Source organism: Micromonospora antibiotica (assembly GCF_017599305.1).
Taxonomy (GTDB): domain Bacteria; phylum Actinomycetota; class Actinomycetes; order Mycobacteriales; family Micromonosporaceae; genus Micromonospora; species Micromonospora antibiotica.
Genome location: NZ_JAGFWR010000027.1, coordinates 1 through 56,352 on the forward strand (window position 1 = coordinate 1; position 56,352 = coordinate 56,352).

At 73.1% G+C, this 56,352-nt stretch carries 57 protein-coding genes and 1 riboswitch (1 of these 58 only partly in view); of the genes, 49 read left to right on the forward strand and 8 right to left on the reverse strand.

The features are described from left to right. Together JQN83_RS27965 and JQN83_RS27970 are read left to right on the forward strand one after the other, a co-directional pair. Positions 1-217 (forward strand): chorismate synthase (locus JQN83_RS27965; protein WP_208570152.1); only part of this gene is annotated, 217 nt, incomplete at its 5' end. A gap of 115 nt (positions 218-332) precedes the next feature. Beyond that, positions 333-839: a shikimate kinase gene (locus tag JQN83_RS27970; protein WP_208570153.1), complete on the forward strand. Its 507-nt coding sequence runs from the start codon at positions 333-335 to the stop codon at positions 837-839. Here JQN83_RS27970 and JQN83_RS27975 read toward each other — a convergent pair. Beyond that, positions 829-1,614, reverse strand: coding sequence for a cytochrome c oxidase assembly protein (locus JQN83_RS27975; protein ID WP_208570154.1), 786 nt, complete (start codon positions 1,612-1,614; stop codon positions 829-831). The genes JQN83_RS27970 and JQN83_RS27975 overlap by 11 nt on opposite strands. Then, positions 1,611-2,132 (reverse strand): DUF2243 domain-containing protein, encoded by a 522-nt coding sequence (locus JQN83_RS27980; protein ID WP_208570155.1) that lies wholly within the window; start codon positions 2,130-2,132, stop codon positions 1,611-1,613. The genes JQN83_RS27975 and JQN83_RS27980 overlap by 4 nt, the downstream gene beginning before the upstream one ends. Positions 2,133-2,474: 342 nt before the next feature. On the opposite strand from JQN83_RS27980, the gene aroB reads away from it, so the two are divergent. From aroB to nusB, 4 genes are all read left to right on the forward strand, one after another. Continuing rightward, on the forward strand, positions 2,475-3,551 hold the full coding sequence (gene aroB, locus JQN83_RS27985) for a 3-dehydroquinate synthase (RefSeq protein ID WP_208570156.1): 1,077 nt from the start codon (positions 2,475-2,477) through the stop codon (positions 3,549-3,551). Further along, positions 3,548-4,003 (forward strand): type II 3-dehydroquinate dehydratase, encoded by a 456-nt coding sequence (gene aroQ, locus JQN83_RS27990; RefSeq protein ID WP_208570157.1) that lies wholly within the window; start codon positions 3,548-3,550, stop codon positions 4,001-4,003. Before aroB ends, aroQ begins: the two co-directional genes overlap by 4 nt. Before the next feature lie 139 nt (positions 4,004-4,142). After that, positions 4,143-4,700, forward strand: a complete 558-nt coding sequence (efp, locus tag JQN83_RS27995) for an elongation factor P (protein ID WP_091253160.1) — start codon at positions 4,143-4,145, stop codon at positions 4,698-4,700. A gap of 23 nt (positions 4,701-4,723) precedes the next feature. Next, positions 4,724-5,134, forward strand: a complete 411-nt coding sequence (nusB, locus tag JQN83_RS28000) for a transcription antitermination factor NusB (protein ID WP_208570213.1) — start codon at positions 4,724-4,726, stop codon at positions 5,132-5,134. Between the two features lie 116 nt (positions 5,135-5,250). Here nusB and bldD read toward each other — a convergent pair whose 3' ends face one another. Beyond that, positions 5,251-5,739 (reverse strand): transcriptional regulator BldD, encoded by a 489-nt coding sequence (gene bldD / locus JQN83_RS28005; RefSeq protein WP_013285505.1) that lies wholly within the window; start codon positions 5,737-5,739, stop codon positions 5,251-5,253. A gap of 287 nt (positions 5,740-6,026) precedes the next feature. On the opposite strand from bldD, the gene pyrR reads away from it, so the two are divergent. The 19 genes from pyrR to JQN83_RS28100 all read left to right on the forward strand — a co-directional run bounded on the left by pyrR (position 6,027) and on the right by JQN83_RS28100 (position 27,763). After that, a complete protein-coding gene (gene pyrR, locus JQN83_RS28010) occupies positions 6,027-6,608 on the forward strand; it encodes a bifunctional pyr operon transcriptional regulator/uracil phosphoribosyltransferase PyrR (protein WP_088645219.1) in 582 nt (193 codons plus the stop codon). Between the two features lie 49 nt (positions 6,609-6,657). After that, positions 6,658-7,611, forward strand: coding sequence for an aspartate carbamoyltransferase catalytic subunit (locus JQN83_RS28015; protein WP_208570158.1), 954 nt, complete (start codon positions 6,658-6,660; stop codon positions 7,609-7,611). Next, positions 7,608-8,939 (forward strand): dihydroorotase, encoded by a 1,332-nt coding sequence (locus JQN83_RS28020; RefSeq protein WP_208570159.1) that lies wholly within the window; start codon positions 7,608-7,610, stop codon positions 8,937-8,939. Before JQN83_RS28015 ends, JQN83_RS28020 begins: the two co-directional genes overlap by 4 nt. A gap of 177 nt (positions 8,940-9,116) precedes the next feature. Then, a complete protein-coding gene (carA, locus tag JQN83_RS28025; protein WP_208570160.1) occupies positions 9,117-10,322 on the forward strand; it encodes a glutamine-hydrolyzing carbamoyl-phosphate synthase small subunit in 1,206 nt (401 codons plus the stop codon). Further along, the gene (gene carB / locus JQN83_RS28030; protein ID WP_208570161.1) at positions 10,315-13,743 is read left to right on the forward strand and encodes a carbamoyl-phosphate synthase large subunit; all 3,429 of its coding nucleotides are present in this window, start codon (positions 10,315-10,317) and stop codon (positions 13,741-13,743) included. The genes carA and carB overlap by 8 nt, the downstream gene beginning before the upstream one ends. Before the next feature lie 193 nt (positions 13,744-13,936). After that, the gene (locus JQN83_RS28035; protein ID WP_208570214.1) at positions 13,937-14,989 is read left to right on the forward strand and encodes a quinone-dependent dihydroorotate dehydrogenase; all 1,053 of its coding nucleotides are present in this window, start codon (positions 13,937-13,939) and stop codon (positions 14,987-14,989) included. Between the two features lie 103 nt (positions 14,990-15,092). Then, positions 15,093-15,299 carry a hypothetical protein gene (locus JQN83_RS28040; protein ID WP_208570162.1) on the forward strand — a complete coding sequence of 69 codons (207 nt, stop codon included), beginning with the start codon at positions 15,093-15,095 and terminating at the stop codon, positions 15,297-15,299. Continuing rightward, positions 15,296-16,570 carry an adenosylmethionine--8-amino-7-oxononanoate transaminase gene (locus JQN83_RS28045; RefSeq protein ID WP_208570163.1) on the forward strand — a complete coding sequence of 425 codons (1,275 nt, stop codon included), beginning with the start codon at positions 15,296-15,298 and terminating at the stop codon, positions 16,568-16,570. The genes JQN83_RS28040 and JQN83_RS28045 overlap by 4 nt, the downstream gene beginning before the upstream one ends. 75 nt (positions 16,571-16,645) lie before the next feature. Then, positions 16,646-17,485, forward strand: coding sequence for an orotidine-5'-phosphate decarboxylase (gene pyrF / locus JQN83_RS28050; protein WP_208570164.1), 840 nt, complete (start codon positions 16,646-16,648; stop codon positions 17,483-17,485). 174 nt (positions 17,486-17,659) lie between these two features. After that, complete coding sequence (gene mihF / locus JQN83_RS28055; protein ID WP_067309448.1) at positions 17,660-17,977, forward strand: integration host factor, actinobacterial type; 318 nt, start codon at positions 17,660-17,662, stop codon at positions 17,975-17,977. 25 nt (positions 17,978-18,002) lie between these two features. Beyond that, positions 18,003-18,503: a nucleoside/nucleotide kinase family protein gene (locus JQN83_RS28060; protein ID WP_208570165.1), complete on the forward strand. Its 501-nt coding sequence runs from the start codon at positions 18,003-18,005 to the stop codon at positions 18,501-18,503. A 160-nt stretch (positions 18,504-18,663) separates the two neighbouring features. Beyond that, entirely contained in the window at positions 18,664-18,927 is a 264-nt protein-coding gene (gene rpoZ, locus JQN83_RS28065; protein WP_007075826.1) for a DNA-directed RNA polymerase subunit omega, read from the forward strand. 14 nt (positions 18,928-18,941) lie between these two features. Further along, complete coding sequence (coaBC, locus tag JQN83_RS28070) at positions 18,942-20,150, forward strand: bifunctional phosphopantothenoylcysteine decarboxylase/phosphopantothenate--cysteine ligase CoaBC (protein ID WP_208570166.1); 1,209 nt, start codon at positions 18,942-18,944, stop codon at positions 20,148-20,150. An 89-nt stretch (positions 20,151-20,239) separates the two neighbouring features. Further along, on the forward strand, positions 20,240-21,433 hold the full coding sequence (gene metK, locus JQN83_RS28075) for a methionine adenosyltransferase (protein WP_208570167.1): 1,194 nt from the start codon (positions 20,240-20,242) through the stop codon (positions 21,431-21,433). Continuing rightward, positions 21,430-23,448: a primosomal protein N' gene (locus tag JQN83_RS28080; protein WP_208570215.1), complete on the forward strand. Its 2,019-nt coding sequence runs from the start codon at positions 21,430-21,432 to the stop codon at positions 23,446-23,448. The genes metK and JQN83_RS28080 overlap by 4 nt, the downstream gene beginning before the upstream one ends. A 190-nt stretch (positions 23,449-23,638) precedes the next feature. Further along, a complete protein-coding gene (locus tag JQN83_RS28085; RefSeq protein WP_208570168.1) occupies positions 23,639-24,622 on the forward strand; it encodes an AAA family ATPase in 984 nt (327 codons plus the stop codon). Between the two features lie 111 nt (positions 24,623-24,733). After that, entirely contained in the window at positions 24,734-25,294 is a 561-nt protein-coding gene (def, locus tag JQN83_RS28090; protein ID WP_208570169.1) for a peptide deformylase, read from the forward strand. A 7-nt stretch (positions 25,295-25,301) separates the two neighbouring features. Then, entirely contained in the window at positions 25,302-26,228 is a 927-nt protein-coding gene (gene fmt / locus JQN83_RS28095; protein WP_208570170.1) for a methionyl-tRNA formyltransferase, read from the forward strand. Further along, a complete protein-coding gene (locus JQN83_RS28100; RefSeq protein ID WP_208570171.1) occupies positions 26,225-27,763 on the forward strand; it encodes an RsmB/NOP family class I SAM-dependent RNA methyltransferase in 1,539 nt (512 codons plus the stop codon). The genes fmt and JQN83_RS28100 overlap by 4 nt, the downstream gene beginning before the upstream one ends. 130 nt (positions 27,764-27,893) lie before the next feature. Here JQN83_RS28100 and JQN83_RS28105 read toward each other — a convergent pair whose 3' ends face one another. Then, a complete protein-coding gene (locus tag JQN83_RS28105) occupies positions 27,894-28,784 on the reverse strand; it encodes a septum formation family protein (protein WP_208570172.1) in 891 nt (296 codons plus the stop codon). Between the two features lie 258 nt (positions 28,785-29,042). Here JQN83_RS28105 and rpe point away from each other — a divergent pair, with 258 nt between their 5' ends. The 8 genes from rpe (at position 29,043) to JQN83_RS28145 (ending at position 36,094) form a co-directional block, all read left to right on the forward strand. Further along, positions 29,043-29,723, forward strand: coding sequence for a ribulose-phosphate 3-epimerase (rpe, locus tag JQN83_RS28110; protein WP_208570173.1), 681 nt, complete (start codon positions 29,043-29,045; stop codon positions 29,721-29,723). Then, entirely contained in the window at positions 29,707-30,684 is a 978-nt protein-coding gene (locus JQN83_RS28115) for a GGDEF domain-containing response regulator (protein WP_208570216.1), read from the forward strand. The genes rpe and JQN83_RS28115 overlap by 17 nt, the downstream gene beginning before the upstream one ends. Before the next feature lie 62 nt (positions 30,685-30,746). Beyond that, positions 30,747-30,916: riboswitch (FMN riboswitch) on the forward strand. Positions 30,917-31,056: 140 nt separating this feature from the next. Continuing rightward, the gene (gene ribD, locus JQN83_RS28120) at positions 31,057-32,118 is read left to right on the forward strand and encodes a bifunctional diaminohydroxyphosphoribosylaminopyrimidine deaminase/5-amino-6-(5-phosphoribosylamino)uracil reductase RibD (RefSeq protein ID WP_208570174.1); all 1,062 of its coding nucleotides are present in this window, start codon (positions 31,057-31,059) and stop codon (positions 32,116-32,118) included. Position 32,119: 1 nt separating this feature from the next. Continuing rightward, positions 32,120-32,812, forward strand: coding sequence for a riboflavin synthase (locus tag JQN83_RS28125; protein ID WP_244253372.1), 693 nt, complete (start codon positions 32,120-32,122; stop codon positions 32,810-32,812). Continuing rightward, positions 32,809-33,504: a nicotinamide riboside transporter PnuC gene (pnuC, locus tag JQN83_RS28130; RefSeq protein WP_208570175.1), complete on the forward strand. Its 696-nt coding sequence runs from the start codon at positions 32,809-32,811 to the stop codon at positions 33,502-33,504. The genes JQN83_RS28125 and pnuC overlap by 4 nt, the downstream gene beginning before the upstream one ends. Further along, positions 33,501-34,778: a bifunctional 3,4-dihydroxy-2-butanone-4-phosphate synthase/GTP cyclohydrolase II gene (locus JQN83_RS28135; protein WP_208570176.1), complete on the forward strand. Its 1,278-nt coding sequence runs from the start codon at positions 33,501-33,503 to the stop codon at positions 34,776-34,778. Before pnuC ends, JQN83_RS28135 begins: the two co-directional genes overlap by 4 nt. Before the next feature lie 2 nt (positions 34,779-34,780). Continuing rightward, positions 34,781-35,281: a 6,7-dimethyl-8-ribityllumazine synthase gene (gene ribH / locus JQN83_RS28140; protein ID WP_208570217.1), complete on the forward strand. Its 501-nt coding sequence runs from the start codon at positions 34,781-34,783 to the stop codon at positions 35,279-35,281. 120 nt (positions 35,282-35,401) lie between these two features. Then, the gene (locus JQN83_RS28145) at positions 35,402-36,094 is read left to right on the forward strand and encodes an alpha/beta fold hydrolase (protein ID WP_208570177.1); all 693 of its coding nucleotides are present in this window, start codon (positions 35,402-35,404) and stop codon (positions 36,092-36,094) included. A gap of 74 nt (positions 36,095-36,168) precedes the next feature. On the opposite strand, the gene JQN83_RS28150 is transcribed toward JQN83_RS28145, so the two are convergent. From JQN83_RS28150 to JQN83_RS28160, 3 genes are read right to left on the reverse strand one after another with little or no spacing between them, the layout of a single operon-like run. Continuing rightward, positions 36,169-36,912 carry an amino acid ABC transporter ATP-binding protein gene (locus JQN83_RS28150; protein ID WP_244253373.1) on the reverse strand — a complete coding sequence of 248 codons (744 nt, stop codon included), beginning with the start codon at positions 36,910-36,912 and terminating at the stop codon, positions 36,169-36,171. A gap of 1 nt (position 36,913) precedes the next feature. After that, positions 36,914-37,783, reverse strand: coding sequence for an amino acid ABC transporter permease (locus JQN83_RS28155; protein ID WP_208570178.1), 870 nt, complete (start codon positions 37,781-37,783; stop codon positions 36,914-36,916). A gap of 5 nt (positions 37,784-37,788) precedes the next feature. Then, entirely contained in the window at positions 37,789-38,658 is an 870-nt protein-coding gene (locus JQN83_RS28160) for an ABC transporter substrate-binding protein (protein ID WP_208570179.1), read from the reverse strand. 238 nt (positions 38,659-38,896) lie between these two features. Here JQN83_RS28160 and JQN83_RS28165 point away from each other — a divergent pair, with 238 nt between their 5' ends. The 9 genes from JQN83_RS28165 (at position 38,897) to pheT (ending at position 47,000) form a co-directional block, all read left to right on the forward strand. Then, positions 38,897-39,160, forward strand: coding sequence for a phosphoribosyl-ATP diphosphatase (locus JQN83_RS28165; protein WP_132265090.1), 264 nt, complete (start codon positions 38,897-38,899; stop codon positions 39,158-39,160). Between the two features lie 46 nt (positions 39,161-39,206). Continuing rightward, positions 39,207-40,052: an ATP phosphoribosyltransferase gene (gene hisG / locus JQN83_RS28170; RefSeq protein ID WP_208570180.1), complete on the forward strand. Its 846-nt coding sequence runs from the start codon at positions 39,207-39,209 to the stop codon at positions 40,050-40,052. Between the two features lie 56 nt (positions 40,053-40,108). After that, the gene (locus tag JQN83_RS28175; RefSeq protein ID WP_208570181.1) at positions 40,109-40,582 is read left to right on the forward strand and encodes a PH domain-containing protein; all 474 of its coding nucleotides are present in this window, start codon (positions 40,109-40,111) and stop codon (positions 40,580-40,582) included. A gap of 346 nt (positions 40,583-40,928) precedes the next feature. Further along, positions 40,929-41,579 (forward strand): translation initiation factor IF-3, encoded by a 651-nt coding sequence (infC, locus tag JQN83_RS28180; RefSeq protein WP_208570182.1) that lies wholly within the window; start codon positions 40,929-40,931, stop codon positions 41,577-41,579. 19 nt (positions 41,580-41,598) lie between these two features. Beyond that, positions 41,599-41,793 (forward strand): 50S ribosomal protein L35, encoded by a 195-nt coding sequence (rpmI, locus tag JQN83_RS28185; protein ID WP_088645193.1) that lies wholly within the window; start codon positions 41,599-41,601, stop codon positions 41,791-41,793. A gap of 32 nt (positions 41,794-41,825) precedes the next feature. Continuing rightward, positions 41,826-42,218, forward strand: coding sequence for a 50S ribosomal protein L20 (gene rplT / locus JQN83_RS28190; protein WP_067305147.1), 393 nt, complete (start codon positions 41,826-41,828; stop codon positions 42,216-42,218). 31 nt (positions 42,219-42,249) lie between these two features. Continuing rightward, positions 42,250-43,089 (forward strand): TrmH family RNA methyltransferase, encoded by an 840-nt coding sequence (locus tag JQN83_RS28195; protein WP_208570183.1) that lies wholly within the window; start codon positions 42,250-42,252, stop codon positions 43,087-43,089. 211 nt (positions 43,090-43,300) lie between these two features. Next, on the forward strand, positions 43,301-44,380 hold the full coding sequence (gene pheS, locus JQN83_RS28200; protein ID WP_208570184.1) for a phenylalanine--tRNA ligase subunit alpha: 1,080 nt from the start codon (positions 43,301-43,303) through the stop codon (positions 44,378-44,380). A gap of 40 nt (positions 44,381-44,420) precedes the next feature. After that, positions 44,421-47,000 carry a phenylalanine--tRNA ligase subunit beta gene (pheT, locus tag JQN83_RS28205; RefSeq protein WP_208570185.1) on the forward strand — a complete coding sequence of 860 codons (2,580 nt, stop codon included), beginning with the start codon at positions 44,421-44,423 and terminating at the stop codon, positions 46,998-47,000. A gap of 55 nt (positions 47,001-47,055) precedes the next feature. Here pheT and JQN83_RS28210 read toward each other — a convergent pair whose 3' ends face one another. Beyond that, positions 47,056-47,934, reverse strand: a complete 879-nt coding sequence (locus JQN83_RS28210; RefSeq protein ID WP_244253374.1) for a Crp/Fnr family transcriptional regulator — start codon at positions 47,932-47,934, stop codon at positions 47,056-47,058. Between the two features lie 172 nt (positions 47,935-48,106). On the opposite strand from JQN83_RS28210, the gene JQN83_RS28215 reads away from it, so the two are divergent. The 7 genes from JQN83_RS28215 to JQN83_RS28245 form a co-directional block, all read left to right on the forward strand. Beyond that, positions 48,107-48,925: a hypothetical protein gene (locus JQN83_RS28215; protein ID WP_208570186.1), complete on the forward strand. Its 819-nt coding sequence runs from the start codon at positions 48,107-48,109 to the stop codon at positions 48,923-48,925. Further along, positions 48,922-51,201 carry a hypothetical protein gene (locus JQN83_RS28220; protein WP_208570187.1) on the forward strand — a complete coding sequence of 760 codons (2,280 nt, stop codon included), beginning with the start codon at positions 48,922-48,924 and terminating at the stop codon, positions 51,199-51,201. The genes JQN83_RS28215 and JQN83_RS28220 overlap by 4 nt, the downstream gene beginning before the upstream one ends. After that, positions 51,198-52,019: a hypothetical protein gene (locus tag JQN83_RS28225; protein ID WP_244253375.1), complete on the forward strand. Its 822-nt coding sequence runs from the start codon at positions 51,198-51,200 to the stop codon at positions 52,017-52,019. The genes JQN83_RS28220 and JQN83_RS28225 overlap by 4 nt, the downstream gene beginning before the upstream one ends. A 201-nt stretch (positions 52,020-52,220) precedes the next feature. After that, a complete protein-coding gene (gene argC / locus JQN83_RS28230; protein ID WP_208570188.1) occupies positions 52,221-53,222 on the forward strand; it encodes an N-acetyl-gamma-glutamyl-phosphate reductase in 1,002 nt (333 codons plus the stop codon). 55 nt (positions 53,223-53,277) lie between these two features. Continuing rightward, entirely contained in the window at positions 53,278-54,450 is a 1,173-nt protein-coding gene (gene argJ / locus JQN83_RS28235; RefSeq protein WP_208570189.1) for a bifunctional glutamate N-acetyltransferase/amino-acid acetyltransferase ArgJ, read from the forward strand. Then, the gene (gene argB / locus JQN83_RS28240; RefSeq protein ID WP_208570190.1) at positions 54,447-55,373 is read left to right on the forward strand and encodes an acetylglutamate kinase; all 927 of its coding nucleotides are present in this window, start codon (positions 54,447-54,449) and stop codon (positions 55,371-55,373) included. The genes argJ and argB overlap by 4 nt, the downstream gene beginning before the upstream one ends. Next, a protein-coding gene (locus JQN83_RS28245; protein WP_208570191.1) for an acetylornithine transaminase crosses the window boundary here: on the forward strand, positions 55,370-56,352 show its 5' portion. Its footprint extends 328 nt past the window's final position; the window shows 983 of its 1,311 coding nt (coding positions 1-983); its start codon is at positions 55,370-55,372; the stop codon falls past the right edge of the window. The genes argB and JQN83_RS28245 overlap by 4 nt, the downstream gene beginning before the upstream one ends.

The window sequence follows — 56,352 nt, forward strand, 5'->3', positions numbered from 1 at the left end:
CCGGGCTCTGTCGACGGTGGATGTGGCCACGGGTGAGCCGGCGACGGCGATCAACCAGCGTAGCGATGTGTGTGCGGTGCCGGCGGCTGCGGTGGTGGCGGAGGCGATGGTGGCGTTGGTCCTTGCTGAGGCCGCCGTGGAGAAGTTCGGTGGTGACTCGGTGGTCGAGATCCGCCGCAACCTGACCGGCTACCTCGACAGCCTGATCATCCGGTGAACGCGAGGAGTGCGGCGCAGCGGAGCCCCGCAGCCGCGAACGGAAGGTCGGCACGGGTGAGCGCGAGGAGTGCGGCGCAGCGCAGCCCCGCAGTCGCGAACGAGAGGCCAACCCAGTGACGAAGCCTGTCTGCGTGCTGGTCGGGGCGCCCGGCTCCGGCAAGAGCACCGTCGGCGCGGAGCTGGCCACCCTGCTCGGGGTGGCGTTCCGGGACACCGACACCGACATCGAGCAGATGGCCGGCAAGCCGATCCCGGAGATCTTCATCGACGAGGGCGAGGCGCACTTCCGGGCCCTGGAACGGGCTGCGGTGCTGGCGGCGCTGACGTCGCACGCCGGGGTGCTCGCCCTCGGCGGTGGGGCGATCCTCGCCGAGGAGAACCGGGCCGCGTTGGTCGGGCACACCGTGGTGCACCTGTCGGTGGAGTTGCCCGACGCGGTGAAGCGGGTCGGGCTCGGTGCCGGCCGGCCGTTGCTGTCGGTGAATCCGCGCGCCACCCTCAAGCACCTGATGGACCAGCGTCGGCCGCTCTACGCGGAGGTCGCGACGGCGACGGTGGTGACCGACGGCCGCGCGCCGGAGGACCTCGCTGCCGAGATCGTCGCCCTGCTCAAGCCCTGACCGGGCCCACCCGGCGTCGCCGGACCGGCGTCGACCCGTTCCGTCGGGGTTCGGGCCGCCAGGTCACCAGCAGGGCCAGCGCGAGCAGGATCTCGGCCAGGTCGCCGACGTAGTACATCAGGGTCGCCGCCGTCCGCAGTTGGTCGGCGGGGGCGGCGGCGTCGACCAGGCCGGCGTACATCAGCTGGGCCAGGGTGGCGTGGGCGGCGACGGACAGGCCGAGCACCACCAGACGCACCGGCACGCCGGGGCGGTGCGGCCCGGGGTCGGGACCGGCGATCGCCCAGGTGAAGGCGTACCCGCTGAGCAGGAAGTGCAGCAGGAGCAGCGGGTGCAGGCCGGGGTGGGCCAGGGTGGCCCGGTACAGCGGCGTCAGGTGCAACAGGTATAGGCCCCCGGCGGTGAGCAGCAGGCCGGTGACCGGGTGGGTGGCCACCGCCACGGCGGGATGCCGCAGCAGCCGCAGCGCGGCCCGGCCGGCCCGGGGGCGTACCGTCCGCAGGGCCAGCGTGCCGGGTGCGCCCAGCACCAGCCCGAGCGGCGCGAGCATGCCGACCAGCAGGTGCTGCCACATGTGCCCGACCAGGTCGTGGGCGGGCAGCAGCAGGGCCAGCGCGAGCAGCGCCGCGCCCGCGCCGAAACTGGCGGTCCGCCAGTGGCTCCAACCGGCCCGCCCCGGGTCACGCTGGCGCAGGGCGGCGGCCAGATAACCCCAGAACACCACCGCCGGTACGAGCAGCAGCGGTCCGACCCCGCCGTCGTGCGCCCCGGTCATCGCGGCCCGGCGCAGGTGTCCACGGCCGTGGCGCGACGCTGGACCGCCCAGCCGAGGGCCACCAGTGCCGCCCCGAGCAGCAGGAAGCCGACGTCCCAGGCGGTCTGGTGCGGACCACCGTGTACGTGGTGGATGCCGAGCAGGTGGTGGTCGATCACCCCTTCGACCAGGTTGAACAGTCCCCACCCGACCAGTGCCCAGCCCCAGAGCATCCCGGAGCGCCACAGTCGGCCCCGGGACCGGGTGACCCGGGAGTGGAGCAGGGCCAGCCCGGTGAGCACCGCCACCCAGGTCACCACGTGGAACAGTCCGTCCCACAGGGTGTTCATCTGCAACCCGGGCACGGTGTCCACCGGATACGCCCTGATCCCGACGTTGTCGCTGCCGGTGCTGCTGAGCATGTGGTGCCACTGGAGCACCTGGTGCAGGACGATGCCGTCGACGAACCCGCCGAGGCCGACGCCGAGGATGACGGCCGGCAGCCGGATGTCCGCGCCGTCGATGGTGGTGCTGGCCATGGCTTCCTCCGCGTTCGGGTCGATCCCGTCCCCGGTGCCCGGGTCCCGTCGGGCTAAACGCCGACCCTGCCGTGCGGTCACGCGGTGGGTCCGGCATCCGGCAGGTCCGGCACGCGACGAGGGTCGGGCATCCGGTGGGTCCGGCACGCGGTGGACCCGGCATCCGGCGGTTCCGGCACGCGGTGGGTCCGGCATCCGGTGGGTCCGGCACGCGACGAGGGTCGGGTCGGGCGGTCGGTGGTCCGATCTCCGGGCCGTGGTCGGTCAGCCATCCCGTCTCCCGGACCGCCACCAGGTGGACACCCGCCGTGTCGAAGCCGACGCTGGACTAGGCTCCCGGCGATGGACGAGGTGACCCGGATTCCGGTCGGCGGCGAACAGCCGTACGACGTACTGGTCGGGCGGGGCCTGCTGGCCGAGCTGCCCGCGTTGCTGCCCGACGCGACCCGGGCGGCGGTGCTGTACGCGCCGCCCCTGCGGGCGTTGGCCGAGGAGATCGGCGAGCGGTTGGCCGGGGCGGGGGTCACCCCGCTGGCGATCGAGGTGCCCGACGCCGAGGCGGGCAAGCGGGTCGAGGTGGCCGCCGACTGCTGGGAGCAGCTCGGTGCGGCCGGCTTCACCCGTACCGATGCGGTGGTCGGGGTGGGCGGCGGTGCGGTGACCGACCTGGCCGGCTTCGTCGCGGCCTGCTGGCTGCGCGGGGTGCGGTGGGTGCCGGTGGCGACGTCGCTGCTCGGCATGGTCGACGCCGCCGTCGGCGGTAAGACCGGGGTGAACACGGGGGCCGGCAAGAACCTGGTGGGTGCCTTCCACCCGCCGGTCGGGGTGCTGGCCGACCTGGGCACGCTGGACAGCCTCCCGCCGGCCGACCTGGCCGCCGGGCTGGCCGAGGTGGTCAAGTGCGGCTTCATCGCCGACCCGGCGATCCTGGACCTGGTCGAGGGGGACCCGGCCGCCGCCGTCGACCCGACCGGCCCGGTGGCCCGGGAGCTGATCGAGCGGGCGATCCGGGTGAAGGCCGACGTGGTCTCCGGTGACCTGCGCGAGTCGGGTGTCCGGGAGGTGCTCAACTACGGGCACACCCTGGCCCACGCGATTGAGAAGGTCGAGGGGTACCGCTGGCGGCACGGGCACGCGGTCTCCGTCGGCACCGTCTATGCCGGCACCCTGGCCCGGTTGGCCGGTCGGCTCGACGCGGCGACCGCCGAGCGGCACCGCAGCGTGCTGACCGCGCTGGATCTGCCGACCAGCTACCCGGCGGACGCCTGGCCGGACCTGCTGGCGGCGATGCGGGTGGACAAGAAGGCCCGGGGCAGTCGACTGCGGTTCGTGGTGCTCGACGGGCTGGCCCGGCCGGCGATCCTGGACGGCCCGGACGACGAGCTGCTGCACGCCGCCTACCGGGAGGTCAGCCGGTGACCACCGCCACCCCCCGGGTGTACGTGCTCAACGGGCCCAACCTGGGCCGGCTGGGCACCCGTCAGGTCGACGTGTACGGCGTGACCAGCTATGCCGACCTGGTGACGCTCTGCGTCGAGACGGGCCGGGAACTGGGGCTGGACGTGGTGGTCCGGCAGACCGACGCCGAGCACGAGCTGCTGGGCTGGCTGCACGGGGCGGCGGACGAGGGCGCGGCGGTGGTGCTCAACCCGGCGGCCTGGTCGCACTACTCGATCGCGGTGCGGGACGCCTGCGCGTTGCTGCGCGCGCCCCTGGTCGAGGTGCACATCTCCAACATCCACGCCCGGGAGGAGTTCCGGCACCACTCGGTGGTGTCGGCGGTGGCCACCGGCGTCATCTGTGGGCTCGGCGTGGACGGTTACCGGCTCGCGCTGCGGCACCTCGCCACCCGGCTCGGCGGGGCCGACTGACCCCCACTTCCGTCACTGTGCGTGACGGTCGGGGTGGTCGGTGGCGGCGGACCGGTCCCCGGCCGCCGGAACCGCCGCCGATTAGACGCAGCTAGTAGACTTGCCAGGTCTGTCCGCCAATTGATGATCAAGGCAGGAAATGGCATCCACCAACGACCTCAAGAACGGCCTGGTACTCAACCTCGACGGGGAGCTCTGGGCCGTCGTCGAGTTCCAGCACGTCAAGCCCGGTAAGGGTGGGGCGTTCGTCCGCACGACGCTGAAGAACGTGCTGTCCGGCAAGGTCGTCGACAAGACCTTCAACGCGGGCACCAAGGTCGAGACCGCCACCGTCGACAAGCGCACCATGCAATACCTCTACGCCGACGGTGAGGACTACGTCTTCATGGATCTGGAGACGTTCGACCAGATCACCGTCCCCGGCGGCACCGTCGGCGAGGCCGCCAACTACCTCCTCCCGGAGGCCGAGGCGACCGTCGCCACCCACGAGGGTGTGCCGCTCTACATCGAGCTGCCGACCAGCGTGGTGCTCCAGGTCACCTACACCGAGCCGGGTCTGCAGGGCGACCGGTCGACCGGCGGCAACAAGCCGGCCACCGTGGAGACCGGCGCGACCGTGCAGGTGCCGCTCTTCATCACCACCGACGAGAAGATCAAGGTCGACACCCGCGACGGCCGTTACCTCGGCCGGGCCTGATGGCCGAGGGCGCCAAGCAGCAGATGCCGGCGCGTCGCAAGGCGCGTAAGCGGGCGCTGGACGTGCTCTTCGAGGCGGACCTGCGGGACCGGCCTCCGGTCGAGGTGCTCGCCGGCTACGTCGAGCGGATCGAGAAACCGCGTCCCGAGCACCTGGACTACGCGGTCGGTCTGGTCGAGGGGGTCGCCGCGCACCTCGACCGGATCGACGAGGTGATCGCCAGCTACGCCGAGGGCTGGACCCTGGACCGGATGCCGGCGGTCGACCGCAACCTGGCCCGGATCGCCGTCTACGAGCTGCTCTACGTCGACGAGATCGACGACGCGGTGGCGATCAGCGAGGCGGTGGAGCTGGCCCGGCAGATGTCGACCGACGATTCGCCGCGCTTCCTCAACGGCATCCTCGGCCGGATCGCCGAGTACGCCACCCGCTGACCGGTCGCGCGCGTGCCGCCCCACCAGGGCCGGTCCGCGCCGCCGGGGGCGGGAGACGGTGTGACAGAAGGGCCCGTGCCGGACGGCACGGGCCCTTCGACGTCAGCGACCGCGGATCAGGAGGCGAAGAACGCCCGCGGGTCGGCGACCAGCACACCGTGCTCGGTGAGCCGCTCGATCAGCCCGGACGGCGAGGCGTCGTAGACGATCGCCAGGGCGCGCAGGTCGTCGGCGCGGATGGAGAGCACCCGGCCGTTGTAGTCGCCCCGTTGCTGCTGGATCGCCCGGGCGTACCGGGCGACGTAGGCGAGGTCCTCGGAGGCCTCGTCGTAGAGCCGCTCCAGGTCCAGGACGATCTTGCTGGTGGGCTCGTGCCGTACGCCGCTGCCGTCGGGCAGCAGCTCCGAGACGGGTACGCGGTAGAAGTCGGCCAGCTCCGCCAGCCGGGACACGGTGACGGCCCGGTCGCCGCGCTCGTACGAGCCGACCACCACCGCCTTCCAGCGTCCGTTTGACTTCTCCTCCACCCCCTGCAGGGACAGGCCCTGCTGCTGGCGGATGGAGCGCAGGCGGGCGCCCAGCGACTTGGCGTATTCAGAGGGCATTCGGACACTCCCAGTGCTGTGCTTTGGGGTTCTCCCAGCGATCGCTACGGAGCGTGACGGTACGGGGATTGCGACACGTGGTCAAGTGCTCGTGACATTCCCATCGGAGATAGCGGGGGAGTTGTCCGGATTTCACCGTCCTGATCCAGGGATCAGTGGGTCGCGGTGAACCGCGAGGTGACCGCTGGTAACGTGGCCGCCAGCCCCGGTCGGGCCACCCTGACCCGACCGGACACCCCCGACATCCTTTAACGACCCGTCCCGTGAGGCGGGGAAGGAGGTCCGCCGTGGCCTGCCCACCGGCTGCCCACCCGTCGCCCGAGCGACAACCCTCGGTGAAGGTGATCCTCGCCAGCGCCGACGTCCAGCGCGTCGTCGACCGGATCGCCCACCAGATCCTGGAGAAGACCCAGGGCGCCGCCGACACCGTCCTGCTGGGAATCCCCACCCGGGGTGCCCCGCTCGCCCGACGGCTCGCCGCCCGGATCAGCACCTTCGAGGACGTCGACGTCCCGGTCGGGGTGCTCGACATCACCCTCTACCGCGACGACCTGCGTCGGCACGCCACCCGTGCGGTCGGCCCGACCCAACTGCCCCCGGGCGGCATCGACGGCAAGCGGGTCGTCCTCGTCGACGACGTGCTCTTCTCCGGCCGTACCGTCCGGGCCGCCCTCGACGCCCTCAACGACGTCGGCCGGCCCGCCTCGGTGCAGCTCGCCGTGCTGGTCGACCGGGGCCACCGGGAACTGCCGATCCGCGCCGACTACGTCGGCAAGAACATCCCGACCGCGCTCGCCGAGAGCGTCAAGGTCACCCTCGTCGAGACCGACGGCGCCGACGAGGTCCGACTCTGCGGGGGGACCCGGTGAGCGCGCCGCGACGGCATCCGGCAGACGCGAACGAGAGGCGGCCCCGCCCGTGATCAGACACCTGCTCTCCGGGGCCGACCTGGACGCCGACACCGCGACCCAGATCCTCGACACCGCCGCCGAGATGGCCACCGTCGCCGGCCGCGAGGTCAAGAAGCTCCCGGCGCTGCGCGGCCGGACCGTGGTGAACCTCTTCTACGAGGACTCCACCCGGACCAGGATCTCGTTCGAGGCCGCCGCCAAGCGACTCAGCGCCGACGTGATCAACTTTTCCGCCAAGGGCTCCAGCGTCACCAAGGGCGAGAGCCTGAAGGACACCGCGCTGACCCTCCAGGCGATGGGGGCCGACGCGGTGGTCGTCCGGCACCCCGCCTCCGGGGCCCCGCACCGCCTGGCCAACTGGGTGGACGGGTCGGTGGTCAACGCTGGCGACGGCACCCACGAGCACCCCACCCAGGCGCTGCTCGACGCGTACACCATGCGGGCCCGGCTGGGTCGGCTCGCCGGCCTGCACGTGGCGATCGTCGGCGACGTCCTGCACTCCCGGGTGGCCCGCTCCAACGTCCTGCTGCTGAGCACCCTCGGCGCCAAGGTCACCCTGGTCGGCCCGCCGACGCTGATCCCGGTCGACTGGGCCGCCCGCGCCGGCGTCGGATCCGTGGCGACCGACGCCGACCCCGGCACCGACGTCTGCTACGACCTCGACGCGGTGCTGCCCGGGGTGGACGTGGTGATGATGCTGCGGGTGCAGCGGGAGCGGATGAACGACTCCTACTTCCCGTCCGCCCGCGAGTACGCCCGCCGCTACGGGCTGGACGGGCCACGGATGCGCCGGCTGCCCGAACACGCGATCGTCATGCACCCCGGGCCGATGAACCGGGGGATGGAGATCACCCCCGAGGTCGCCGACTCACCCCGCTCCACCATCGTCGAACAGGTCGCCAACGGGGTCTCCGTGCGGATGGCCGTGCTCTACCTGCTGCTCGGAGGAAACAACCGGTGACCGCGTACCTGATCACGAACGTGAGCGTCGTCGGCGGCCCGCCGACCGACCTGCTGATCCGCGACGGCGTCGTCGCCGAGACCGGGGCCGGGCTGACCGACCCGGAGGCCGCCGTCATCGACGGCACCGGCCTGGTCGCCCTGCCCGGCCTGGTCGACCTGCACACCCACCTGCGCGAGCCCGGCCGGGAGGACGCCGAGACGGTCGACTCCGGGTCCCGGGCGGCGGCGCTGGGCGGCTACACCGCGGTCTGCGCGATGGCGAACACCTCGCCGGTCGCCGACACCGCGGGCGTGGTCGAGCAGGTCTGGCGGCTCGGCCGGCAGGCCGGGCTGGTCGACGTGCAGCCGATCGGCGCGGTCACCGTCGGGCTGGCCGGCGAGCGGCTCGCCGAACTGGGCGCGATGGCCGACTCGGCGGCCCGGGTGCGGATCTTCTCCGACGACGGGCACTGCGTCGCCGACCCCAAGCTGATGCGCCGGGCCCTGGAGTACGTCAAGGCGTTCGACGGGATCATCGCCCAGCACGCCGAGGAACCCCGGCTCACCGAGGGCGCGCAGATGCACGAGGGTGAGGTCTCCACCCGGCTCGGGCTGACCGGCTGGCCGGCCGTCGCCGAGGAGGCGATCATCGCCCGCGACGTGCTGCTCGCCGAGCATGTCGGCAGCCGGCTGCACGTCTGCCACGTCTCCACCGCCGGCAGCGTCGAGGTGCTGCGCCAGGCCAAGGCCCGTGGGGTACGGGTCACCGCGGAGGTCACCCCGCACCACCTGCTGCTCACCGACGAGGTGGTGGCCGGCCGGGGTGAGCAGGCCAGCCCCGGGCTCTCGCCCGACTGGAGCCCGACGGCCAGCTACGACCCGGTCTTCAAGGTCAACCCGCCGTTGCGGACGGGCACCGACGTCGCCGCGCTGCGCACCGCGCTCGCCGAGGGCGTCATCGACGTCGTCGCCACCGACCACGCCCCGCACGCGGTGGAGGACAAGGAGTGCGAGTGGGCGTACGCCCGGCCGGGCATGCTCGGTCTGGAGACGGCGCTGTCCATCGCCCTCGACGTGCTCGGCCCGCAGTGGGACCTGATCGCCGACCGGATGTCACGGACCCCGGCCCGGATCGCCGGACTCGACGGCCACGGCCTCGATCCGGCACCCGGGGTACCGGCCAACCTGACCCTGGTCGACCCGGCCGCCCGACGCGTGATCGAGCCCGCGGAGCTGGCCAGTCGCAGTCGCAACACCCCGTACGCCCGCATGACGCTGCCGGGTCGCATCGTGGCGACCTTCCTGCGCGGCGAGCCGACGGTCCTGGACGGAAAGGCTGTCAAGTGATCCGAGCGAGGAACGTAGCGAAGCGGAGTCCCGCAGTCCGGATCGGAGGGGACGCATGATCCGAGCGAGGAACGTAGCGAAGCGGAGTCCCGCAGTCCGGATCGGAGGTGGGCGCGTGATCCGAGCGAGGAACGTAGCGGAGCGGAGTCCCGCAGTCCGGATCGGAGGTGACGTGTGATGGGTAGGCGCAGATCGGCGATCCTGGTCCTGGAGGACGGGCGCACCTTCCACGGTGAGTCGTACGGCAGTGTCGGGGAGACCTTCGGCGAGGCGGTCTTCAACACCGGGATGACCGGTTACCAGGAGACCCTGACCGACCCGTCCTACCACCGGCAGGTGGTGGTGCAGACCGCCCCGCACATCGGCAACACCGGGGTCAACGGCGAGGACGACGAGTCCGACCGGATCTGGGTCGCCGGGTACGTGGTGCGCGACCCGGCCCGGATCGGTTCCAACTGGCGGGCCACCGGCGGGCTGGAGGACCGGCTCGGCGTCGAGGGTGTGGTCGGCATCGCCGGGGTGGACACCCGGGCGCTCACCCGGCACCTGCGCGAACGTGGGGCGATGCGGGTCGGCATCTCCAGCGTCGAGGACGACCCGCGCGCCCTGCTGGAGCGGGTCCGGCAGTCCCCGCAGATGGTCGGCGCGGACCTCTCCGCCGAGGTGAGCACCGCCACCCCGTACGTGGTCGAGGCCGAGGGTGAGCACCGGTACACCGTCGCCGCGCTGGACCTGGGCATCAAACGCAACGTGCCGCGGCGGCTGGCCGCCCGGGGGGTCACCACCCACGTGCTGCCCGCCAACTCCAGCATCGACGACCTGCTGGCCACCGGCGCGGACGCGGTCTTCTTCTCGCCCGGCCCGGGTGACCCGGCCACCGCCGACGGGCCGGTGACGCTGGCCCGGGAGGTGCTGAGCCGGCGGATCCCGCTGTTCGGCATCTGCTTCGGCAGCCAGATCCTCGGCCGGGCGCTCGGCTTCGGCACCTACAAGCTGGGCTACGGCCACCGGGGCATCAACCAGCCGGTGCTCGACCGGGCCACCGGCAAGGTCGAGGTGACCAGCCACAACCACGGCTTCGCGGTGGCCTGGCCGGGCCGCGAGCCCGGGGCGGCGGCCGGCGCGGTCGTCCCCGACGAGGTCATCGAGACCGAGTTCGGTGGCGTGCAGGTGTCGCACGTCTGCCTCAACGACAACGTCGTCGAGGGGCTGCGGGCCGTGGACGTGCCCGCCTTCACCGTCCAGTACCACCCGGAGGCGGCAGCCGGCCCGCACGACGCCGACTACCTCTTCGACCGCTTCGCCGAGCTGATCGAGGGCCGTGGCCCCGACGGGCAGCCCGGTGCGGGCCGGAACCACAGCGAGGGGCGCACGAATGCCTAAGCGCGACGATCTCAAGCACATCCTGGTGATCGGCTCCGGGCCGATCGTGATCGGTCAGGCCTGCGAGTTCGACTACTCCGGCACCCAGGCATGCCGGGTGCTGCGCAGCGAGGGGATCCGGGTCAGCCTGGTCAACTCCAACCCGGCGACCATCATGACCGACCCGGAGTTCGCCGACGCCACCTACGTCGAGCCGATCACCCCGGAGTTCGTGGAGCTGGTCATCGCCAAGGAGCGCCCCGACGCGCTGCTGCCGACCCTGGGCGGGCAGACGGCGTTGAACACCGCGGTCGCCCTGCACGCGGCGGGCGTCCTCGACAAGTACGGCGTCGAGCTGATCGGCGCGAACATCGAGGCGATCAACCGGGGTGAGGACCGCCAGCTGTTCAAGGAGATCGTCGCCAAGGCCGGCGTACGGCTGGGGCTGGCCGACCCGGCCGGCCTGGTGCCCCGGTCGCGGGTCTGCCACTCGATGGACGAGGTCCGGGAGACCGTCGCGGAGCTGGGCCTGCCGGTGGTGATCCGGCCGTCGTTCACGATGGGCGGCCTGGGTTCCGGCATGGCGCACACCGACGAGGACCTGACCCGCATCGCCGGGTCCGGCCTGGCCGCCAGCCCCGTGCACGAGGTGCTCATCGAGGAGAGCGTGCTCGGCTGGAAGGAGTACGAGCTGGAGCTGATGCGCGACCGGCACGACAACGTGGTGGTGGTCTGCTCGATCGAGAACATCGACCCGATGGGCGTGCACACCGGCGACAGTGTCACCGTCGCCCCGGCGATGACGCTCACCGACCGGGAGTACCAGAACCTGCGTGACCTGGGCATCGCGGTGCTGCGCGAGGTCGGGGTGGACACCGGCGGCTGCAACATCCAGTTCGCGGTCAACCCGGCCGACGGTCGGATCGTGGTGATCGAGATGAACCCCCGGGTGTCCCGGTCGTCGGCGCTGGCGTCGAAGGCCACAGGCTTCCCGATCGCCAAGATCGCCGCGAAGCTGGCCATCGGCTACACCCTCGACGAGATTCCCAACGACATCACGTTGAAGACCCCGGCCGCGTTCGAGCCGACGCTGGACTACGTGGTGGTGAAGATCCCCCGGTTCGCGTTCGAGAAGTTCCCCGGCGCGGACCCGGAGCTGACCACCACGATGAAGTCGGTCGGCGAGGCGATGAGCCTGGGCCGTAACTTCACCGAGGCGCTCAACAAGGCGATGCGCTCGATGGAAACCAAGTCGTCGGGTTTCTGGACCACCCCGGACCCGCAGGGGGCGACGCGGGAGAACACCCTCGCGGCGCTGGGGACGCCGCACGACGGGCGGCTCTACACCGTCGAGCGGGCGCTGCGGCTGGGCGCGTCGGTCGCCGAGGTCGCGGCGGCGTCCGGCGGTATCGACCCGTGGTTCCTGGACCAGATCGTCAGCCTGGTCGAGCTGCGGACCGAGATCGTGGCCGCCCCGGTGCTCGACGCCGACCTGCTGCGCCGGGCCAAGCGGGCCGGGTTGTCCGACCGGCAGCTCGCCGCGCTGCGCCCGGAGTTGGCCGCCGAGGACGGCGTGCGCACCCTGCGGCACCGGCTCGACGTGCGCCCGGTCTACAAGACGGTGGACACCTGCGCCGCCGAGTTCGAGGCGACCACCCCGTACCACTACTCGACGTACGACGAGGAGACCGAGGTCGCCCCGTCGGACCGGCCGAAGGTGCTGATCCTCGGGTCGGGGCCGAACCGGATCGGGCAGGGCATCGAGTTCGACTACTCCTGCGTGCACGCCGTCCAGGCGCTGCGTGCCGCCCCGCTGCCCGGCCCGGACGGTTCCGGTGCCGGGTCGGGTGCCGGCGGTGGGTTCGGCTCCGGCGGTGGGTCCGGTGCCGGCGGCTACGAGACCGTCATGGTCAACTGCAACCCGGAGACGGTGTCCACCGACTACGACACCGCCGACCGGCTCTACTTCGAGCCGCTGACCTTCGAGGACGTGCTGGAGGTGTGGCACGCCGAGGACTCCTCCGGGAAGGCGGCCGGCGGCCCCGGCGTGGTCGGGGTGGTCGTGCAGCTCGGCGGGCAGACCCCGCTGGGGCTGGCGCAGCGGCTCAAGGACGCCGGGGTGCCGGTGGTCGGCACCTCCCCGGAGTCGATCCACCTGGCCGAGGAGCGCGGCGCGTTCGGCCTGGTGCTGGCCCGGGCCGGCCTGCGTGCCCCGGCACACGGCATGGCCACCTCGTACGACGAGGCGAAGGCGATCGCCGACGAGATCGGCTACCCGGTGCTGGTCCGCCCGTCGTACGTGCTCGGCGGGCGGGGCATGGAGATCGTCTACGACGACGCCACCTTGCGCGACTACATCGGGCGGGCCACCGACATCTCCCCGGACCACCCGGTGCTGGTCGACCGGTTCCTCGACGACGCCATCGAGATCGACGTGGACGCGCTCTGCGACGCCGACGGCGAGGTCTACCTGGGCGGCGTGATGGAGCACATCGAGGAGGCCGGCATCCACTCCGGCGACTCGTCGTGCGCGCTGCCGCCGATCACGCTGGCCGGTTCGCACCTGACCGAGGTACGCCGCTACACCGAGGCGATCGCCCGGGGGGTGGGGGTACGTGGCCTGCTCAACGTCCAGTACGCCCTCAAGGACGACATGCTCTACGTGTTGGAGGCGAACCCGCGGGCCTCGCGTACCGTCCCGTTCGTCTCCAAGGCCACCGCCGTGCCGTTGGCGAAGGCGGCGGCCCGGATCGCCCTCGGCGCGACCATCGCCGAGCTGCGCGCCGAAGGACTGCTCCCGGCGACCGGCGACGGTGGGGTGCTGCCGCCCGACGCCCCGATCGCGGTCAAGGAGGCGGTGCTGCCGTTCAAGCGGTTCCGCACCCCGGCCGGCAAGGGTGTCGACTCGTTGCTCGGCCCGGAGATGAAGTCCACCGGCGAGGTGATGGGCATCGACACCAGCTTCGGGCACGCCTTCGCCAAGAGCCAGTCCGCCGCGTACGGCTCGCTGCCGACCACCGGGAGGATCTTCGTCTCGGTGGCCAACCGGGACAAGCGGGCCATGATCTTCCCGGTCAAGCGGCTGGCCGACCTGGGCTTCGAGATCGTCGCCACCACGGGTACCGCCGAGCTGCTGCGCCGGCACGGCATCGCCTGTGAGCAGATCCGCAAGCACTACCAGGCGGGCGAGGGCGCGGACGCGGTGTCGATGATCCTCGCCGGTGACGTGGCCCTGGTGGTGAACACCCCGCAGGGCTCCGGCGCGAGCGCCCGCTCGGACGGCTACGAGATCCGTAGCGCCGCCGTCACGGCCGACATCCCGTGCATCACCACCGTGCCGGGGGTGGCGGCGGCGGTGATGGGCATCGAGGCCCGCATCCGGGGCGACATGCGGGTACGCCCCCTCCAGGAACTCCACGCCGCCCTCCGGGCCGCCCAATGACCCCCCACCCCCCGCTCGGCCCGCGCTCCCCGCTCAGGCCGGTGATCAAGAGGTTTCGGTCACCGGACGGCGGTTGTGGTGACGCAAACCTCTTGATCACCGACGAGGGCGCCACCGACGAGGGCGCCACCGACGAGGGCGCCACCGACGAGGGCGCCGGCCGGGGGAGTGTCGGTTGGGGGGCCGGGGCGTGGTGATGTTCGAGAAGGGGGTCCGGAGGGCCCTGTTCCGGATCGGGGGCGGGGACGCCGAGGCGGCGCACGAGTGGACGTTGCGGCGGTTGGCGACCCTGTCGCGGCGGCCGGCGGCGCTGGCCCTGCTGCGGGCCCGCAACCTGCACCGGGCGCCCCGGACGGTGTTCGGGGTGGAGTTCCCCAACCCGGTGGGCCTGGCGGCGGGGATGGACAAGAACGGGGTGGCCCTCCCGGCCTGGCCGGCGCTGGGGTTCGGCTTCGTCGAGGTGGGCACGGTCACCGCGCACGCCCAGCCGGGCAATCCCCGGCCCCGGCTGTTCCGGCTGCCCGACAGCGCGGCCGTGATCAACCGGATGGGCTTCAACAACGCCGGCGCGCAGGCCCTGGCCGACCGGCTGGCCGCGCTGCCCCGCCCGCTCGGGGTGCCGCTGGGCATCTCGCTCGGCAAGTCCAAGGTGACCCCGCTGGACGAGGCGGTCGAGGACTACCTCGCCTCCTACCGGGCGTTGCGGGGGCACGGCGACTACTTCGCGGTCAACGTCTCCTCCCCGAACACCCCGGGTTTGCGGTCGTTGCAGGACAAGGCACACCTGGACGCTCTGCTGACCGCTCTGGTGGGGGAGAAGCCCGTCCTGGTGAAGATCGCCCCGGACCTCACCGAGCCGGCCGTGGCCGAGCTGTTGGAGGTCTGCCTGGCCCGGGGTGCGGCCGGTGTGATCGCCACCAACACCACCCTGGGTCGGGCCGGTCTCGCCCCCGCCGACGCGGAACGTGGCGCGCAGGCCGGCGGCCTGTCCGGTCGTCCGCTGACCGGACGGGCCCGGGAGATGGTCGCCTTCGTCCACCGGGAGACCGGCGGTCGGCTCCCGGTGATCGGCGTCGGTGGCATCCTCGACCCGGACGACGCGGCCCGGATGTTCGACGCCGGTGCCAGTCTGGTCCAGCTCTACACCGGTTTCATCTACCGGGGCCCGGCTCTGGTCCGGGCCGCCGCCCGCGTCTCGACCGGGCCCGGGGTGCCGACGGGTGATCCGGCGGTGAGCGGCCGGTGATCCGGCGGGCGCGTCCGGTGTATCCGGTCGTGCCCGCCGTGGTGCCGCCCGGGAGCGGATCCGACCCCGGCCGGGCCGCCGCGCGCCGCCACGGGCGCGGCGCGTGACACCCCCGCGGGTCGCCGCCGCCGCAGCCCTGCGGCGGTCCGGGGGCGTCGCCGTCCCTGTCGCCGCGCAGCCGGGGCGGGGCGTGGCCGTCGGGGCCACCGCGCGGCAGGTCCAGACCCGCCGCCGTCGCCGTCAGGGCAGCAGAGCAGCGCAGGCCGCCGGTGGTGCGGCGGCTGACGAGGGTACGGAGGAACGCGCGTGACGCCCGAGCAGATCCTGGCCGTCGACCGGGCCCGTGTCTGGCACCCGTACGCGGCGCTGCCGCCGGCTCACCCGCCCTACGTGGTGCACAGCGCCGAGGGTGTCCGGCTGCGGCTGGCCGACGGCCGGGAGCTGGTCGACGGGATGTCGTCGTGGTGGGCGGCGATCCACGGTTACCGGCATCCGGTGCTGGACGCGGCGGTCACCGACCAGCTCGGCCGGATGAGTCACGTGATGTTCGGCGGGCTCACCCACGAGCCGGCGGTCCGGCTGGCCGAGACGCTCGTCGAGTTGGCCCCGGACGGCCTGGAACACGTCTTCCTGGCCGACTCGGGCTCGGTGTCGGTCGAGGTGGCGATCAAGATGTGCCTGCAGTACCAGCGGGCCACCGGCCGGCCGCAGCGCCGTCGGCTGGCCACCTGGCGGGGCGGTTATCACGGGGACACCTTCCACCCGATGAGTGTGTGCGACCCCGAGGGTGGGATGCACCACCTGTGGGGCGACGTGCTGCCCCGGCAGGTCTTCGCCCCGGTGCCGCCCGGTGGCTTCGCCGACCCGCCCGACCCGGCGTACGTGACGGCGCTGACCGACGCGGTCGCCCGGCACGCCGACGAGTTGGCCGCGGTGATCGTCGAGCCGGTGGTGCAGGGGGCCGGCGGGATGCGCTTCCACCACCCGGGGTACCTGCGGGTGTTGCGCGAGGTGACCCGGGCGCACGGGGTGCTGCTGATCTTCGACGAGATCGCCACCGGGTTCGGCCGGACCGGGCGGATGTTCGCCGCCGGGCACGCCGGGGTGACCCCGGACGTGCTCTGCGTGGGCAAGGCGCTCACCGGGGGCTACCTGACCCTCGCGGCGGCGCTGTGCACGCCGGAGGTGGCCTGGGGGATCTCCGCCGACGGGGTGTTGGCACACGGCCCGACGTTCATGGGCAACCCGTTGGCGTGTGCGGTCGCCAACGCCTCCCTGGGGCTGTTGCGGGCCGGTGACTGGGTCGCCGGGGTGGCCCGGGTGGGTGCGGGGCTGCGGGCCGGCCTGGAGCCGTTGCGCGGGACGCCAGGGGTGATGGACGTGCGGGTGCTGGGTGCGATCGGCGTGGTGCAGTTGGACCACGAGGTGGACGTGGCGGCGGCGACGGCCGCCGCGGTGGCCCGGGGCGTGTGGCTGCGCCCCTTCCGCGACCTGGTCTACGCCATGCCGCCGTATGTGACCGGGGAGGACGACGTGGCCCGGATCGCGGCCGGGATGACCGCCGCGGTGGCGGCCGGCTGACCGGCCGGCCGGGTCCGACGCCGCGGTGGCGACCGCCGCTCGCGGTGAACGCAGGAGCAGACGAGAGGAGCATCGATGGAGACCTTCGGATTTCGATTGCACCGGGCGGTGGCGGAGCGTGGGCCGCTGTGCGTGGGCATCGACCCGCATCCCGGGCTGCTGGCCCGCTGGGGGCTGCCGGACGACGTGGACGGCTTGGAGCGGTTCGCCCGGACCGTCGCGGAAGCGCTCGGTGACCGGGTTGCGGTGATCAAGCCTCAGTCGGCCTTCTTCGAGCGATTCGGGAGCCGCGGAGTGGCGATTCTTGAGTCAACTATCCGACAGTTGCGCGAAGCTGGCGCGCTCGTTCTCCTCGACGTCAAGCGTGGCGACATCGGTTCGACCGTCGCCGCGTACGCCTCCGCGTACCTTGATCCATCCAGCCCGCTGTATGTCGACGCGGTCACGGCGAGCCCCTACCTGGGAGTAGGTTCGCTGGCCCCGATGTTCGAGTCGGCCGTCGCGCACGGTGGCGGGGTGTTCGTGTTAGCGCTCACCTCCAACCCCGAGGGGGCTCAGGTGCAGCGTGCCGTCACGGCCGGTGGGCGGACGGTCGCGCAGCTTGTTATCGATGAGATTTCGCAGCTCAACAGGGGTGCGGAACCGCTCGGCAGCATCGGGTTGGTGGTCGGCGCGACCATCGGCGACACCGGTCACGACCTGTCCCGGGTCAATGGCCCACTGCTCGCGCCGGGGCTCGGTGCCCAGGGTGCGACGGCCGCAGACCTACCCACCGTGTTCGGTTCGAGCCTGTCCGCAGTGCTGCCCTCGTACTCCCGGGAGGTGCTCAACGCGGGCCCGGACGCCGACGCGTTGCGGGCCGCCGCGGACCGGGCGGTGGCCGACTGCCGGCACATCCTGGCTGCCCGACACTGACTGACGGCTCGGTCACTGTACGTTGATCATCGCGCGTCCACGTTGCCGAAAGCTCCGCCGAACGCTAGTTTTCCCCGCGCTGGGAACCACGGACCCCTTTGGTTTTCAGCGACACCACGTTTCACAGAGCGACGGTGCGTTCCGCCCGTCGCGATAGGGACCTGAGGAGAACTGGTGCCGCTCCCGTCACTGACCCCCGAGCAGCGCGCTGCCGCGCTGGAAAAGGCCGCGGAGATCCGCAAGGCCCGTGCTGAGCTGAAGGAGCAGCTCAAGCAGGGCAAGACCACCCTGGCCGCCGTCCTTGCGCGAGCCGAGTCCGACGACGTCGTCGGCAAGCTCAAGGTGTCGGCCGTGCTGCAGGCGATGCCGGGTATCGGAAAGATCCGGGCCACCCAGATCATGGAGAAGCTCAAGATCGCCGACAGCCGCCGTCTGCGTGGTCTGGGCGAGCAGCAGCGTAAGGCGCTGCTTGGAGAGTTCGCCGCCAACTGATCGCCGCAGCAGGTAGAAACAAGCGGTGAGCACGGTTGACGAGGCGTGCCCGGCGGCGCGGCTCACCGTCCTGACCGGACCTTCGGGTGCCGGTCGGGGCGGTGTGGTCGGAGCGGTCCGGGCACGTTCTCCCGCCGTGTGGGTGCCGGTCCCGGTGACCACCCGGGCACGTCGCCCCGGCGAGTCCGACGGCGTCGACCGGCTCTTCCGGGAGCCGGCCGAGTTCGATCGGATGATCGCCGCGGGCGAATTGCTGGAGTGGTCCCGGGCCGGGCCGTACCGGCGGGGCACCCCGCGTGCCCCGCTGATCGACCGACTGACCCGGGGGTGGCCGGTGCTGCTCCCGTTGGACCCGCCCGGGGCGCTCGTGGTGACCGAGGCCCTGCCATCGGCCCGGCTGGTGCTGCTGCTCCCGCCCGGACACCGCGCGGACCCGGCCCTGGCGGCCCTCGTCGAGCGCACCGTCCACCACGACCACACCGAGCGTGCTGCCGCTGAGCTGGTAAGCTTGCTCGGTTCGTCCTAATCTGGCTCCCGTCCGACCGCAGACCGTGTTCGAGCGACCAGCAGTGTTCGAGCAACCAGCAGTGTTCGAGTGACCAGCCGCGGTCGAGCGACCAGCCGCCTCCGCGCGGCGAGCGACCAGCCGCGTCCGCGCGGACACCTTTCAGACGCAGAGGTATTTCGTGGGATCCATCGCCAACCCCGAGGGCATCACCAACCCGCCGATCGACGAGCTGCTCGAGAAGACCACCTCGAAGTACGCGCTGGTGATCTTCGCTGCCAAGCGTGCGCGTCAGGTCAACGCCTACTACAGCCAGCTCGGTGAGGGCCTGCTCGAGTACGTCGGCCCGCTCGTGGAGACCACCCCGCAGGAGAAGCCGCTCTCCATCGCCATGCGCGAGATCAACGCGGGCCTGCTCACCGCCGAGCCGACCGACCAGCCGTAACCCCCGTACCCCCGATGTCCGCCGAGATCGTGCTCGGAGTCGGCGGTGGCATCGCCGCCTACAAGGCGTGTGAGCTGCTGCGGCTCTTCACGGAGTCGGGTCACCGGGTCCGGGTCGTGCCGACCGCGTCGGCGCTCCGCTTCGTCGGGGCGCCGACCTGGGCGGCGCTGTCCGGCCAGCCGGTCGCCGACGACGTCTGGGCCGAGGTGCACGAGGTCCCGCACGTCCGGCTCGGCCAGCGGGCCGGCCTGGTGGTGGTCGCGCCGGCCACGGCGGACCTGCTCGCCCGGGCCGCCCACGGCCTCGCCGACGACCTGCTCACCAACACCCTGCTCACCGCCCGCTGCCCGGTGGTGCTCGCCCCGGCGATGCACACCGAGATGTGGGAACACCCGGCCACCGTCGCCAACGTGGCCACCCTGCGGTCCCGGGGGGTGCGGGTGATCGAGCCCGCCGTGGGCCGGCTCACCGGGGCGGACAGCGGCAAGGGCCGGCTGCCCGACCCGGCCGAGATCTTCGCGGTCGCCCGCCGGGCCCTCGCCCGGGGCGTCGACGCCCCCGCCGACCTGGCCGGTCGACACCTGGTGGTCACCGCCGGCGGCACCCGGGAGCCCCTCGACCCGGTCCGCTTCCTCGGCAACCGTTCCTCCGGCAAGCAGGGGTACGCCTTCGCCCGCGCGGCCGTCGCCCGGGGCGCCCGGGTCACCCTGATCGCCGCCAACGTCGCCCTGCCCGATCCGGCCGGGGTCGACCTGGTCCGGGTGGGCACCACCGAGGAGTTGCGCACGGCGACCCTGGCCGCCGCCGTCGACGCCGATGCGGTGGTGATGGCGGCGGCGCCGGCCGACTTCCGTCCGGCGACGTACGCGCCCGGCAAGATCAAGAAGTCGGACGACGGCAGCACGCCGACCATCGCCCTCGTCACCAACCCGGACATCGCCGCGGAGCTGGGTCGAACCCGTCGTCCGGAGCAGGTGCTGGTGGTGTTCGCCGCCGAGACCGGTGACGCCGAGGCCAACGGCCGGGCCAAACTCGCCCGCAAACGCGCCGACCTCGTCGTCGTCAACGAGGTCGGCGTCGACAAGGTCTTCGGGGCCGAGACCAACGCGGCCACCGTGATCGGCGCCGACGGTGCCGTGCACCGCCTGCCCGAGCAGGCCAAGGAGGATCTGGCCGACCGCGTCTGGGACCTCGTGCTCGCCCGGTGGCCCGCCCGGTCCTGAACGGTGGATGCCGACTCGCCGGGTCGTGAGCGGTACGTGAGGGTGACTAGACTGCTGCGCAACGATTATCTAAAGAGCTTAGGAGTGCCGTGACACGCCGCCTCTTCACGTCCGAATCGGTCACGGAAGGCCACCCGGACAAGATCGCCGACCAGATCAGCGACGGGATCCTCGACGCCCTGCTGACCCAGGACCCGCACAGCCGGGTGGCGGTCGAGACCCTGATCACCACCGGTCAGGTCCACGTCGCCGGTGAGGTGACCACCAAGGCCTACGCCGACATTCCGACCATCGTCCGCGAGACGATCCTCGGTATCGGCTACGACTCGTCGAAGAAGGGCTTCGACGGCGCCTCCTGCGGCGTCAGCGTCTCCATCGGCGCCCAGTCGCCCGACATCGCGCAGGGCGTCGACAACGCCTTCGAGCTGCGCACCGGGGCCTCGGAGAGCGCGCTGGACGCGCAGGGCGCCGGCGACCAGGGCATGATGTTCGGCTTCGCCTGCTCCGAGACGCCGGAGCTGATGCCCCTGCCGATCGCGCTGGCACACCGGCTGGCCCAGCGGCTGTCCGCGGTGCGCAAGGACGGGACCATCCCCTACCTGCGGCCGGACGGCAAGACCCAGGTCACCATCGAGTACGAGGGGCTGCGTCCGGTCCGGCTGAACACCGTCGTGGTGTCCAGCCAGCACGCCGCCGACATCTCGCTGGACTCGCTGCTCACCCCGGACGTGCGCGACCACGTCATCGCCCCGGAGCTGCAGAACCTGGGCCTGGACACCGAGGGCTACCGGCTGCTGGTCAACCCGACCGGCCGGTTCGAGATCGGTGGCCCGATGGGTGACGCCGGCCTGACCGGTCGGAAGATCATCGTCGACACCTACGGCGGGTACGCCCGGCACGGTGGTGGTGCGTTCTCCGGCAAGGACCCGTCCAAGGTGGACCGCTCGGCCGCGTACGCGATGCGCTGGGTGGCCAAGAACGTCGTCGCCGCCGGCCTGGCCGAGCGCTGTGAGGCGCAGGTCGCGTACGCGATCGGCAAGGCCCACCCGGTCAGCCTCTTCATCGAGACCTTCGGCACCGAGACGGTGCCGGTGGCCGCGATCGAGAAGGCGGTCGGTGAGGTCTTCGACCTGCGGCCGGCCGCCATCATCCGGGACCTCAACCTGCTCCGCCCGATCTACCGGCAGACCGCCGCCTACGGCCACTTCGGCCGGGAGCTGCCGGAGCTGAGCTGGGAGAGCACCGACCGGGCCGCCGACCTGAAGTCGGTAGCGGGCGCCTGACCGGCACCACGCCCAGCGACCGGCGACCCGCGGACGGGTCGCCGGTCGCGCGGGTTTGCGTGGACGTCCCGCTGCCGCACCTCGACCGACCCTTCGACTATCTGGTCCCCGCCGGCCTGGCCGCCGACGCGGTCCCCGGGGTGCGGGTCAAGGTGCGCTTCGCCGGTCAGCTGGTCGACGGGTGGCTGCTGGAGCGGGTCGACGCCTCGGCGCACGGCGGCAGGTTGGCCTACCTGGAGAAGGTGGTCTCCGCGGAGCCGGTGCTGGCCGCCGAGGTGGCCCGGCTGGCCCGGGCGGTCGCCGACCGGTACGCCGGCAACCTCGCCGACGTGCTCCGGCTGGCCGTGCCGCCCCGGCACGCCCGGGTCGAGAAGGAACCCCGCACCGCCCCCGAGCCGCCTGTCGCCGATCCGACAGTTCCCGTTCCTGGCGGCGGCGCGGCGGCGCGGCGGCGGGCGGTACCCGACCCGCGCGGGTGGCGGGACTACCCGGCCGGCCCGGCCTACCTGACGGCGCTCGCCGACGGGCGGGCCCCCCGGGCCGTGTGGTCGGCGCTGGCCGGGGAGGACTGGGCGGCCCGGTACGCCGACGCGGTCGCCGCCACCCTCGCCGGTGGCCGGGGCGCCCTGGTGGTGGTCGCCGACGCCCGGGACCTCGACCGGCTCGACGCGGCGTTGACCGCGCTGCTCGGCCCGGGGCGGCACGTGACCCTCTCCGCCGCGCTCGGCCCGGCCCGCCGCTACCGGGCCTTCCTGGCCGTCCGGCGGGGCGACGTGCCGGTGGTGATCGGCACCCGGGCCGCCATGTTCGCCCCCGTCGACCGGCTGGGTCTGGTGGCGATCTGGGACGACGGTGACGATCTGCACGCCGAGCCGCGCGCCCCCTACCCGCATGCCCGGGAGGTGCTGCTCACCCGGGCCCGGCTCGGCGAGGCCGCCGCGCTGGTCGGTGGCTGGACCCGGACCGCCGAGGGGCAGTTGCTGGTGGAGACCGGGTGGGCCCGTGAGGTGGTGGCGGACCGGGCGACGCTGCGGGCGCGTACCCCGGCGATCGCCCCGACCGGGGACGACCCGCAGCTGGCCCGCGACCCGGGCGCGGCGACGGCCCGGCTGCCCAGCCTGGCCTGGACCACCGCCCGGGACACCCTGCGCGCGGACGCGCCGGTGCTGGTCCAGGTGCCCCGCCGGGGCTACCTGCCGTCGGTCTCCTGCGCCGACTGCCGGACCCCGGCGCGCTGCCCGCACTGCGCCGGCCCGCTGGCGTTGCGCGCCGCCGACGCCCCGCCGGCCTGCCGCTGGTGCGGCCGGGTCGCCGCCGCGTACGCCTGCCCGCAGTGCGGGGGGCGACGGCTGCGGGCGGCGGTCACCGGGGCCCGGCGGACCGCCGAGGAGCTGGGCCGGGCCTTTCCCGGGGTGCCGGTGCGCACCTCGGGCCGCGACGAGGTGCTGACCGACGTCCCGGCCGGCGCGAGCCTGGTCGTCGCCACCCCCGGCGCCGAGCCGGTGGCCGAGGGTGGGTACGGCGCGGTCCTGCTGCTGGACTCCTGGGCCCTGCTCACCCGGGCCGATCTGCGGGCCGGCGAGGAGACGCTGCGCCGGTGGCTGTCCGCCGCCGCCCTGGCCCGGCCCGCCCCGGCCGGTGGCAAGGTGGTGGTGGTCGCCGACGGCGCGCTCGCCCCGGTGCAGGCGTTGCTGCGGTGGGACCCGGGCTGGTTCGCCGCCCGGGAGCTGGCCGAGCGTCGGGAGCTGGGTTTCCCCCCGGCGGTGAAGATGGCCAGCGTCACCGGCGGCGCGGACGCGGTGGCCGACCTGCTGGCGCAGGCCCGGCTGCCCGACGGGGCGGAGGTGCTCGGCCCGGTCCCGGCCGATCAGGACCGGGAGCGGATGCTGGTCCGGGTGCCCCGGTCCCGGGCCGCCGCGCTGGCCGAGGCGCTGCACACCGCCGCCGGGGTACGCAGCGCCCGCCGGGCCGCCGACCCGGTCCGCCTCCAGGTCGACCCGCTCAGCCTTTTCTGAGTCACCAGTCAGCTTTGGAGTGCACCTGGCCAGTTGTCCGTCGCACACCGCGTGCGGCGGGAGGCGACGGGCCGCGTGATAGCATCGCCCGTCATACCCGGGCGCACGATGGCGCGACGAAGGCGCAAACGCGTCGGGCCGACGCCGGATCGATGAAGTCAAGCAGCCGGTGAGCAGGGGTGGGTCAGTCGTGACCGTTCGTCAGTCGATCGTCTTCAACGGTGACCTCGGCAGCGGCAAGAGCACCGTCTCCGTCGAGATCGCCCAGCGGTTGGGCCTGCGCCGGGTCAGCGTCGGTGACCTCTACCGGCAGATGGCGCAGGAGCGGCAGATGACCGCCCTCCAGCTCAACCTGCACGCCGAGCTGGACCAGGCCGTCGACGGCTACGTCGACCAGCTCCAACGCGACATCGCCGCGTCCGGCGAGTCGCTGGTGATGGATTCCCGGCTGGCCTGGCACTTCTTCACCCACGCGCTCAAGGTGCACATGATCACCGAGCCGGCCGAGGCGGCCCGCCGGGTGCTGCTGCGCCCCTCCGGCCCGGCGGAGAGCTACACCTCGCTGGACGAGGCGGAGGCCAAGCTGCGCGAACGCAGCGAGAGCGAGCGTAACCGGTTCATCCTGCGTTACGGCGTCGACAAGGCCCGGCTGCGCAACTACGACCTGGTCTGCGACACGACCCGCGCCTCCGCCGAGGAGGTCATCACCCACATCGTCGACGTGTACGAGGGTCGCCTCGGTGCCGACGTGCTGCGTGACGCCCCGCCGCTGCTGCTGCTGGACCCGGCCCGGGTCTACCCGACCGAGGACGTCGCCACCCTGCGCGGGCTCGACGGGTCCGAGTTCGTCGGCGGGCTGGCGGCGGCCGGCGACGAGGCGCTCGAACCGCTGCGGATCGGCTTCACCGGCGAGTACTTCTTCGTCGTCGACGGGCACCGCCGGCTCAGCGCCGCCCTACGCAACGGGTTCTCCCTGGTGCCGGCGCAACTGGTCGCCGAGGTGGACGAGCCGGTCGTCGGGCAGACCAGCGCCGTCGACTACTTCGCCGCCCACGTGCGCCCGAGCCTCGTGCACGACTGGGAGGCCGCCCACGGCACCCGGCTCCCGCTGCCCGCGCACGCCCTGCTCGGCGACCACGCGGTGCTGGCCGGCGAACCGGGCGCCAACGCCTGACGTCGGCGTCAGCGGCACCATCCCGACCCGTCGCGGTACGCCGGCCGACACCACCTCGGCACTCCGTAGACTGGTACGGCACCACGCCGTCCAACGAAGGAGCCACCCCGCGTGACCGTCCAGCCCATCCGTCTGTTCGGGGACCCGGTGCTGCGCACGCCGGCCGATCCGGTCGTCGACTTCGACGTCGAGCTGCGTAGGCTCATCGCCGACCTCACCGACACGATGCGTGACCGTGGCGGCGCCGGGCTGGCCGCCCCCCAGCTCGGAGTGGGCCTGCGGGTCTTCACCTTCGAGGTGGACGACGTGCTCGGCCACCTGGTCAACCCGGTGCTGGAGTTCCCCGACACCGAGGAGCAGGACGGCCCGGAGGGCTGTCTGTCCATCCCCGGGCTCTACTTCGACACCAAGCGCCGGCAGAACGTCGTCGCCAAGGGCTACAACGGCTACGGCGACCCGTTGCAGATCGTCGGCACCGGGCTGATGGCGCGCTGTGTCCAGCACGAGACCGACCACCTCGACGGGGTGCTCTTCCTCGACCGGTTGGACCCGGCCGGGCGCAAGGAGGCGATGAAGGCGATCCGCCAGGCCGACTGGTACGACGACGCCGCCCCACCCACCGTCAAGGTCAGCCCGCACGCCGCCGGTGGCCCCTTCGGTCTGGGCCGGTGACCCGCCGATGCGTCTGATCTTCGCCGGCACCCCGGCGGTCGCCGTCCCCGCCCTGGCCGCCGTGCACGCCTCCGGGCACGACCTGGTGGCCGTGGTGACCCGCCCCGACGCCCCCGCCGGACGGGGCCGGGGGGTGCTCCGCTCACCCGTCGGCGCCTGGGCCGACGAGCACGGCGTCGAGGTGCTCACCCCCGCCCGGCCCCGGGAGCCCGAGTTCCTCGACCGGCTCGGCGCGCTGGCACCCGACTGCGTGCCGGTCGTCGCGTACGGCGCGCTGGTGCCCCCGGCGGCGCTGGAGATCCCCCGGTCCGGCTGGATCAACCTGCACTTCTCGCTGCTGCCCGCGTGGCGGGGCGCGGCACCCGTGCAGCACGCGGTGCTGCACGGCGACGAGCTGACCGGGGCCAGCGTCTTCCAGCTGGAGCAGGGGCTGGACACCGGCCCGGTCTACGGCACCCTCACCGACGAGATCCGCCCCACCGACACCTCCGGCGACCTGCTGGAGCGGCTCGCCCACTCCGGCGCCGGGCTGCTGGTGGCCGTCCTGGACGCGATCGAGGCGGGCACCGCCCGGGCCGAACCGCAGCCCGCCGACGGGGTGTCGCTGGCCCCGAAACTGACCGTGGACGACGCCCGGGTGCGCTGGACCGACCCCGCCTTCGCGGTGGACCGTCGGATCCGCGCCTGCACCCCGGCCCCCGGCCCGTGGACGACCTTCCGGGGCGAGCGGGTCAAGCTCGGCCCGGTCACCCCGGTCGGCAACGGCCCCGAACTGAAGCCTGGAGAACTGCTGGTGGAGAAGTCCCGCGTGCTGGCCGGCACGGCGACCGTACCCGTTCAACTCGGTGAGGTGCGCGCAGCCGGCAAGCGGGCCATGCCGGCGGCCGACTGGGCGCGCGGCGTGCGGGCCGGTGCCGGGGAGGAACTCGCGTGACCGGGCCGACGCAACGACCCGGGCGCCCTGTCGACGGCGGGCGACGTGAGCAACGCGGCGACGACCGGCGACCTGATCGGCCGGGTGGCGGCTTCCGGGGGGACCGCCCCGCCCGCACCGGCGGCCGGGGTGGCCGCGACGACACGCGGGGCGGGCGGCCGGGCCGACCGGTCCGCCCGGCCGTGGACCTGCCCCGGTACGCGGCGTACCAGGCGGTCGCGGCGGTGCACCGCGACGACGCGTACGCCAACCTGGTGTTGCCGGTGATCCTGCGCGAGCAGGGACTGACCGGTCGGGACGCCGCCTTCGCCACCGAGCTGACCTACGGCACGCTGCGTCAGCTCGGCACCCTGGACACCATCCTCACCGCCGCGGCCGGCCGGGACGTCGAGCGGATCGACCCGCCGGTGCGTGACGCGCTGCGGCTCGGCGCCTACCAGCTGCTGCACACCCGGGTGCCGGCGCACGCCGCCGTGTCGTCCACGGTCGACCTGGTCCGCACCGTGGGGGAGGGCGCCACCGGGTTCGCCAACGCGGTGCTGCGCGAGGTGGCCGGCCAGGACCTCGACGCCTGGGTGACCAAGCTCGCCCCGTCCCCGACGGCCGACCCGATCGGCCACCTGGCCGTGACCTACAGCCACCCGCAGTGGATCGTGCGGGCCTTCGCCGACGCCCTCGACGGTGACCTGGGTGAGGTCACCCGGCTGCTGATCGAGGACAACGAGCGCCCGCCGGTGCACCTGTGTGCCCGTCCCGGCCGGGCCGACCCGGTCGAGCTGGCCGACGAGGTCGGCGGCGCTCCGGGCGCGTTCTCCCCGTACGCGGTCTACCTGGCCGGTGGGGCCCCCGGTGACCTGCCGGCGCTGGCCGACGGTCGGGCCCACGTGCAGGACGAGGGTTCCCAGTTGGTGGCGAACGCGCTGGCGGCGGGCCCGCTGGACGGCCCCGACGGGCGCTGGCTGGACCTGTGCGCCGGCCCCGGCGGCAAGGCCGGGCTGCTCGGTGCGCTCGCCGCGCAGCGGGGTGCCCGGGTGACCGCGGTCGAGGTGTCCGAGCACCGGGCCCGGCTGGTCGAACAGGCCACCCGGGGGTTGCCGGTGAACGTGCTGCACACCGACGGGCGCACCGTCGGGGCGGACCCGAAACTGCCGGAGGGGCACTTCGACCGGGTGCTGGTCGACGCCCCGTGCACCGGGTTGGGTTCGCTGCGTCGTCGGCCGGAGTCGCGCTGGCGGCGGCAGCCGTCGGACCTGCCTCCGTTGACCCGGTTGCAGCGGGAGCTGCTCGCCGCCGCGCTGCGGGCGACCCGCCCGGGTGGTCTGGTCGCCTACGTGACCTGTTCCCCGCACACCGTGGAGACGCACGTGACGGTCACCGAGGCCGCCCGTCGCGCCGGGGTGCCGGCGGACTTCGTGGACGCCCGTACCCTGCTCCCGTCCGGCATGCCCGGCCTGGGCGACGGCCCCACCGTCCAACTCTGGCCTCACCGCCACGGCACCGACGCCATGTTCCTGGCCGTCCTCCGCCGCAACTAACCCCACCCCGAAACCCCAAACCCCACCCCCGCCTGACCTCGGTGATCAAGAGGTTTACGTCACCCGCCAGCGCGATCCTGACGTAAACCTCTTGATCAACTCGGGTGGGGGCGGGGAGGGCGGGGTGGGGTTAGGTGATGGGGAGGCCTTTGGGGCCGGCGCCGCGCATCGAGCGGGTCAGTTTGCGGTCGTCGCTCCAGAGGAAGCAGCGGATGCCGCGGTCGCCCTCCTCCCACTCACGCTGCGACGGCGGATAGAAGATCGACCCGGCCCGGTACGGCAACTCGCTGTTGTTGGGGACCTCGGCGAAACCGGCGATCAACGCCATGCACCGCCGGTGCACCCGCTGGTTGGCGCGACTGAAATCGGCCCAGCTCAGGTCGCTGCGTTCCAGGTAGACGCCGACGAACTCGGCGCGGTGCGGCTCGGAGCACAGCACCGGGGCCATGTAGTTGAGGTTGTTGCCGATCAGCTTGGGATCGAAGCAGCGGTGGCTGAGCGGGTTGTCACCGACCATCGCCCCGCGCAGGCTGCCGACCCGGTTGACCGGCCGGGTGTTGTCGATGCTGTCGGTCTCGCTGAGGTCGCACCGGAACCAGCGGGCCCCACTGTTCCACGCCGAGTTGGACGGCAGCGCGATGTTCATCGTGAGCCGGGCCGAGTGCCAGTCACCGCCGAGCACGGCCCGGGCCCGCTGGTCGCACTCGGTGCGGGCGGGACGCAGCGCGGCGGAGCCCGGCTCGGGCCGCTCACCCCGGGTCACCGCGCCGGTGAAGGTACCGACGTGGACGGCCTCGGCCAGGTGGCTGCGCGCACAGTCCACCGTCTCGTAGGTGCCGGCCTGCACGACGGGGGTGATCCGGGGCAGGCAGGCGTCGGTGGCGGGCACGAACGACTGGGCCACCGGGAGCACCGGCCAGTCGTCGAGCAGGTCGCCGTCGGCGCTGTGCTGCGACACGCAGCCGCTGAGCGCCACCGTCACCGCGCCGGCCAGCGCCACCGCCACGATCCACCGTCGCATCCTTCGCCCTTCCCGCGCCATGACGGTCCGTCGCCGTGCCCCATGTGGCGTCACCCGTCGACGGGCGAGCAGCATACGTGACCATCCCTGATGGAGTGTCGTCATTTCGGTGCCGTTCGGCCAGTCGCCACCGGCCATTCGTCCCGTACTCCCGCCGACGGGAGCCGATGCTGCACCGTGGGTCACGCCTGGATCACAGGGCGTCGCTCATGGTGCCGTGCTGTCCGCGGCGGATGGCCGCGTTCGTACACTTGCCCTGTGACCGTACCGCCGTCGATCATCGCGCCCAGCATCCTCGCCGCCGATTTCGCCCGCCTCGCCGATGAAGTCCGCGCCGTCGAGGACGCCGCGGACTGGCTGCACGTCGACGTGATGGACAACCACTTCGTGCCCAACCTGACCATCGGCCTGCCCGTGGTGCAGAGCCTGCGGGCGGTGACCCGGCTCCCCTTCGACGTGCACCTCATGATCACCGACCCGCGGCGGTGGGCCCCCGGGTACGCCGACGCCGGGGCGTACAACGTCACCTTCCACGCCGAGGCGTGCGACGACCCGGTGGCCCTGGCCAAGGACCTGCGCTCGGCCGGGGCCAAGGCCGGGTTGGCCATCGACCGGGACACCCCGATCGAGCCGTACCTCGACCTGCTGCCCAGCTTCGACACCCTGCTGATCATGACGATCAAGGCCGGTTTCGGCGGGCAACGGTTCATCCCGCAGCTGCTCGACAAGGTGCGGGTGGCCCGGCGGCACGTCGACAGTGGCCACCTGGAGCTGCGCATCGAGGTCGACGGCGGGATCGCCGCCGACACCATCGAGCAGGCCGCGGCGGCCGGCGCGGACGCCTTCGTGGCCGGCACCGCCGTGTACGGGGCGGCCGACCCGGCCGAGGCGGTCCGCCGCCTGCGCGGGCTCGCGGAGCGCGCTGCCCCCGGGGCCTGAGGTGGAACCCGCAGGCGACCGTCCCGACGTGATCCTGGTCGTCGACGACGACGAGGACATCGCCCGCTTCGTCGAGTTCAACCTGCGGCTGCACGGCTTCGAGGTGCTGCATGCCGGGGACGGCCAGGAGGCGCTCGACATGATCGAGCAGCACAAGCCGGACCTGGCCGTGGTGGACCTGATGATGCCGCGCATCGACGGCCTGGAACTGACCCGCCGGCTGCGCGCGAACCCGATCACCTCGGCGCTGCCGGTGATCATGCTGACCGCCAAGGGCATGACCGTGGACAAGGTGCACGGGCTCAGCGCCGGCGCCGACGACTACCTGGTCAAGCCGTTCGACACCGCCGAGCTGGTGGCCCGGGTCAGTTCCACGCTGCGCCGCAACAAGGAGTTCCGCGAGGTCTCCCCGCTGACCGGCCTGCCCGGCAACAGCCGCATCCGCCGGGAGATCAGCGACCGGGTCCGCAGCGGCGTCGACTACGCCGTCGGCTACATCGACATCGACCGGTTCAAGAGCGTCAACGACCGGTACGGCTTCGTCCGGGGCGACGAGTTCATCTCCGCGCTGGCCCGCAGCCTGCACCGGGCGGTGGTGGCGATCGGGCTGCCGCCGGCCTTCCTCGGTCACGTCGGCGGCGACGACTTCGTGATCGTCTGCGCCCCCGAGCAGATCCGCCCGCTGACCTCCCGGGCCGTGGTCGACTTCGAGAAGTCCGCCGACACCCTCTACGACCCGACGGACCGGGAGCGCGGCTTCGTCGAGCTGAAGGACCGTCGGGGCAACATCCGGCGGGCCGCCCTGGTCACGCTGTCGATCGGCGTTTCGCTCTCGGACGCCCGCAAACGCTTCACCGACCCCCTGGACGCGATCGCCGTGGCCAGTGAGATGAAAACGGTCGCCAAGAGCCAACCGGGGTCATACGTCGCGGTGGACCGCCGCCGCGCCGACGGGGTGTGAAGTAGCACGCTGGAGGTGGCGGACCTCCCGGGGTGACGTGTAAGACTTCGCATGTACCCACCACGCGCTGGCGGGGCTCGGTGAAATTCCGAACCGGCGGTGATCCACGTAACAGTGGTAAGCCCGCGACCCGGACGGCTGTGCCGCCCGGTGGACCTGGTGAGAATCCGGGGCCGACGGTGGGGGAGCGGTCCGTCCGCACCCCCGACAGTCCGGATGGGAGACAGCGCGCGGGCGGGGCGGGCCTGCGCGGGCGTCATCCGGCCGCGCGTGGGCTCCCCCGGGGGCGGCCCTGCCGTTCCCGGTTCCGCCGCCGCCTGCCCGTTCCTCCCGTACCGCCCGCGCGCGGACCGGCGAGGGAGAGGGCAGGGCATGGGCGGCGTCTCCGTGGACGAGGCGATGCGTCGTGCCATCGAGCTGGGTGCCCGGGGCCTCGGCACCACCAGCCCCAACCCGGTCGTCGGCTGTGTGCTGCTCGACGCGGACGGCACGGTCGTCGGGGAGGGCTTCCACGCCTACACCGGCGGGCCGCACGCCGAGATCGTCGCGCTCGCCCAGGCCGGTGAGCGGGCCCGGGGCGGCACCGCGGTGGTCACCCTGGAACCCTGCGACCACACCGGTCGCACCGGCCCGTGCAGTCACGCGCTGATCCGCGCCGGCATCGCCCGGGTCGTCGTCGCCGTGCCCGACCCCAACCCGGTCGCCTCGGGTGGCGCCGCCACCCTGCGCGCCGCCGGGGTGCGGGTCGAGTTCGGGGTACGCGCCGACGAGGCCGAGGCCGGCAACGTCGCCTGGCTGACCTCGATGCGGCGCGGCTGGCCGTACCTCATCTGGAAGTACGCCGCCACCCTCGACGGCCGGTCGGCGGCGGTCGACGGCAGCAGCATGTGGATCACCTCCGAGGCCGCCCGGATGGACGTGCACGCGCTGCGCGGCACCGTGGACGCGGTGATCGCCGGGGTCGGCACCGTGCTCACCGACGATCCCCGGCTGACCGCCCGCAACCTGCGCGACGGCACCCTGGCCATCCGGCAGCCGCTGCGGGTGGTGGTGGACAGCGCGGGGCGTACCCCGGCCGACGCCCGGGTCCGCGACGGTGCCGCCCGCACCTGGATCGCCACGGTCGCGGAGGTCGGGGCCGGCCCGGACGGCCGGGTCGACCTGCCGGCCCTGCTGGCCGAACTGCACCACCGGGGGGTACGCGCCGCGCTGCTGGAGGGCGGCCCCCGGCTGGCCGGGGCGTTCCTCGCCGCCGGCCTGGTCGACCGGGTCGTCGGTTACGTCGCGCCGAAGCTGCTCGGGGGTGGCCCCGCCGCATTGATCGACGCCGGTGTGACGACCATCGCCGACGCCATCGATCTGGAACTCACCGACGTTACCCGGGTCGGATCCGACCTGCGGATCACCGCGCTGCCCCGGAAGAGGGAGGCCTGACATGTTCACCGGCATCGTCGAGGAGTTGGGCGAGGTCGTCCGGATCGCCGACACGGGGGGTGACTCGGCGCTGGTCGCGATCCGCGGTCCGCTGGTCACCTCCGACGCCCGGCACGGCGACTCCATCGCGGTCAACGGGGTCTGCCTGACCGTGGTCGACGTCGACGGCGGGGTGTTCACCGCCGACGTGATGGGCGAGACCCTGCGCCGCTCGGCGCTCGGCGGGCTGCACCCCGGTGACCCCGTCAACCTGGAGCGGGCCGCCGCGCTGAACAGTCGGCTCGGCGGGCACCTGGTGCAGGGCCACGTCGACGGGGTCGGCGAGGTGCTCTCCCGGGAGCCGGCCGCGCAGTGGGAGACCCTGCGGTTCCGGCTCCCCGCCGCCCTGGCCCGGTACGTGGTGGAGAAGGGCTCGATCACCGTCGACGGGGTGTCGCTGACCGTGGCGGCGGTGGGCGACGACTGGTTCACCGTCGGGCTGATCCCCACCACCCTCAAGCTCACCACGCTCGGCGGTCGGGGCGTCGGCGCCCCGGTCAACCTGGAGGTGGACGTGTTGGCCAAGTACGTCGAACGTCTCCTCGGCACCCGCCTGCCCGGCGACGGCGCACCGCCGTCCGCAGGTCCCCACGGGCCGGTGGCCGGCAACGCCGGTGGCCCGGTGCTCCCGCCGGTCGGCGGGGGTGCGCGGTGACCGGGCCGATAGGTTGGCTGCTCGACGCCCAGGTGCAGGTCGTCGGTTCCCCGGTGCTCGTCCGGGAGATCGTCGGCAACGCCTTCGGGCTGGTCTCGGCGCTGCTCGGGTTGCGCCGGCTGGTCTGGGCCTGGCCGGTCGGCATGATCGGCAACGGGTTGCTGTTCACGGTCTTCCTCGGCGGCGTGTTCGCCACCCCGCAGGCGCACGACCTCTACGGTCAGGCCGGCCGGCAGGTCTTCTTCTTCGCGGTCAGCGTCTACGGCTGGTGGCGCTGGTCGAGCAACCGCCGCCAGGGTGGGGACGCCCCGGCGGTCACCCCCCGCTGGGCCACCGGCCGGGAACGGCTGGGCCTGCTGCTCGCCGCCGTCGTCGGCACCGCGCTGGGCTATCCGCTGCTGGCCGCGCTCGGCTCCTGGGGGCCGTTGCCGGACGCCTGGATCCTCACCGGCAGCCTGCTGGCCACCTACGGGATGGCCCGGGGCTGGGTGGAGTTCTGGCTGGTCTGGATCGCCGTGGACGCGGTCGGCGTACCGCTGCTGCTGCGCGGCGGGTTCTATCCCTCGGCGGCGATGTACCTGGTCTACGGCGCACTCTGCGGCTGGGGCTTCGCCGCCTGGTGGCGCACCTCGCGGGCCGCCCGTACGGCGTCCGCGCCGATCCCGCCCACCTACTCGGAGGTCGTGGCATGAGCACGCACGGTGTCACCTTTGCCCGCATCGAGGAGGCGGTGGCCGACATCGCCGCCGGCCGGCCCGTCGTGGTGGTCGACGACGAGGACCGGGAGAACGAGGGCGACCTGATCTTCGCCGCCGAGCTGGCCACCCCGGAGCTGCTCGCCTTCATGGTCCGCTGGACCTCCGGTTACGTCTGCGTACCACTGACCGAGGCGGAGTGCGACCGGTTGGACCTGCCGCCGATGCACCACACCAACCAGGACCGGCGCGGCACCGCGTACACGGTGACCGTGGACGCCCGGGAGGGGGTCAGCACCGGCATCTCCGCAGCCGACCGGGCGCACACCATCCGGCTGCTCGCCGACCCCGGCACCGACCCGACGGATCTGGCCCGCCCCGGCCACGTGGTGCCGCTGCGGGCCCGCGCGGGCGGGGTGCTGCGCCGACCCGGGCACACCGAGGCGGCGGTCGACCTGACCCGGCTGGCCGGGTTGCGGCCGGCCGGGGTGCTCTGCGAGCTGGTCAACGACGACGGCACCATGATGCGGCTGCCGGATCTGGAGAAGTTCTGCGTCGAGCACTCGCTCACCCTGGTCACCATCGCCGACCTGGTCGCCTACCGGCGGCGGCACGAGAAGCAGGTCGAGCAGGTCGCCGAGGCCCGGATGCCCACCCCGTACGGGGTGTTCCGGGCGCTGGGCTACCGGGCCGAACACGACCCGGCCGAACACGTCGCGCTGGTCTTCGGCGAGTTGGGCGAGGGCGACGACGTGCTGGTCCGGGTGCACTCCGAGTGTCTCACCGGGGACGTCTTCGGGTCGCTGCGCTGCGACTGCGGGCCGCAGTTGCAGGCGTCACTGGCCCGGGTCGCCCGGGAGGGGCGGGGCGTGGTGCTCTACGTGCGCGGCCACGAGGGGCGGGGCATCGGCCTGCTGCACAAACTCCAGGCGTACCAGCTCCAGGACCAGGGCCGCGACACCGTGGACGCGAACCTCGACCTGGGGTTGCCCGCCGACGCCCGGGACTACGGCACCGGCGCGCAGATCCTCTACGACCTGGGCGTGCGGTCGATGCGGCTGCTCACCAACAACCCGGCCAAGCGGGCCGGCCTGGAGGGGTACGGGCTGACCGTCACCGGTCGGGAGGGGCTGCCGGTCCGACCGCACCCGGAGAACGTCCGCTACATGCGGACCAAGCGGGACCGGATGGGCCACCTGTTGGACGAGCTGGACGAGGTGACCGAGGCCCCGATGGGCCGGCCGGTCCCCGGCGACGAGATCGGAGCATGACCATGGCGGGTTTCGGTGAACCGGGAGTGACCCCGGTGGACGCCACCGGGTTGACGGTCGGGGTGGTGGCCGCGCGTTGGCACGGCGAGCTGACCGACCACATGCTCGACCGGGCGGTGGCCGCCGCGCAGGCGTGCGGGGCGCGGGTGGTGACGGCCCGGGTGGCCGGCTCGGTGGAGCTGCCGGTGGTGGCGCAGGCCCTGGCCCGGCGTTGCGACGTGGTGGTGGCCCTGGGCGTGGTGGTGCGCGGTGCGACCGCCCACTTCGACTACGTCTGCCGGTCGGTGACCGACGGGCTGACCCGGGTCGCCCTGGACGAGGGCAAGCCGGTGGCGCACGGGGTGCTGACCGTGGAGACCCTCGACCAGGCCCGGGACCGGGCCGGGCTGCCCGGTTCCGCCGAGGACAAGGGCTGGTCGGCCACCGTCGCCGCCCTCGACGCCGCCCTGGCGATCCGCGACGTCACCACCGCCAACGGCCACCGCGTCGGCTTCGCCCACTGACCACCCGCCCCGCCAGGTGTAGGGAAGGGTCCCTTCCTCACCTGCGGTGCGTCAGCTCTGGCACCCGGGGCAGCACCCTGGCCGGCCGACGAGGAATCTATCGCCATGATTGACTGAGGCATGGGGAAGATCGAGTTCGCGAAGTTGCCGGGCCTACGGATGGCGTACCGCAGCTGGGGCCCGCCGGCCGGACGACCGTTGGTCGCACTGCATGGCGGCTCCACGGACGGTCTCATCTGGGCGGGTCTGGCCGCCGCGCTGGGCGACACGGCTCGGCTGTACGCCCCGGACCTGCCCGGCTACGGCAGCACCGATCACACCGGCCGGTACGCCCTGACTGCCCTGCGCGATGACGTCCGTGCGCTGCTGGATGCGCTGGCGCTGACCCGGGTGACCCTGGTCGGCCACTCGCTCGGCGCGGTGCTGGCCTACCAGTTCGCTCATGCGTACCCAGACCGGGTGGCCGCCCTGGTCCTGACCGAGCCGCCACCGCCCGTCCCGCTCGGCTTCCGTCTCCCGCCCCGACCCGCCGAGCCGCAGCCCTTCGACTGGGCGGTGCGGGAGACGGTGGTCGCAGAGCTGAACGATCCCGACCCGGCGTGGTGGGACCGGCTGGCGCAGCTCACTGCGGCGACGCTGGTCGTTGCGGGTGGGCCGACCAGCCATCTGCCGCAGGACCAACTCGCCAGGATGGCCGCCCGGCTGCCCGCCGGTGAGTTGCTCACCATCGACGCGGGACACGCCCCGCACATCCATCGACCGGCCGAGTTCCACGCCGCAGTACGGGCGTTCCTGGACCGCACCCTCGGCTGATCCCGGGTCCCGCTGTCGCGCAGGTCGGGAAGAGCCCCTTCCTGTACGGGATGCGCTGGTAAGGGGGCCCTTCCTTACAGGCGGCCGGCGTCGATGATCCGCTTGAGGAACTGGCGGGTCCTTGGGTGGGTCGGCTCGCCGAGCACCTGGGCGGGTGGCCCGGCCTCGACCACCCGGCCGGCGTCGAGGAAACAGACCCGGTCGGCGACCTCCCGGGCGAAGCCCATCTCGTGGGTGGCCAGCACCATGGTCATCCCGGCGGACTTCAGGTCCCGGATCATCGCCAGCACCTCCCCGACCAGCTCCGGGTCGAGCGCCGAGGTGACCTCGTCGAGCAGCATCAGCCGGGGCGAGTTGGCCAGCGCCCGGACGATCGCCACCCGCTGCTGCTGGCCGCCGGAGAGCCGGTCCGGGTAGGCGTCGGCCTTCCCACCCAGGCCCACCCGGTCGAGCAGTTCCCGGGCCTGCGCCTCGGCCTCGGCCCGCTCCCGCCGGTGCACCCGGCGCGGCGCGAGGGTGACGTTGTCCAGCACGCTCAGGTGCGGAAACAGGTTGTACGACTGGAAGACCATGCCGATGCGCCGGCGGACCCGGTCGGGGTCGACCCGGGGGTCGGAGATCTCCACGCCGTCCAGCTCGATGGTCCCGTCGTCCAGCTCCTCCAGCAGGTTGACGCAGCGCAGCAGGGTCGACTTGCCCGACCCGGACGCGCCGATCAGGGCGACCACCTGGTGGTCCTCGACGGTCAGGTCGAGCCCGTCGAGGACCACCTGACCGCCGAACTCCTTGCGCAGCCCCCGGCAGGTCAGCACGGGCATCTCAGCCTCCGGACTGGCGTCGGGCCGAGCGCAGCGTCACCCAGTCGGTGACCGCGATCAGCGGGATGGCGAGCAGCACGAACAGCACCCCGGCCAGGATGTAGGGGGTGTAGTTGAAGGTCTGCGCGGTGGCGATCTGGGCCGCCCGGACGGCGTCGATCGGGCCGGCCAGGGAGACCAGGCCGACGTCCTTCTGCAACGCCACCACGTCGTTGAGCAGCGGCGGCGCGACCCGTCGGACGGCCTGCGGCAGCACCACGTGCCGCATGGTCTGCCGGTAGGTCAGGCCCAGCGAGCGGGCCGCCGCGAGCTGGCTCGGGTGGATCGACTCGATGCCGGCCCGGAACACCTCCGCCAGGTAGCCGCCGTAGGTGAGCACCAGCGCCAGCCCGCCGAGCACCAGCACCGGGGGCATCCCCTGCAACCGCAGGCCGGGCACGCCGAGGGTGAGCACGTACAGCACGATGATCAGCGGCAGACCCCGGAAGGTGTACGTGTAGCCCGCGGCGAGCGCACGGACCGGGAAGAAGACCGGCCCGCGCAGGGTCCGCAGCAGCGCGATCAGCAGGCCGAGCAGCAGCGCCCCGACGGCGCAGCAGGCCAGCAGCCGGACGTTGAGCCACAGCCCGGCGAGCACGTCCGGCAGGGCGTCCCGGGCGATCTGCGGGTCCAGGAACGAGCGGCGGACCCGGTCCCAGCCGGGCGCGCCGGTGACCGCGACGACCAGCAGCGTGCCGAGCACCGCCGTGGAGGCGGCGGCGACCAGCACGCTGCGGGTCGTCTGCCGACGCCGGTACGCGGCCCGCTGCCGCTGCGCCGTCGACGCGACGTGTCGCCGGGGCGAGGCCGGGCTGTCGTGGTGTGGTGACACCCGGCTCACTGGAGTTCGGTCGCCCCCGCCACCTGGGCGAGCCACTTCTGCTCCAGTTGCTTGAGCGTGCCGTCCCCGGAGAGCTCACCGACGGTCTTGCTGACGCACAGGGTGATCGGGGAGTCCTTGTCCAGCAGCAGCCCGAACGCCTCCGGCGCACCCACCTGCGGCAGTTGGCCGACGATGGTGGCTTCGGGCAGCTCCGACCCGGTGATATAGAACGCGGTCGGCAGGTCGACCACCAGACCGTCGAGCTGACCGTTCTGCAGGGCCTTCTTGGCGTCGTCGTTGCTGTTGTAGACCTGCGGCTTCACCGTCGGCTTGATCAGCGCGGTGATCGCCTGGTAGCTGGTGGTGCCCACCTGGGCGCCGAGCTTGGCGTTCTTGAGGTCCGCCACCGACTTCTTCCCGGCGATCTTCGAGGACTTGAGCGCGATGACCGTCTGCCGCACCAGGTAGTACGGGGCGGAGAAGTCGACCGCCTGCTTGCGCTCCTCGGTGATGGAGAACTGGTTGATGTCGAAGTCGAAGGTCTTCGGGCCGGGGGCGATGGCGGTGTCGAACTTGACCCGGGTCCAGGTGACGTCCCCCCGGGCGTAGCCGAGCTTCTCCGCCACCGCGTACGCGACGGCGGCCTCGAAGCCCTCGCCGGTGTCCGGTTTGTTGCCCTTGAACCATGGTTCGTACGCGGGTTCGTCGGTGGCGACGGTGAGCTTGCCCGGCGTCCGGGTCTTCAGGCTGTCCTTGGCGCAGGTGGCCGCCGTGGGGACGGCGTCGGGGGTGGGGGTCACTTCCTGGGGTGCGCATCCGGCCACCGCGACGAGCAGAACGGCGGCGGTGGCGGCGGCGCGGGCACGTGAGCTACTGCTGACCATGGCCGCCAGGATAGAGAAGAGCGCCGATCCCTCGAAGGGTGTCCCATCAGGTAGATGAGAGATCGATGTCCAAACGTGTCCGGTCCGTTGCCGGGGTGCCGTCCGGTCGTCCCGGCTGGGCCGGCACGCCACCGGGCCGGCGGGCGCGTCCCAGCCTGCGGGAACCCGGCGTGGCCGGACGACTCGGCCGGACCCCGGAGCGCACGGCGTCGGGGGGCGGCTGGAAGAATCCGGTCCCGTGAAGACGTTCGAGGAGTTGTTCGCCGAGCTCCAGGCCAAGGCCGCCGCCGGCACGCCGGGCTCGGGCACGGTCGCCGCCCTGTCCAAGGGGGTGCACTTCGTCGGCAAGAAGGTCGTCGAGGAGGCGGCCGAGTCGTGGATGGCCGCCGAGCACGAGGGGCCGGAACGCACCGCCGAGGAGATCTCGCAACTGCTCTACCAGGTGCAGGTGCTGATGCTGGCCAGCGGTCTGGAGCTGAAGGACGTCTACCGACATCTGTGAGTGCGCCCGCGTCGTTGATCTGATCCGATCGAAGGAGCACTCCGTCATGCTGCGTGTCGCCGTACCCAACAAGGGCGCCCTGGCCGAGAAGGCCGCCCAGATGCTGCGCGAGGCGGGCTACCGCCAGCGCACCGACCCCAAGGACCTGGTCTGCCCGGACGAGGCCAACGACATCGAGTTCTTCTACCTGCGCCCGAAGGACATCGCCACCTACGTCGGCTCGGGTGACCTCGACGTCGGGATCACCGGCCGGGACCTGCTGATCGACTCCGGCGCCCCCGCCGAGGAGGTGGTCGACCTGGCCTTCGGCCGGGCCACCTTCCGCTTCGCCGCCCGCCCCCAGGACGTCGGTGACGTGCAGGAGTTGGGCGGGCACCGGATCGCCACCGCGTACCCGGGGCTGGTCGAGCGCTACCTGGCCGACCTGGGCGTCAAGGCCGACGTGATCCGGCTCGACGGCGCGGTGGAGAACGCCATCCGGCTCGGGGTCGCCGACGTCGTCGCCGACGTGGTGGAGACCGGCGCGACGCTGCGCCAGGCCGGGCTGGTGGTCTTCGGGGACCCGCTGCTGCGCTCCTCGGCGGTGCTGGTCCGCCGGGCCGGTGCGCCGGCCCACCCGCAGGCGGAGCAGTTGCTGCGTCGCCTGCACGGGGTGCTGGTGGCCCGCCGGTACGTGATGCTCGCCTACGACGTGCCGGCCGGTCTGCTCGACCGGGCCAGCGCCCTCACCCCGGGCATCGAGTCGCCGACGGTCTCCCCGCTGCACCGGGAGGGCTGGGTCGCCGTGCAGGCGATGGTGCTCCGCGACGACGTGCACCGGATCATGGACGAGCTGTACGAGTTGGGCGCCCGCGCCATCCTGGTCACCAACATCCACGCCTGCCGCCTCTGATCCCGCCACCGGGTGGCGGCGCGGGGGTGGGCTGCGGCGGGTGGCAGACTGGAGCGGTGAGCGACACCGAGTTGATCCGCCTGAAGCCGCGCCGTATCCGGGTCGTCTGTTGGGCCTCGGCGATCGCCCTGCTGGTGGTCTTCAGCCTGGTGGCCACCTCGTTGACCGGGGCGACCGGCGAGGGCTACGGCACCTTTCAGCGCGGTGACCAGTTCGCCATGATCGGCCTCGGGGTGTTCGGCGCGCTGGGCATCCTGCTGTTCACCCGGCCCCGGGTCGAGGCGGACGCCCGGGGGGTGCGGGTGCGCAACATCCTCGGCTCGTACGAGTTGCCCTGGGAGGTGGTGCGGGGGGTGCGCTTCGACCGGGGTGCGCCGTGGGCCAGCCTGGAGCTGCACGACGACGACCTGCTGCCGATGGTGGCGCTCCAGGCCGCCGACAAGGAGATCGCGGTCGACGGGGTGCGCGCGTTGCGCCGGTTGCACCAGGCCCACCTGGCCCGCCTGGGCGGCGCCCCGACCCGGGGCTGAGGATTTTCCACCCCCACTGACCTGCGGGCCCGGTTTGGGGATGGCTGGGGCGGGGGTGTAGTGTTTCGGAGTCGACCAGACTGCCTCCGCCTCCGGCGGTCAGGCGGTCCCGAAGCGGAGCGCCTGCTCCCACCCGAGTCGCCCCAGTCGGTGGCCGGGTCCGGTCACCGGTTCCGGGCATGTCCCGGTGCCGGATGCGCGATCATGTGATCGTGCCGACCGGTCGAGCGGGCCCTGGCATGTGCCGGGGCCTTCTGCTTTCCGAGTCGTCCCCACCCGGGGGCCGCGCGGAGTCGGCCACACAGCAGACTCGACTCGAGGAGGCCCCATCAGCGTCGAACCACGCGTGAACGAGCAGATCCGGGCACGTGAGGTCCGACTGGTCGGCCCTGAGGGTGAGCAGGTGGGCATCGTCCCGCTGGAGCGCGCCCTGCAGCTGGCCGCGGACGTCGACCTGGACCTGGTCGAGGTTGCGCCGATGGCGCGCCCGCCGGTGTGCAAGCTCATGGACTTCGGCAAGTTCAAGTACGAGAGCGCACTCAAGGCGCGCGAAGCGCGGCGTAACCAGCAGCAGACCGTCATCAAGGAGATGAAGCTCCGGCCGAAGATCGACCCGCACGACTACGAGACCAAGAAGGGTCACGTGGTGCGGTTCCTCAAGGCGGGCGACAAGGTCAAGGTGACGATCATGTTCCGTGGTCGGGAGCAGAGCCGCCCGGAGCTGGGTTACCGGCTCCTGCGCCGGCTCGAGTCCGAGATCACGGACCTGGGATACGTCGAGGCCGCTCCGAAGCAGGACGGTCGGAACATGATCATGGTCCTCGCGCCGCACCGGGCCGTGAAGGCCTCCGCGGTCGCCGCCACGGCGTCCCGCACCGGCCCCCGGGACCGGACCGCGGACGAGTCCGCGTCGCCGGCAGACGGCGAGGCCCCGGCGGCCGGCGAGACCGCAGCAGCCGGCGAGACCGGCCCGACCGCTGACACCAGCGGCCAGTAACAGGGAGAAGACGTTCCACATGCCGAAGATGAAGAGCCACACGGGTATGGGCAAGCGGGTCAAGGTGACCGGCAAGGGCAAGATCGTCGCCCAGCAGGCCGGCCTTCGCCACAACCTGGAGAAGAAGCCGTCCACCCAGACCCGGCGGCTGACCGGCACGGTCGAGCTGGCCAAGTCCGACGTCAAGCGCATCAAGAAGCTGCTCGGCCGCTGACGCGCGCCACCTTTACCTAACAAGGAGTTGAGATGGCACGCGTCAAGCGGGCTGTGAACGCCCAGAAGAAGCGTCGTACCCTGCTGGAGACCGCGAGTGGTTACCGCGGTCAGCGCTCCCGGCTGTACCGCAAGGCCAAGGAGCAGGTGCTGCACTCGATGCAGTACGCCTACCGGGACCGTCGTGACCGCAAGGGCGACTTCCGGCAGCTCTGGATCCAGCGCATCAACGCTGGCGCCCGGGCCAACGGCATGACCTACAACCGGCTCATCCAGGGCCTGCGCCTGGCCGGCATCGAGGTCGACCGCAAGATCCTGGCCGACCTGGCCGTCCACGACGCCGCGGCGTTCGCCGCGATCGTCGAGCTGGCCCGGGCCGCCGTGACGGCCGAGGGCACCGGTGGCGCCGCGGCCCAGGCCGCCTGACCCACCCCGGCAGCAGATCGAGGCGTCTCCCATGCAGTCACCAGCGCGCGGGAGGCGCCTCGACGCCGTCGCCGGCCCGTTCACCCCGCGTACCCCCAGGGTGGTCGCCGCCCGGCGGCTGCACCGGCGGCGGGACCGCGACGCGGCGGGCCGCTTCCTCGCCGAGGGGCCGCAGGCGGTCCGTGAGGCGCTCGACCGCACCGGCACGGTCGTGGAACTCTTCGGCACGCCGACCGCCCTGGACCGGCACGCCGACCTGGCGTCCCGGGCCGCCCACGCCGACCTGCCGGTCTCCGAGGTCACCGACGAGGCCCTGGCGGCGCTGACCGAGACCGTCGCCCCGCAGGGACTGGTCGCCGTCTGCCGGCACCTCGACGTGCCGCTCGCGACCGCCCTGGCGCGCGGACCACGCCTGGTCGCGGTGCTCGCCGGCATCCGTGACCCGGGCAACGCCGGGACCGTGCTGCGCACCGCCGACGCGGCCGGCGCGGGCGCGGTGGTCTTCGCCGGTGACACCGTCGACCCCTACAACGGCAAGTGCGTGCGGGCCTCCGCCGGCAGCCTCTTCCACGTCGACGTGGTCCGCGCCGCCGACCCCGGGGCCGTGGTCGACGCGCTGCGGGCCGCCGGGCTGGCGGTCCTCGCCACCACCGGGTACGGCGACAGCGACCTCGACGACCTCGTCGACCACGGCCGGCTCGCCGCCCCCACCGCCTGGCTGTTCGGGGCCGAGGCGCACGGTCTGCCTGAGGAGTTGACCGCCGTCGCTGACGCCCGGGTCCGGGTGCCGCTGCACGGGCGGGCGGAGAGCCTGAACCTGGCTGCGGCTGCCGCCGTCTGCCTGTACGCTTCAGCCCGAGCACTGCGCTGACCCCGGTCGGCGCACACCCAGCAGGGGAGTCGGTCACGTGCGGAACGCGCCACGGCGTTCGTTTACCCAGCCCGCCGGTGTCGGCGGGCGGCGGGCCTGACACTTCCCCGCGCGCAACTCCCACCGGCGGGCTGCGGCGAAGCCGCGCGTCCGTAGACTCGCCTAGCCGCCCGGGAGGGTCGGCGCCGCCGTGAGGGAGTGCCCGTACGCCATGAGCTACCGCAACGATCCGTACGACCCGAAGCAGGTCGCCCTGCTCGACCCGGCCGCCCTGGCCGAGGCGGTGGCCGACGCCGAGAAGGCGTTCACCGCCGCCACCGACCCCGACGCGTTGACCGCGCTGCGCCCCGCGCACCTCGGTGACCGGTCCCCGGTGTCGCTGGCCCGCCGGGAGATCGGCGCGCTGCCGCCGGCCGCGAAGTCCGACGCCGGCAAGCGGGTCAACGAGGCCCGCCGGGCGATCGAGTCCGCGTACGCGGCCCGCGCCGAGGTGCTCGACCGGGAGCAGGCCGCCCGGGTGCTGGTCGAGGAGCGGGTCGACGTGACCCTGCCGTACGACCGGCGGCCCCGGGGCGCACGCCACCCGCTGTCGACCCTGATGGAGCAGATCAGCGACCTGTTCGTCGGGATGGGCTACGAGGTGGCCGAGGGTCCCGAGGTCGAGTTGGAGTGGACCAACTTCGACGCGTTGAACATCCCCGCCGACCATCCGGCGCGTGGGCTGATGGACACCTTCCACATCGCACCGCCGGCCGGCGCGGACGCCTCCGGCCTGGTGCTGCGCACCCACACCTCGCCGGTGCAGGCGCGCACCATGCTGACCCGCAAGCCCCCCATCTACGTGGTGGTGCCCGGCCGGGTCTACCGCACCGACGAGTTGGACGCCACCCACGCTCCCGTCTTCCACCAGGTCGAGGGCCTGGTGGTGGACCGGGGCATCACGATGGCGCACCTGCGTGGCACCCTCGACCACTTCGCCCGGGCCATGTTCGGCGCGGGGGCGAAGACCCGGTGGCGTCCGCACTACTTCCCGTTCACCGAGCCGTCGGGGGAGTTCGACGTGTGGTTCCCCGAGCACCGCGACGGCCCGCGCTGGGTCGAGTGGGGCGGCTGCGGCATGGTCAACCCGAGGGTGCTGCGGGCCTGCGGCATCGACCCGGAGATCTACTCCGGGTTCGCGTTCGGCATGGGCATCGACCGGACGGTGATGTTCCGGCACGGGGTCAGCGACATGCGGGACATGGCCGAGGGCGACGTGCGGTTCACCCGCGCGTTCGGGGCCGGGGCGTAGGGCGATGCGGGTACGAGTCACGGAGACGGTGGTCTGAGTCATGCGAGTTTCTGTCAGTTGGCTGCGGGAGTACGTCGACCTCCCCGTCGACCTGCCCACCGAGGATCTGGAACAGGCCCTGGTGGACCTCGGTATCGAGGTCGAGTCCGTGGTGGACCTGCGCCGCACGGTCACCGGTCCGCTGGTCGTCGGTGAGGTCCGCGAGATCGAGGAGCTGACCGGGTTCAAGAAGCCGATCCGGCACTGCCTGGTCGACGTGGGCACCGCCAACGGCACCGGCGAGTTGCAGCAGATCGTCTGCGGGGCGCGTAACTTCGCCCCCGGCGACCGGGTCGTGGTGATCCTGCCCGGCGGGGTGCTGCCCGGCGACTTCACCATCGGCGCCCGCAAGACGTACGGCCGGATGTCGGCCGGCATGATCTGCTCGGCGCAGGAGCTGGGGCTGGGTGACGACCACTCCGGCATCATCGTGCTGCCGCCGGACACCGCCGCCCGACCCGGCGACGACGCCCGGCCGGTGGTGGGCCTCGACGACGTCGTGGTCGAGCTGGAGATCACCCCCGACCGGGGGTACGCGTTGAGCGTGCGCGGCATCGCCCGGGAGCTGGCGTACGCCCTGGGGTTGTCCTTCCGTGACCCGGGCCTGGTGCCCGCGCCGGCCGGGACGGACGAGCCGGCGTACCCGGTGCAGTTGCGCGACACCGTCGGCTGTGACCGGTTCGCCACCCGGATGGTCCGGGGTGTCGACCCGACGGCGACCACGCCCGGCTGGATGCGGCAGCGGCTGACCGTGGCCGGCATCCGCAGCATCTCGCTGCCGGTCGACATCACCAACTACGTGATGCTCGAGTTGGGTCAGCCGATGCACGCCTTCGACGCCGACCGGATCACCGGTCCGCTGGTGGTGCGCCGGGCCGAGGCGGGCGAGAAGGTGACCACACTGGACGGTGTGGTCCGCGCGCTCACCGCCGAGGACATGGTGATCTGCGACGCCGGGCTGCCCAACTCCCTCGCGGGCGAGGGCGACGGCGTCCCGATCTCGCTGGCCGCGGTGATGGGCGGCGAGACCAGCGAGGTGGTCGGCGGCACCACCAACGTGCTGCTGGAGGCCGCCCACTGGGACCCGGTGATGGTGGGCCGCACCGCCCGCCGGCACAAGCTGTTCAGCGAGGCGGCCAAGCGGTGGGAGCGGGGGGTCGACCCGGCGCTGCCGCTGGTGGCCCTCCAGCGCGCCGTCGAGCTGCTCACCACGCACGGCGGTGGCGAGGCCGGCGCGGAGGTCCTCGACCTCGACCACGTCCGGCCGATGCGCCCGGTCACCCTCCCGGCCGACCTGCCGTCGCGCCGGATCGGGGTGGACTACTCCCCGCAGCGGGTGGTCGACCTGCTGGAGCAGGTGGGTTGCACGGTGATCCGGGGCGGCGACCGGCTGGCCGAGGACCCGGGGACGGTCGGGACGGCCGCCGGTGCCGGCGACGTGCTCACCGTCACTCCGCCGACCTGGCGGCCCGACCTCACCGACCCGGCCGACCTGGTCGAGGAGGTGGTCCGCCTCGACGGCTACGACCGGGTGCCGTCGGTGCTGCCGACCGCGCCGCCCGGCCGGGGTCTGACCTGGCAGCAGCGTCGCCGCCGGGCGGTGGCCCGCTCACTGGCCGAACGCGGCTACGTCGAGGTGCTGGGCCTGCCGTTCGTCGCCCCCGAGCTGGCCGACCAGCTGGGGCTGCCCGCCGACGACCCGCGTCGGCCGGCGGTGCGGCTGGCCAACCCGCTGTCGGAGGAGGAGCCGCTGCTGCGCACCACGCTGCTCGGCCCGCTGCTCGGCATCCTCAAGCGCAACCTGGGCCGGGGCCACCGTGACCTCGCGCTCTATGAGATCGGCACGGTGTTCCACCCGCGGGCCGGGGTGGGTGCGCCGCCGGTCATGGGGGTGGACCGTCGCCCCACCGACGCCGAGTTCGCCGCCGCCGACGCGGTGGTGCCGGCCCAGCCCCGGCACGTCGCGGTGGTGCTCACCGGGGACGTGGACCCGGCCGGCTGGTGGGGTGCGGGCCGGGCCGCCGGCTGGGCCGACGCCGTGGAGGCCGGCCGGGCGGTGCTCGCCGCCGCCGACCTGCCGGCGGACCGGATCGAGGTACGGGCCGCCGAGCACGCACCCTGGCACCCGGGTCGGTGTGCCGCGCTGCTGGTCGACGGGGTGGTGGTCGGCCACGCCGGTGAGCTGCACCCGACGGTGGTGGCGGCATTGGAGCTGCCGCGCCGCACCAGCGCCATGGAACTGGACCTGGACGCCCTGCCGGCCGCCCCGGTGGTGTCCGCGCCGACCGTGTCGGGGTTCCCCCCCGCGCTGATCGACGTGGCGTTGGTGCTGGACGACACGGTGCCGGCCGCCGACGTCCGGGCCGCACTGGTCGAGGGGGCCGGTGAGCTGCTGGAGCACGTCCGCCTCTTCGACGTGTACGCCTCGGAGTCGCTCGGCGCGGGCCGCCGGTCGCTGGCGTACAAGCTCACCTTCCGGGCTCCGGACCGGACGCTGACCGTGGAGGAGGCGGTGGCCGCCCGGGACGCCGCCGTCGCCGTCGCCACCCGGCGGTTCGGAGCGACCCTGCGCGGCGCCTGACGCGCACCGGCCTGACGACGGCCCCGATCCGGTCACCGGGTCGGGGCCGTCGCCGTCACGTCTCGTCGGTGATCTCCCCGCAGGCGCGCAGGGCGGCCAGGTCGCGCACGGTGATCCGCCGGTAGTCGGTCTCCACCAGCCCGTCGGCGCGCAGCTCCCTCAGCGCCTTCTGGATCGAGGTCTCGGCGGCCCCGCAGATGGTGGCGAGTTCCGGTTGGGTCAGCCGGACGTCGATGACCACCGCGTCGCGGTCCTGTCGACCGTGTGAGCGGCACAGGTCCGCCACCACCCGGGCCACCCGGATCTTCACCGAGTACGAGGAGAAGTCGATCCGGCGGCGGTTGGACCAGCGCAGCCGGTCGGAGACCATGGCGGCCAGTTCCAGGGCGGCGTTGGGGTGGCCCCGCAGGAAGGTCTTGAACTGCTCGGGCTGGATGACGCTGTAGCTGGTGGGCCCGCAGGTGGTCACGGTCGCCGATCGGGGGCGGTCGTTGAGGGCCGACATCTCGCCCACCAGGTCGCCGCCGACCCGCAGTGCCAGCAGGGCGGTCCGCCCGTCGGGCAGGGACGCCGTGACCTTTGTCAGGCCGTCCTCCAGCAGCACCAGGTGCGCCTCCCGGTGACCCTCGTGGATGAGGATCTGCCCGGCCGGTACCTGACGCCGGACTCCGGACGCCAGCAACGCGGTCCGCACCGGGTCGTCGAGCCGTTGCAGGAAGGTCCCGTACGGCCAGTCGCCGTCGGGCCGGTCGTGTGGTAGCCGCATCAGCATCAGCACCTTCCTCAGCAGACGAGAAGTGTCGAAGCGTATCCGTGTGGACACGCGTCGCACCGCCCCGCTGCGGACCGCGAGGGCCTCGACGACCAGCAGGGCGAGGATCGCGGCGGGGGACACCCCGAGCGCCAGGAGCAGTTCGGTCAGGTTCGTCCACATGCTGGCAGCAGACCGGATACCGGCTACCACGACATCTGTCCACGGTGGGATGACCGGATGCCGACAGTCCCGCCGATGCCGTACTTCTGAGGGGTCTGCGGGCGTCGGGCCGGGTTCGATGTGCCCGGTGGTGCCCGCTCGCCGAGCGGGCCGGCGACGAAGGGTGTGCCGGATGCGACATCCCGAACGGCGTCTGCTGGTTTCCGTGGACATGGAGCGGTACAGCCGACGCAGCAATCTTCAGCAGTACGAGGCACAGGAGAACTTCCACACCCTGCTGCACGCGGCGGCGACCGAGGTGGGCCTGGACCGGGTCGCCTGGACCACCCAGCAGGCCGGCGACGGCGAGCTGGCGATCCTGCCCCGCGACGTCCCGGAGTCCCGGGTCATCGGCCGGTTCGTACCGGAACTCAACCGGCGGCTGCGGGCGTTCAACAGCAGCCGGACCGCTCCCGCGCAGATCCGGTTGCGGGTGGCCGTACACCAGGGTCTGGTGCACCTGGACGGGGCCAACGGCTTCCCCGGCCACGCGGTCGTGCACGTCTGCCGGCTCTGCGACGCCACCCCGGTGCGGCAGGCGCTCGCCGCGTTCCCCGACGCGGGGGTCGCGCTGGTCGTCTCGACGGAGATGTACCGCGACGTGGTCTGCGAGTATCCGGAGGAGATGCGGCCGGAGCGGTTCCGCCGGATCGAGGTCGAGCACCCGGCGAAGGAGTTCCGGGAGCCCGCCTGGCTCTACGTGGTCGACGAGGACATGTCGTCGTGGCCACCGCCGCAGGAGCCGTCGTCGCCCACCGGGGGACCGCCACCTCCGCGGCCGGACACCGGGTCCGGCACGGCCGGGAAGGACACCGGGTCCGGCACGGCCGGGTCGGGCATCCGCACCGGCGACATCTGGGTGCAGGGGCAGAACGCGATCGGCCCGAACGCGACGGCCATCGGATCGGTCGGCCGCGACGCCGTCTTCGGCGGCGATGGCGGCGGCCGATGAACGGGACGGCGGATTCGTGGGACCCGCCGGACCCCGACGACGTCGGACCGCCCGCACCGGTCGACGCCGCGCCGGACTCCGCCCGCTCCGACGAACGGGGGTCGGACGAGACCGTGGCCGGGCGGCCCGCGCCGACGGATGCGCCCCCGCCGGGGTCGGCCGCCGAGGACGAACCGGTGGACGAGCCGGAGGAGGCACCGGACCCGGCTGCCGTCCTCGCCCGGCTCACCGCACTGCTCGGTGCCCCGTCGAGCATCGGGGTCGGTGACGTACGGGTCCGGGGCCAGAACGCGACCGGTCCGGGGGCTACCGCGATCGGCACCGTGAACATCACCACGGCGACCGTGGGGGCGGGCGGCCGGACCTGGTCGGAGACGCTCAGCGGCACCTGGGTGCGGCAGTTGGCCGACGGCTACGCCCCCGCGCCGAGCGACCAGCGGCTGGACCGGCAGCTCAAACTGCGCCACCTGGTCTGCCTGACCGGCCCCGACGGAACGGGGCGACACACCGCCGGCTGCCTGGCCTCGGCCCGCCGCTACGGCTACGACCGGGTCGGCGTGCTCGACGCGGAACACCTGTCGGACCTGCTGGGCGCCGACGCACCCGTCCGGCCCGGCCACGGCTACACCCTGGCGCTCGGCGACGAGGCGGTCCGGGAGTTGGACGGCCTGACCCTGGTGGGACTCGCGGTGAGGTTGGAGACCCTCGGGAGCAGCCTGGTGCTGGTCGGGGACTTCGCGCACCGGGAGCAGGAGTTCACCGGGCAGCTGGTGCCCCACCGCCCGGCGGCCTCGGTGGAGGTGTTCCGGGCGCAGCTGCGCCGGCTGCTGCGTGGGCAGTGCGTCGGCTGGTGCGCCGACCACTGCACCGGTGACTGCGTCGACGCGTACGTCGAGGAGGAGTGCGTCCCGCATCCGCTGCTCGCCGCCCACCTGGCCGGCGGTCCGCGCGCCGGTGAGGTCGTCCGGCTGGCGGAGCTGATCGCCCAGGCGCCGCCGCGCGGCGGCGACCTCACCGAACGGCTGGAGCGACTGCTGCCCCGGCAGTTGCGCGAGCGTGCCCGACGGGTGCTCTGCGTCGAGGAAGACGGTGTCGACGGGTCGTCCCGGTGGGACGTCGACCAGCGGCGGGCGTTCCGGCTGTCCTGCGCGGTGCTGGCGGGACAGTCGGTGGTGGAGGTCCAGGCGGCGGCCGGACGGTTGCTCACCGGGCCGGCACCGGACACCGACGGCGCGACCACGCCACCGGTGGGGTTCCTCGGTGGGGTGGTCGACCTGCTGCTCGGACCGGTGCTGCGGCAGGCCGTCGTCCTGGTCGACGACGACCGGCTCAGCGGTGGGCGGCGGATCGAGTTCTCGCCCGGCAACGACCAGTTGCGGACCAGCCTCCTGGAGGTCGCCTGGTCGGACTGGTGGCTGCCGGAGCATCTGCTCGGTTGGCTCGCCACCCTGGTGCGCACGGGGTCGCCCGGGGTCCGGGAGGCCGCTGCGGGAGCGGTGGGCTGGTCCGCCCGGCACGGGGTGCGGGTCGCCCTGGAGACCGTGGACCAGTTGGCCCGGGAACGCCGGGCCGGCGTCCGGCAGGCCGCCGCCATCGCGTTGGTCGCCATGGCCATGCAACCGGAGCTGCGCCAGCGCGTACGCACGGAACTGGACCGGTGGGCGTCCGTAGGGCCGGCCCACCTGCGGGACACGGTTGCCCGCGCCTACGCGTTGGGGCTCGCCCGGCTCTGGCCCGACACCGCCCTGCTGCATCTGCGCCAGATCGCCGGGGCGCGGATGCAACGCTGGCACCACTCGGTGGTGCGGGGCCTGGTCGAGGTGCACACGGCCGGTCACCAGGCGACCGTGTTGCCGGCCCTCGCGCAGTGGACCCGGTCGCCGGACCCGGAGGTGTGGCTGCACGCCGGACGGGCGTTGCGGGTGCTCGCCGACCGGTGGGCGCCCGCCCCTCGGGAGCACTGGCCGGAGCTGCTCGATCTGGCGCGGGTCGGCACCGTGTCGACGACCGACCTGGCCGACTGCTGGGCGAACGCGCTCAGCCTGCCCACGACCGCCTACCGCGCGTGGCGCACGCTCGGTTTCTGGCTCAACCGGGCCGACGGGCACCCCGAGGTCGCCGCCCACTGCCTGGAACTGCTCGCTCTGGTGGTGGCGGGCCGGGCACCCCTGCGGCACCGGCTGGACCACCAGCTGAGCCACGTCTGGGGACCCCTGATGCCCCACAACTCCCTGCTCGCCGCCGTACGCCGACTCACCGACGAGGATCACCGATGAACCCGCACCCCAGCACCGCCATGGGCAGCCAACTTCCGATGCCGCAGCGCCGCCACTGGTGGCAGGGCCTGTTCGGCTCGCCGGCTCCGCTCGAGCCGGTGCCGCCGCTGCCACCGCCGCCGCCCGTCACGGTGTCGTTCCGCCAGGACGTCCCGCATCCGCTGCTGGTGCCGGCGAAGGGGGACGCGTTCGATTTCCGGGTGCACCCCGTGTATCTGTGGACCGGCCGGCGGATGACGTTCGACGAGTTGAAGTTCCGTGCCGAGCGGTATCTCGACTGGGCCGGTGGGATCGTCCGGGAGCGGATCGTGGACGTGTCCCGGGAGTTCGAGCCGCACCGCTCCCACGAGCTGGAGCGGGTGCTCAACGAACGGCTCGCCGGGCAGCGGTGGCCGGCGAACGAGTCGCTGCCGCAGTTCACCGCCCACGTGCGGGTCAGCCCCGACGAGCGGGTGCGTGACCGGCTGCGGCCGTACTGGGAGGAACGGATCCGGCTGGAGTGTGACCACGAGTTGCAGAAGATCCGGGCCCGGCACGTCGACGACCTGACCCGCCGGTGGTGTGCGGTGCTCCAGGCGTTGGAGGCCGATCCGGTGACCGCGCACGCGGCCCGGTTGACCGGGGAGCAGTTCGCCGACGTCTTCCGCCGTTACGTCGACGAGCGTCGCGGAACGGTGCCGGAGCTGGTGGCCCTGCTGCGGGAGGCGGTCCGGGGACACCACGACCTCAACCTGGGCCCGTCGGAGTACACCGAGGCCTGGGACGTGGCGCTGCGGACCTACCAGCGGCAGCACGGGTTGGTCGAGCGGGCGAACTGAGCCGGTGGTCGGGTCCCGGGCCGGCAAGCCGGGACCCGGCCACCTCCGGGTCGGTCGACGTAGCCAGGACAGCGGGTTCGCCCAGGGTGGTCGGGGCGTGACCGGCGGTCAGGCTTATCATTTACATGCGGACGGATGTATTAACTTGCATCCGGCGCAGGTGCGGACTAGCCTTCTCTGCATAGTCATGCGGAGGTAGGAATGGGTATCCGAGTTGCGGTCGCCGGAGCGAGTGGTTACGCCGGGGGCGAGCTGCTGCGCCTGATCGCCGGTCATCCCGAGTTCGACCTGGTCACCGCCACCGCCCACCGTCAGGCCGGAGCGCCGGTCACCGCCGTACACCCGCAGCTCGTGGGGTTGGACCTGGTGTTCGCGGCAACCGATGCGGCCACGCTGGCCGACGCGGACCTGGTCTTCCTGGCCCTGCCGCACGGCGAGTCGGCGGCGCTCGCCGCCGAACTGCCCGAGTCGGTGCGGGTGGTCGACCTCGGCGCCGACCACCGGCTGCGCGACGCCGACGCCTGGTCCCGCTACTACGGCGGCCCGCACGCCGGGGCGTGGACGTACGGCCTGCCGGAGCTGCCCGGCCAGCGGTCCGCGATCGCCGGGGCGACCCGGGTCGCCAACACCGGCTGCTACGCCGTCGCCATCACCCTGGCCCTCGCGCCGCTGATCGCCGCCGGTGCGGTCTCGCCGGCCGACGTGGTCGTGGTCGCCGCCTCCGGCACCTCCGGGGCCGGGCGGGCCGCCAAGACGCACCTGCTCGGCAGCGAGGTGATGGGGGACCTGTCGCCCTACAAGGTCGGTGCCCACCAGCACGTCCCGGAGATCAAGCAGGCCACCGGCGCGACCGGGCTGTCGCTGACCCCGGTGCTGGCCCCGATGCCGCGCGGCATCCTCGCCACCGTCACCGCCGTGCCCACCGGCGACGCCGACCCGCGCGCGGTGCTGGCCGAGGCGTACGCCGACGCGCCGTTCGTGCACCTGCTGCCCGAGGGGGCGTGGCCGCACACCGCCGCCACCGCCGGGGCGAACTCCTGCCACCTCCAGGCCACCGTCGACGTCGACTCCGGCCGGGTGATCGTGGTCAGCGCCATCGACAACCTCGGCAAGGGCGCCGCCGGCCAGGCGGTGCAGAACGCCAACCTGATGCTCGGCCTGCCCGAAACCACCGGCCTGCCCCTCTTTGGAGTTGCCCCGTGAGCGCGAGGAGCGCAGCGCAGCGGAGCCCCGCAGTCGCGAACGAAAGGCATGCACTGTGAGTGTCACCGCCCCTCGGGGGTTTCGTGCGGCCGGAGTCGCGGCCGGGTTGAAGAGCGGCGGGGCCACCGACGTGGCCCTGGTCGTCAACGACGGCCCGGACGCCGGGGTCGCCGGCGTCTTCACCACCAACCGGGTCAGGGCCGCGCCGGTGCGGTGGACCCAGCAGGTCGTCCGGGGCGGTGTGGTCCGCGCCGTGGTGCTCAACTCCGGCGGGGCGAACGCCTGCACCGGTCCGGCGGGCTTCCAGGACACCCACGCCACGGCCGAGCACACCGCCGCCGCGCTCACCGCGTCCAGCCCCCGGCTGCGGCTCGGTGCCGGTGACGTGGCGGTCTGCTCGACCGGCCTGATCGGTGAGCGGCTGCCGATGGACAAGCTGCTTCCCGGGGTGCGTACCGCGATCCGGGGACTGGCCCGCGACGGCGGCCCGGCCGCCGCCGTGGCGATCATGACGACGGACACCCGGCCGAAGACCACCGTCGTGCGGGGGGCCGGCTGGACGGTGGGCGGAATGGCCAAGGGGGCCGGGATGCTCGCCCCCGGCATGGCCACCATGCTGTGCGTGCTGACCACCGACGCGGTGGCCGGGCCGGAGCTGCTGGACGCCGCGTTGCGGGCCGCCACCCGGGTCACCTTCGACCGGGTCGACTCCGACGGGTGCATGTCCACCAACGACACGGTGCTGCTGCTGTCCAGCGGGGCGTCCGGGGTGGAGCCCGACGAGGCCGAGCTGACCGCCGCCGTCACCGCCGCCTGCCACGACCTGGCCCAGCAGTTGGTCGCCGACGCCGAGGGGGCGACCAAGCAGGTCGCCATCGAGGTGGTCGGTGCCGCCGACGAGGACGATGCGGTCGAGGTGGGCCGGTCGGTGGCCCGCAACAACCTGGTCAAGACCGCGCTGTTCGGCAACGACCCGAACTGGGGTCGGATCCTCGCGGCGGTCGGCACCACCACCGCCGCGTTCGACCCGGACGCGGTGGACGTGGCGGTCAACGGGATCTGGGTGTGCCGTGGCGGTGCCGCCGCGGAGGACCGGTCCAAGGTCGACCTGACCGGGCGGGACGTCACCATCCGCATCGACCTGCACGCGGGTGCGGCGGCGGCGACGATCTGGACCAACGACCTGTCGCACGCGTACGTGCACGAGAACTCGGCGTACTCGACATGAGCCTGTCCGCGGATCTCACCCGGGCCCAGGTGAAGGCCGAGACGCTGATCGAGGCGCTGCCCTGGCTGGCCCGGTTCTCCGGGGCCACCGTGGTGGTCAAGTACGGCGGCAATGCGATGGTCGACCCGGCGCTGCAACGGGCCTTCGCCGCCGACATGGTGTTCCTCCGGTACGCCGGGCTCAAGCCGGTCGTGGTGCACGGCGGCGGGCCGCAGATCTCGGCGATGCTGGGGCGACTCGGCATCGCCAGCGAATTCAAGGGTGGCCTGCGGGTCACCACCCCGGAGGCGATGGACGTCGTCCGGATGGTGCTGGTCGGCCAGGTCGGCCGGGAACTGGTCGGCATGATCAACGCGCACGGCCCGTTCGCCGTCGGCCTGTCCGGGGAGGACGCCGGCCTGTTCACCGCCGTGCGGCGGCCCGCCTGGGTCGACGGCGAGGCGGTCGACGTCGGTCAGGTCGGTGATGTGGAGTCGGTGGACGTCTCGGCGGTGACCGACCTGATCGCGGCCGGCCGGATCCCGGTCATCTCCACCGTCGCGCCGGACGTCGACGGGGTGCTGCACAACCTCAACGCCGACACCGCCGCCGCGGCGTTGGCGATCGCCCTGCACGCCCGCAAGCTGGTCGTCCTCACCGACGTCGCCGGTTTGTACGCCGACTGGCCGGACACCACCAGCCTGGTCAGCGAGATCGACGCCGAGGCGTTGGCGGCGCTGTTGCCGTCCCTGGAAGCGGGGATGGTGCCCAAAATGGAGGCCTGCCTGCGGGCGGTGCGCGGGGGAGTGCCCGCCGCGCACGTCGTCGACGGTCGGGTCGCGCACTCCACCCTGCTGGAGGTCTTCACCTCGGAGGGGTTCGGCACGATGGTCGTCGACACCCCGTCCGGGTCCACCCACGAGGAAGGCACGGTCGGCGCATGAGCACGCTGGTGCAACGCTGGGGCGAGTCCATGATGGACAACTACGGCACCCCGCCGCTGGCGCTGGTCTCCGGCTCCGGCGCGGTCGTCGTCGACGAGGCCGGCCGGGAGTACGTCGACCTGCTCGGCGGGATCGCGGTCAACGCGCTCGGGCACGCCCACCCCGCCGTGGTGGCCGCCGTCTCCAAACAGATCGCCACCCTCGGCCACGTCTCCAACCTGTTCGTGGCGGAACCCCCGGTGGCCCTCGCGGAGCTGCTGCTGGCGTTGGCCGGCCGGCCCGGCCGGGTGTTCTTCGCCAACTCCGGCGCCGAGGTCAACGAGGCCGCGTTCAAGCTGTCCCGGCTCACCGGCCGGTCGCACGTCGTGGCCACCATCGGCGGTTTCCACGGCCGCACCATGGGGGCACTGGCGTTGACCGGCCAACCGGCGAAGGCCGACCCGTTCCGCCCGCTGCCCGGCGACGTCGACCACGTCCCGTACGGCGACGTGGCGGCGCTGGCGGCGGCCGTCACCGACGCCACCGCGATGGTGATCCTGGAGCCGGTCCAGGGCGAGAACGGGGTGGTCGTCCCGCCGCCCGGCTACCTGGCCGAGGCGCGGCGCATCACCGCCCGGCACGGGGCCCTGCTGGTGCTCGACGAGGTGCAGACCGGCATCGGACGCACCGGTCACTGGTTCGCCCACCAGGCCGACGGGGTGGAGCCGGACGTCATCACCCTGGCCAAGGGGCTGGGCGGTGGGTTGCCCATCGGCGCGTGCCTGGCCTTCGGTCGGGCCGCCGAGCTGCTCCGGGCCGGTTCGCACGGCACCACCTTCGGCGGCAACCCGGTCAGCTGCGCCGCCGCCCTCGCGGTGGTCTCCACCATCGCCGGCGAGGGCCTGCTCGACCACGTCAAGCGCATCGGTGAACGGCTGCGTCGGGGCGTCGAGGCGCTGGGCCACCCGCTGGTGGCCGAGGTACGCGGAGCCGGGCTGCT

Bases quoted from the DNA above. Each gene is read 5' to 3' on its own strand.
- JQN83_RS28145 (WP_208570177.1), top strand. From the start codon at position 35,402: ATGGGGAAGATCGAGTTCGCGAAGTTGCCGGGCCTACGGATGGCGTAC.
- pheS (WP_208570184.1), top strand. From the start codon at position 43,301: ATGAGCTACCGCAACGATCCGTACGACCCGAAGCAGGTCGCCCTGCTC.
- JQN83_RS28220 (WP_208570187.1), top strand. From the start codon at position 48,922: ATGAACGGGACGGCGGATTCGTGGGACCCGCCGGACCCCGACGACGTC.
- JQN83_RS28105 (WP_208570172.1), bottom strand. From the start codon at position 28,784: ATGCGACGGTGGATCGTGGCGGTGGCGCTGGCCGGCGCGGTGACGGTG.
- JQN83_RS28150 (WP_244253373.1), bottom strand. From the start codon at position 36,912: ATGCCCGTGCTGACCTGCCGGGGGCTGCGCAAGGAGTTCGGCGGTCAG.
- JQN83_RS28125 (WP_244253372.1), top strand. From the start codon at position 32,120: ATGTTCACCGGCATCGTCGAGGAGTTGGGCGAGGTCGTCCGGATCGCC.
- hisG (WP_208570180.1), top strand. From the start codon at position 39,207: ATGCTGCGTGTCGCCGTACCCAACAAGGGCGCCCTGGCCGAGAAGGCC.
- carB (WP_208570161.1), top strand. From the start codon at position 10,315: ATGCCTAAGCGCGACGATCTCAAGCACATCCTGGTGATCGGCTCCGGG.
- JQN83_RS28135 (WP_208570176.1), top strand. From the start codon at position 33,501: ATGAGCACGCACGGTGTCACCTTTGCCCGCATCGAGGAGGCGGTGGCC.
- rpmI (WP_088645193.1), top strand. From the start codon at position 41,599: ATGCCGAAGATGAAGAGCCACACGGGTATGGGCAAGCGGGTCAAGGTG.
- JQN83_RS27975 (WP_208570154.1), bottom strand. From the start codon at position 1,614: ATGACCGGGGCGCACGACGGCGGGGTCGGACCGCTGCTGCTCGTACCG.
- JQN83_RS28160 (WP_208570179.1), bottom strand. From the start codon at position 38,658: ATGGTCAGCAGTAGCTCACGTGCCCGCGCCGCCGCCACCGCCGCCGTT.
- argB (WP_208570190.1), top strand. From the start codon at position 54,447: ATGAGCCTGTCCGCGGATCTCACCCGGGCCCAGGTGAAGGCCGAGACG.
- JQN83_RS27980 (WP_208570155.1), bottom strand. From the start codon at position 2,132: ATGGCCAGCACCACCATCGACGGCGCGGACATCCGGCTGCCGGCCGTC.
- ribH (WP_208570217.1), top strand. From the start codon at position 34,781: ATGGCGGGTTTCGGTGAACCGGGAGTGACCCCGGTGGACGCCACCGGG.
- JQN83_RS28215 (WP_208570186.1), top strand. From the start codon at position 48,107: ATGCGACATCCCGAACGGCGTCTGCTGGTTTCCGTGGACATGGAGCGG.
- efp (WP_091253160.1), top strand. From the start codon at position 4,143: ATGGCATCCACCAACGACCTCAAGAACGGCCTGGTACTCAACCTCGAC.
- fmt (WP_208570170.1), top strand. From the start codon at position 25,302: ATGCGTCTGATCTTCGCCGGCACCCCGGCGGTCGCCGTCCCCGCCCTG.
- ribD (WP_208570174.1), top strand. From the start codon at position 31,057: ATGGGCGGCGTCTCCGTGGACGAGGCGATGCGTCGTGCCATCGAGCTG.
- nusB (WP_208570213.1), top strand. From the start codon at position 4,724: ATGCCGGCGCGTCGCAAGGCGCGTAAGCGGGCGCTGGACGTGCTCTTC.
- bldD (WP_013285505.1), bottom strand. From the start codon at position 5,739: ATGCCCTCTGAATACGCCAAGTCGCTGGGCGCCCGCCTGCGCTCCATC.
- JQN83_RS28195 (WP_208570183.1), top strand. From the start codon at position 42,250: ATGCAGTCACCAGCGCGCGGGAGGCGCCTCGACGCCGTCGCCGGCCCG.
- argC (WP_208570188.1), top strand. From the start codon at position 52,221: ATGGGTATCCGAGTTGCGGTCGCCGGAGCGAGTGGTTACGCCGGGGGC.
- pheT (WP_208570185.1), top strand. From the start codon at position 44,421: ATGCGAGTTTCTGTCAGTTGGCTGCGGGAGTACGTCGACCTCCCCGTC.
- carA (WP_208570160.1), top strand. From the start codon at position 9,117: ATGGGTAGGCGCAGATCGGCGATCCTGGTCCTGGAGGACGGGCGCACC.
- rplT (WP_067305147.1), top strand. From the start codon at position 41,826: ATGGCACGCGTCAAGCGGGCTGTGAACGCCCAGAAGAAGCGTCGTACC.
- pyrF (WP_208570164.1), top strand. From the start codon at position 16,646: ATGGAGACCTTCGGATTTCGATTGCACCGGGCGGTGGCGGAGCGTGGG.
- JQN83_RS28210 (WP_244253374.1), bottom strand. From the start codon at position 47,934: ATGTGGACGAACCTGACCGAACTGCTCCTGGCGCTCGGGGTGTCCCCC.
- aroB (WP_208570156.1), top strand. From the start codon at position 2,475: ATGGACGAGGTGACCCGGATTCCGGTCGGCGGCGAACAGCCGTACGAC.
- JQN83_RS28225 (WP_244253375.1), top strand. From the start codon at position 51,198: ATGAACCCGCACCCCAGCACCGCCATGGGCAGCCAACTTCCGATGCCG.
- coaBC (WP_208570166.1), top strand. From the start codon at position 18,942: ATGTCCGCCGAGATCGTGCTCGGAGTCGGCGGTGGCATCGCCGCCTAC.